The sequence below is a fragment of the Marinomonas polaris DSM 16579 genome, from assembly GCF_900129155.1.
GTDB classification, from domain to species: domain Bacteria; phylum Pseudomonadota; class Gammaproteobacteria; order Pseudomonadales; family Marinomonadaceae; genus Marinomonas; species Marinomonas polaris.
This window is the reverse complement of sequence record NZ_FQVF01000002.1, coordinates 346,030-403,700: the sequence shown is the minus strand read 5'-3', so window position 1 is coordinate 403,700 and position 57,671 is coordinate 346,030. Positions and strand designations below refer to the sequence as shown.

The 57,671-nt window shown below is 42.9% G+C and carries 44 protein-coding genes (2 of these 44 only partly in view); 18 read left to right on the top strand and 26 right to left on the bottom strand.

The annotated features are described in order from the left end of the window. From BUA59_RS01750 to BUA59_RS23780, 3 genes are all read left to right on the top strand, one after another. Positions 1-145: the end of a VanZ family protein gene (locus BUA59_RS01750; protein ID WP_072837989.1), read on the top strand. 218 nt of this gene lie to the left of the window's left edge; 145 of the gene's 363 nt are visible here — the last part of the coding sequence; the start codon falls outside the window, past its left edge; the stop codon is at positions 143-145. Between the two features lie 88 nt (positions 146-233). Further along, on the top strand, positions 234-1,535 hold the full coding sequence (gene guaD, locus BUA59_RS01745; protein ID WP_072837988.1) for a guanine deaminase: 1,302 nt from the start codon (positions 234-236) through the stop codon (positions 1,533-1,535). Between the two features lie 122 nt (positions 1,536-1,657). Further along, positions 1,658-1,825, top strand: coding sequence for a hypothetical protein (locus BUA59_RS23780; protein WP_175550734.1), 168 nt, complete (start codon positions 1,658-1,660; stop codon positions 1,823-1,825). Between the two features lie 24 nt (positions 1,826-1,849). Here BUA59_RS23780 and BUA59_RS01735 read toward each other — a convergent pair whose 3' ends face one another. The 7 genes from BUA59_RS01735 to BUA59_RS01705 form a co-directional block, all read right to left on the bottom strand. Beyond that, positions 1,850-2,353 (bottom strand): hypothetical protein, encoded by a 504-nt coding sequence (locus BUA59_RS01735; protein ID WP_072837986.1) that lies wholly within the window; start codon positions 2,351-2,353, stop codon positions 1,850-1,852. 39 nt (positions 2,354-2,392) lie between these two features. Continuing rightward, a complete protein-coding gene (locus BUA59_RS01730) occupies positions 2,393-3,205 on the bottom strand; it encodes a hypothetical protein (protein ID WP_072837985.1) in 813 nt (270 codons plus the stop codon). A gap of 45 nt (positions 3,206-3,250) precedes the next feature. Continuing rightward, on the bottom strand, positions 3,251-5,362 hold the full coding sequence (locus BUA59_RS01725) for a site-2 protease family protein (RefSeq protein WP_072837984.1): 2,112 nt from the start codon (positions 5,360-5,362) through the stop codon (positions 3,251-3,253). Beyond that, positions 5,363-6,703 carry an efflux RND transporter periplasmic adaptor subunit gene (locus tag BUA59_RS01720; protein ID WP_072837983.1) on the bottom strand — a complete coding sequence of 447 codons (1,341 nt, stop codon included), beginning with the start codon at positions 6,701-6,703 and terminating at the stop codon, positions 5,363-5,365. A 3-nt stretch (positions 6,704-6,706) separates the two neighbouring features. Further along, positions 6,707-20,380: a cadherin domain-containing protein gene (locus BUA59_RS23540; RefSeq protein ID WP_072837982.1), complete on the bottom strand. Its 13,674-nt coding sequence runs from the start codon at positions 20,378-20,380 to the stop codon at positions 6,707-6,709. A gap of 162 nt (positions 20,381-20,542) precedes the next feature. Continuing rightward, positions 20,543-21,268: an efflux RND transporter periplasmic adaptor subunit gene (locus tag BUA59_RS01710; protein WP_072837981.1), complete on the bottom strand. Its 726-nt coding sequence runs from the start codon at positions 21,266-21,268 to the stop codon at positions 20,543-20,545. Between the two features lie 6 nt (positions 21,269-21,274). Beyond that, positions 21,275-22,849 (bottom strand): TolC family protein, encoded by a 1,575-nt coding sequence (locus BUA59_RS01705; RefSeq protein ID WP_072837980.1) that lies wholly within the window; start codon positions 22,847-22,849, stop codon positions 21,275-21,277. Between the two features lie 417 nt (positions 22,850-23,266). Here BUA59_RS01705 and BUA59_RS01700 point away from each other — a divergent pair, with 417 nt between their 5' ends. Next, positions 23,267-24,511 (top strand): multidrug effflux MFS transporter, encoded by a 1,245-nt coding sequence (locus BUA59_RS01700; RefSeq protein ID WP_084122084.1) that lies wholly within the window; start codon positions 23,267-23,269, stop codon positions 24,509-24,511. Positions 24,512-24,542: 31 nt separating this feature from the next. Here BUA59_RS01700 and BUA59_RS01695 read toward each other — a convergent pair whose 3' ends face one another. From BUA59_RS01695 to BUA59_RS01685, 3 genes are all read right to left on the bottom strand, one after another. Next, the gene (locus BUA59_RS01695; protein WP_072837979.1) at positions 24,543-25,046 is read right to left on the bottom strand and encodes a type II toxin-antitoxin system YhaV family toxin; all 504 of its coding nucleotides are present in this window, start codon (positions 25,044-25,046) and stop codon (positions 24,543-24,545) included. Between the two features lie 2 nt (positions 25,047-25,048). Next, on the bottom strand, positions 25,049-25,378 hold the full coding sequence (locus BUA59_RS01690; RefSeq protein WP_072837978.1) for a type II toxin-antitoxin system PrlF family antitoxin: 330 nt from the start codon (positions 25,376-25,378) through the stop codon (positions 25,049-25,051). A gap of 204 nt (positions 25,379-25,582) precedes the next feature. Continuing rightward, complete coding sequence (locus BUA59_RS01685) at positions 25,583-26,140, bottom strand: TetR/AcrR family transcriptional regulator (protein ID WP_072837977.1); 558 nt, start codon at positions 26,138-26,140, stop codon at positions 25,583-25,585. 229 nt (positions 26,141-26,369) lie between these two features. Between BUA59_RS01685 and trpB the strand changes: the two genes are divergently transcribed. The 4 genes from trpB to map all read left to right on the top strand — a co-directional run bounded on the left by trpB (position 26,370) and on the right by map (position 29,489). Further along, positions 26,370-27,632 carry a tryptophan synthase subunit beta gene (gene trpB / locus BUA59_RS01680; protein WP_072837976.1) on the top strand — a complete coding sequence of 421 codons (1,263 nt, stop codon included), beginning with the start codon at positions 26,370-26,372 and terminating at the stop codon, positions 27,630-27,632. Beyond that, positions 27,629-28,429 carry a tryptophan synthase subunit alpha gene (gene trpA, locus BUA59_RS01675; RefSeq protein WP_072837975.1) on the top strand — a complete coding sequence of 267 codons (801 nt, stop codon included), beginning with the start codon at positions 27,629-27,631 and terminating at the stop codon, positions 28,427-28,429. Before trpB ends, trpA begins: the two co-directional genes overlap by 4 nt. Before the next feature lie 81 nt (positions 28,430-28,510). Beyond that, positions 28,511-28,717 (top strand): ParD-like family protein, encoded by a 207-nt coding sequence (locus tag BUA59_RS01670; RefSeq protein WP_072837974.1) that lies wholly within the window; start codon positions 28,511-28,513, stop codon positions 28,715-28,717. 1 nt (position 28,718) lies between these two features. Beyond that, positions 28,719-29,489 (top strand): type I methionyl aminopeptidase, encoded by a 771-nt coding sequence (map, locus tag BUA59_RS01665; RefSeq protein WP_072837973.1) that lies wholly within the window; start codon positions 28,719-28,721, stop codon positions 29,487-29,489. Positions 29,490-29,574: 85 nt separating this feature from the next. On the opposite strand, the gene BUA59_RS01660 is transcribed toward map, so the two are convergent. The 4 genes from BUA59_RS01660 to BUA59_RS01645 form a co-directional block, all read right to left on the bottom strand. Beyond that, positions 29,575-31,281: an ArnT family glycosyltransferase gene (locus tag BUA59_RS01660; protein WP_072837972.1), complete on the bottom strand. Its 1,707-nt coding sequence runs from the start codon at positions 31,279-31,281 to the stop codon at positions 29,575-29,577. Beyond that, positions 31,278-31,946: a TVP38/TMEM64 family protein gene (locus BUA59_RS01655; RefSeq protein WP_072837971.1), complete on the bottom strand. Its 669-nt coding sequence runs from the start codon at positions 31,944-31,946 to the stop codon at positions 31,278-31,280. The genes BUA59_RS01660 and BUA59_RS01655 overlap by 4 nt, the downstream gene beginning before the upstream one ends. A 3-nt stretch (positions 31,947-31,949) precedes the next feature. Then, positions 31,950-32,687 (bottom strand): glycosyltransferase family 2 protein, encoded by a 738-nt coding sequence (locus tag BUA59_RS01650; RefSeq protein WP_072837970.1) that lies wholly within the window; start codon positions 32,685-32,687, stop codon positions 31,950-31,952. Positions 32,688-32,834: 147 nt separating this feature from the next. Continuing rightward, positions 32,835-33,755 carry a LysR family transcriptional regulator gene (locus tag BUA59_RS01645; protein ID WP_072837969.1) on the bottom strand — a complete coding sequence of 307 codons (921 nt, stop codon included), beginning with the start codon at positions 33,753-33,755 and terminating at the stop codon, positions 32,835-32,837. A gap of 89 nt (positions 33,756-33,844) precedes the next feature. Between BUA59_RS01645 and BUA59_RS01640 the strand changes: the two genes are divergently transcribed. After that, a complete protein-coding gene (locus tag BUA59_RS01640; RefSeq protein ID WP_084122082.1) occupies positions 33,845-34,813 on the top strand; it encodes a DMT family transporter in 969 nt (322 codons plus the stop codon). A gap of 117 nt (positions 34,814-34,930) precedes the next feature. Here BUA59_RS01640 and BUA59_RS01635 read toward each other — a convergent pair whose 3' ends face one another. The 6 genes from BUA59_RS01635 to nagB form a co-directional block, all read right to left on the bottom strand. Beyond that, a complete protein-coding gene (locus BUA59_RS01635; protein ID WP_139248821.1) occupies positions 34,931-35,503 on the bottom strand; it encodes a fasciclin domain-containing protein in 573 nt (190 codons plus the stop codon). 105 nt (positions 35,504-35,608) lie between these two features. Continuing rightward, positions 35,609-36,097, bottom strand: coding sequence for a peptide-methionine (R)-S-oxide reductase MsrB (msrB, locus tag BUA59_RS01630; protein WP_072837968.1), 489 nt, complete (start codon positions 36,095-36,097; stop codon positions 35,609-35,611). Between the two features lie 231 nt (positions 36,098-36,328). Continuing rightward, entirely contained in the window at positions 36,329-36,538 is a 210-nt protein-coding gene (locus BUA59_RS01625; protein ID WP_012069364.1) for a cold-shock protein, read from the bottom strand. 211 nt (positions 36,539-36,749) lie between these two features. Then, positions 36,750-37,910, bottom strand: coding sequence for an N-acetylglucosamine-6-phosphate deacetylase (gene nagA, locus BUA59_RS01620; RefSeq protein ID WP_084122079.1), 1,161 nt, complete (start codon positions 37,908-37,910; stop codon positions 36,750-36,752). Further along, positions 37,907-38,788 carry a glucosamine kinase nucleotide-binding domain-containing protein gene (locus BUA59_RS01615; RefSeq protein WP_072837967.1) on the bottom strand — a complete coding sequence of 294 codons (882 nt, stop codon included), beginning with the start codon at positions 38,786-38,788 and terminating at the stop codon, positions 37,907-37,909. The genes nagA and BUA59_RS01615 overlap by 4 nt, the downstream gene beginning before the upstream one ends. Then, complete coding sequence (gene nagB, locus BUA59_RS01610) at positions 38,785-39,585, bottom strand: glucosamine-6-phosphate deaminase (protein WP_072837966.1); 801 nt, start codon at positions 39,583-39,585, stop codon at positions 38,785-38,787. Before nagB ends, BUA59_RS01615 begins: the two co-directional genes overlap by 4 nt. A gap of 279 nt (positions 39,586-39,864) precedes the next feature. Here nagB and BUA59_RS01605 point away from each other — a divergent pair, with 279 nt between their 5' ends. The 5 genes from BUA59_RS01605 (at position 39,865) to BUA59_RS01585 (ending at position 45,019) form a co-directional block, all read left to right on the top strand. Further along, positions 39,865-41,148 carry an ABC transporter substrate-binding protein gene (locus BUA59_RS01605; protein ID WP_072837965.1) on the top strand — a complete coding sequence of 428 codons (1,284 nt, stop codon included), beginning with the start codon at positions 39,865-39,867 and terminating at the stop codon, positions 41,146-41,148. Between the two features lie 85 nt (positions 41,149-41,233). After that, positions 41,234-42,169: a carbohydrate ABC transporter permease gene (locus tag BUA59_RS01600; RefSeq protein ID WP_072837964.1), complete on the top strand. Its 936-nt coding sequence runs from the start codon at positions 41,234-41,236 to the stop codon at positions 42,167-42,169. Positions 42,170-42,179: 10 nt separating this feature from the next. Beyond that, positions 42,180-43,043: a carbohydrate ABC transporter permease gene (locus BUA59_RS01595; protein WP_072837963.1), complete on the top strand. Its 864-nt coding sequence runs from the start codon at positions 42,180-42,182 to the stop codon at positions 43,041-43,043. Positions 43,044-43,077: 34 nt separating this feature from the next. Continuing rightward, positions 43,078-44,193, top strand: coding sequence for an ABC transporter ATP-binding protein (locus BUA59_RS01590; protein WP_072837962.1), 1,116 nt, complete (start codon positions 43,078-43,080; stop codon positions 44,191-44,193). 70 nt (positions 44,194-44,263) lie between these two features. Continuing rightward, entirely contained in the window at positions 44,264-45,019 is a 756-nt protein-coding gene (locus BUA59_RS01585; RefSeq protein WP_072837961.1) for a GntR family transcriptional regulator, read from the top strand. Positions 45,020-45,117: 98 nt separating this feature from the next. Here the strand turns inward: BUA59_RS01585 and BUA59_RS01580 are convergent, their stop codons facing one another. The 5 genes from BUA59_RS01580 to BUA59_RS01560 are packed head-to-tail and all read right to left on the bottom strand — an operon-like array spanning position 45,118 to position 51,872. Further along, on the bottom strand, positions 45,118-46,446 hold the full coding sequence (locus tag BUA59_RS01580) for a DUF3422 family protein (protein WP_072837960.1): 1,329 nt from the start codon (positions 46,444-46,446) through the stop codon (positions 45,118-45,120). 39 nt (positions 46,447-46,485) lie between these two features. Continuing rightward, positions 46,486-47,412, bottom strand: coding sequence for a GGDEF domain-containing response regulator (locus tag BUA59_RS01575; protein WP_072837959.1), 927 nt, complete (start codon positions 47,410-47,412; stop codon positions 46,486-46,488). A gap of 5 nt (positions 47,413-47,417) precedes the next feature. Beyond that, complete coding sequence (locus BUA59_RS01570; protein ID WP_072837958.1) at positions 47,418-49,787, bottom strand: PAS domain-containing hybrid sensor histidine kinase/response regulator; 2,370 nt, start codon at positions 49,785-49,787, stop codon at positions 47,418-47,420. 32 nt (positions 49,788-49,819) lie between these two features. Beyond that, positions 49,820-50,596 (bottom strand): avidin/streptavidin family protein, encoded by a 777-nt coding sequence (locus BUA59_RS01565; RefSeq protein ID WP_072837957.1) that lies wholly within the window; start codon positions 50,594-50,596, stop codon positions 49,820-49,822. Positions 50,597-50,651: 55 nt separating this feature from the next. Then, on the bottom strand, positions 50,652-51,872 hold the full coding sequence (locus BUA59_RS01560) for a pepsin-like aspartic protease (protein WP_072837956.1): 1,221 nt from the start codon (positions 51,870-51,872) through the stop codon (positions 50,652-50,654). A gap of 192 nt (positions 51,873-52,064) precedes the next feature. Here BUA59_RS01560 and BUA59_RS01555 point away from each other — a divergent pair, with 192 nt between their 5' ends. Then, positions 52,065-52,514, top strand: a complete 450-nt coding sequence (locus BUA59_RS01555; RefSeq protein WP_139248820.1) for a hypothetical protein — start codon at positions 52,065-52,067, stop codon at positions 52,512-52,514. A gap of 19 nt (positions 52,515-52,533) precedes the next feature. Here the strand turns inward: BUA59_RS01555 and BUA59_RS01550 are convergent, their stop codons facing one another. Further along, on the bottom strand, positions 52,534-53,082 hold the full coding sequence (locus tag BUA59_RS01550) for a lipocalin family protein (RefSeq protein WP_072837954.1): 549 nt from the start codon (positions 53,080-53,082) through the stop codon (positions 52,534-52,536). A 99-nt stretch (positions 53,083-53,181) separates the two neighbouring features. Between BUA59_RS01550 and BUA59_RS01545 the strand changes: the two genes are divergently transcribed. The 3 genes from BUA59_RS01545 to BUA59_RS01535 form a co-directional block, all read left to right on the top strand. Next, a complete protein-coding gene (locus BUA59_RS01545) occupies positions 53,182-54,648 on the top strand; it encodes a glycosyl hydrolase family 79 N-terminal domain-containing protein (protein WP_072837953.1) in 1,467 nt (488 codons plus the stop codon). A 243-nt stretch (positions 54,649-54,891) separates the two neighbouring features. After that, on the top strand, positions 54,892-56,502 hold the full coding sequence (locus BUA59_RS01540) for an ATP-binding cassette domain-containing protein (protein WP_072837952.1): 1,611 nt from the start codon (positions 54,892-54,894) through the stop codon (positions 56,500-56,502). Further along, a protein-coding gene (locus BUA59_RS01535) for an ATP-binding cassette domain-containing protein (protein WP_072837951.1) crosses the window boundary here: on the top strand, positions 56,499-57,671 show its 5' portion. It continues 429 nt past the right edge of the window; the window shows 1,173 of its 1,602 coding nt (coding positions 1-1,173); the start codon lies at positions 56,499-56,501; the stop codon falls past the right edge of the window. Before BUA59_RS01540 ends, BUA59_RS01535 begins: the two co-directional genes overlap by 4 nt.

The following is a 57,671-nucleotide window of genomic DNA, read 5'->3' as shown; positions in this document are numbered from 1 at the left end:
AGGCGGCGCAATTGAACTGATTCAGCCTTATGTAAACCGCTATGCGGAATGGTTAGATTTCTACGCTGATGCTTTCGGTGTCATTTTAGCCATCCTCGCAAGACTAATAATTGGACTATTTCTTAAATCAAAATATAAGGTTTAATGAAAGTACGAAAAAGACCTGATAAAGTATAACCATTCGGTCAAACTTTATATTTAAAATCATTTTAGAAGACACCCACGAGAAACATATGAGCCATTTGAAAGCGTGGCGCTCCGCCATTGTTCACTGCATCGCAGATCCCAAAGACGTCGGTATTGATGCTGCATATGAATACTTTGAAGATGGCTTACTAGTCATTCAAGACGATAAAATTTACGCCCTAGGTAACGCCGTAGATCTACTACCAACGCTGCCAGATAACACCTTAGTTGAACATCACCCTGATACCATTATCACACCGGGCTTTATTGATACTCACATCCATTACCCACAAACTGATATGATCGGCTCATACGGTGAACAATTGCTAACTTGGCTAAACACCTACACCTTTCCAGAAGAAGGTAAATTTAGCGATAAGGCTCACGCTCGCGATGTCGCAGATCGTTTTCTGAAAGAACTTTTACGCAATGGCACGACCACCGCTTTGGTATTCGGCACGGTTCATAAAGTATCTGTCGACGCTTTTTTTGAGGCCAGCGAAGTCCATAACTTACGCATGATTTGTGGCAAAGTAATGATGGATCGCAACGCGCCAGATTACCTCACAGATACGCCAGAAAGCAGCTATCAAGAAAGCAAAGAGCTTATCGATACTTGGCACAATAAAGGCCGCTTGCATTACGCTATCACGCCTCGTTTCGCACCGACCAGTTCAGACGAGCAGTTACAATTAGCCGGTAAGCTGCTAAGTGAATACGATGATGTTTATATGCATACTCACTTATCTGAAAACAAAGATGAGTGTGCATGGGTAAAAGACCTATTCCCTGCAAGCACCAACTACTTAGACGTATATGACCAGCACAAGCTGCTGAGCGAGCGTTCTGTATTTGCTCACGGCATCCACCTTTGTGATAGCGAATACCACCGATTACACGAAACCGGCTCAGCAATTTCTTTCTGTCCAACGTCTAACCTGTTTATCGGTAGCGGTTTATTCAAACTTAATAAGGCGGAAGAGCATAAGGTCAATGTTGGTCTTGGCACAGATGTGGGTGGCGGCACTAGCTTCTCCATGCTGCAAACCATGAACGAAGCCTACAAGGTGATTCAGCTGCAAAACGAGAACCTCAACCCAATCAAATCTCTGTATTTATCTACTTTAGGTGGTGCAAGAGCGCTTCGTTTAGAAGATAAAATTGGTAATTTAGCAGTAGGCAGCGAAGCAGACTTTATAATCCTCGACAAAAAGGGCACGCCGTTACTTGAGTCTCGCTTAGCGTTATCCAAAAACATTGAAGAAAGCCTATTCGTCTTCATGACCATTGGTGACGACCGCGCGATTCAAGCAACCTACTCCGCCGGCAAATGCGTTCACCAACGATAAAGACGAAGTTCGCCTAGCAAAAACCAAAAACGGCCACTTTACTTACCTGTAAAAGTGGCCGTTTTTTTGTATAATTATCGCAATTGTTTTTCTATTTAGCACAAATGTTGAGCACAAATATTATGCACTCTCTTGCCACTGTCGCGCTTGGCGCCTTTGCTATTATTTTTTTCTGCGCCGCATTAATTGTTGGACTCATTATCCTTAAAAAATACAAAGCAGAACAAATACGACTAAACAATCTTGCTAAAAAAAGAGCCGAAGAACAGAAGAAAAATCAAGATATCTAATAGCAGCCAAGACCAGCAATAGCTCTAGGGATAAAGTCGAACAATGCCGCTTTTCCCCTCTATATCACCGAGAATCCAAACCTTCTCGAAAGCATGAGGAACGGGTATGGTAATAAGATGCTCAAGCGCTTTAATATCGGCTTGGCTCCACGCTGGATGAGTATTTCGAATAACTAACCACACCCTTTTTGAATCGTATTGCTTACTAGACTTATTTTCTAAAATTTTATTCAAGGATCTCAGTAATCGCTCGTCAGCAGGCTCTTCTTTCAATGCCCGCAAGACATTACGCGTAATTGGGGTAAGATCTCGTCCAAGAATCTCCATCGCCTCTTCTTCTGATCCATAAAGATGAGCAATTTCTAAATCTAATCGTTCACCCTCCAACATACAGGATACATCAGGGCGAATTGGATCATTATGCCAAATGTGCCGAATATGCTTACCCGTATTACGCTCATAACAACGCATAAAAAGCTTAGCCGCCTGATGCTCAAGCTCTATTTTCTCTTTCTCACTGTTATGCATAACACGTTCTCCATACAACAAGCAAAGCCTTAATCTATCCTAAAGACCTCTTGGTAACTCTAAAAAAGCCATAACAACACGATCACGAAAAATAGAATCAAGGTGATATTGTTTTACTCGATACTCCTCACAAAAGACCAGAGGGTCTCCTTGCGTATGTATAAAACTATTGTGTTTCAACTGCGACAAGGCATTTTGCCACTTATTAACTATCGCTTCAGGGGGCGTAGAAAGATGAGACAAAATACTTTTTGCTGAAAAGAATTGGCTTTTCATCACCATAGACAACATGTCATCATTGGCCTCTCCCATCCAACTAACGCCTTTTTCATTAACATAAATAAGCGGCATAAAAGGCGCTAGTGCTGGACATATGTCATTTCTATATACTTCAACATTCCAGTAGGATCTAGCTATTTTGACGAATTGCTCGAAACTTGCAATATTGTAAAATCGTGACTCGATAAGTGGAAGAACTTCTACTCTTGGCTTATTCGGATTTACTGTATCGTTAGAAACATCAAGATACCAATCACCTAATACCATGGCATTCTGAAAATATTCATCACGAAGAGAACCCCATACTTTTTTAAGCACCGTTCCTTTAGATAACATATCACGTATTAATACAAGCCCCGGATCTGTTGATTGTGGAAGCTTCTCTTGAAGCAACATAAACACCGCATCACGGATCTCTTTACAGCGTCCTAAAGGATAGGTTTTATCACCAAAATGCGGGTAACGAGGAACTAAATCTAAGTCGGCTAACAAACGTAAATTCGCTAAACTTTTTATTACGATATCAACCTTTTCAGCTGACCATGCTGAATTAGTATCATTAAACTGCGTCATTAAACTGCCATTACTAAATACGTTAAAATAATCTCTAGGTTGCGACTAAAAGCCTGACTCTCTAATAAACACACCGTAGATACGTCGTAAACCATCTATCAGTAAACTATGGGGCTCAATAGCTAAGTTAACCTTACCAAATTGCTGCCGCATCAATGGCACTTCGCCAATCAATTTCAGCTGCACTTCATAAGTCGCCTCTTCAGGAATTAATTGATCATCTAACTTCTGGGTCGCAATTGCACCGCCATAAGTAGATCCAAGACCTGGATAATTGAGACTCTTAATGGCAGTAGGTAACACTTTGTCTATGAGAAGTTGCGCAGACAATATCTCACCATCGTTACCAATAAAATCTACCTTACTGCCTTCTTTCAATAGCGGCACGATACGCCCTTCAATATAGGCTTTGACCACTAAACTTTCATCATCATACAAGGTTGCTAAAGGAGATTGACCATTTACATAATCACCTTCTGTTAGCGGTAACCATTCGCCAATATAACCATCGTAAGGTGCTTTGATCGCTAGTTTTTCTCGACGTTCAAGTAAAGATTGAAGGCGAGACTGCTCCCGTGACAATTGCGTTTGTAAAGTAAATACTGAGTCTAATTCGACTGCCCCAGAGCTTGCCCGTTGCCAACGAGTTTGCAACGCATCGAGCTTAATCTGCGTTAATCGAATTTGCTGCTCTACATCGGGTGATTCTAATAAAATCAGTAATTGTCCTCTTTTAACCTTTTCGTTTGGAGTCACTTGCCACGAAACAACTCGACTCGATTCACTAGGATAAAAAGTCTGATGTCGCTCAAATGTAGCAACAGCAGGCGCACTTATTTGGCTTTTCCAAGGTAAAACTAATGCAGCCAAAGCCAATAAAAAAAACAATAAAGTCATTACACTAGTACGGTTTAACGACATTTTTTCTCTCAAACTCACCCAAACCTTCATTTCTTTAAAAATAGGAAGCAGTACAAACCAAATAATTTCCACCAAAAAAAGTACAATACCTAATATCTTGAACGCAAAATAATAAACTAAGGCAGCGATACCCAAAAACAAAAAGAATCGATAAATCCATGTACTCCAAGCATAAGCGACCATCAGCAGGCATTTTTTGCGATTAAGCGGTTCAGGAGGCAAAAAACCAAAACCAAATAATCGCTCACGCAAAAACCACTTACCCACTAAAAAAGATCGTGGCTGTAAATTCTCCATTCCTAAAAAATCGGATAATGCATAATAACCATCAAAGCGCATAAATGGGCTCGTGTTGATCAACAACGACGATATCCAACTGGTAGTGGCAATAAAAAACAACACACTCCTAAAGCCACCATCAGGAACGATCCCCCACAAAAAAGTAGCAACACAGGCGATATAAATTTCAACTTTCACTCCTGCCATCACAATACTCAAGCGCTGAAACCGCGACCTTAATCGCCAAGCATCCGTCGTATCTGTGTACAAAATCGGCGTCATCAATAAAAAAGCTATTCCCATTGAACTCACCCGACAGCCATAGCGCTTGGCAACGAAGGCATGGCCTAATTCGTGGGCTGTTTTAACAAAAATCAATGCCGCAATGTAATAAAAAATAGCCGACATACTAAACAGATTCTGAAAAGTGTGGGTAAAGGTGTCCCACTGCTTCAACACTACCACCAAGCCTATACAGCCCAACACAAGCGCGACTCTATCCAAACGTAGTCTGAACAACTGTTTTATAAAAGGATAAAAACGCGTCAATAGTAAATCGGGACGAATAAGAGGGATTTTGATGAACAAATAGTTATGTAAAAGCCAAAGCAAAACATGTTTTTTTTGTTTAGCTGCCTCTCCGCGAAGGCGAGTTACATCATTTTCAGATTGAGCCTCTAAAAGATGGTTACCTTCCAAGAAGCGTAAAAAATATTCTAGTTCAACTTCTTCAACATCAATTCCTCGCACCTCAATTCGAGAAAGTAATTCTACAGAGCTGCTTACATGACGCCATTCTCGAAATAAATAAAAAGCAGTACGAGACAAGTAAAAGAACTTATTACTGACTGGATCAAAAATTTGCCAGCGAGGCTCTCCATCTTCATCAGGTGGCGCCACTAATAAAGACAAGTTCTGACGTAATTTTGGCAGCTGTGCATTCAGGTCAATAGGCATCTAAATACCTAAATGTTGACGGACAAAGGTAATGGGACGACGTAATAAATAATAAGCCAAAGAGACTTTTTCACCATACAGTTTTGCCGTACCACGCAAGCCAATACGAGGAGGAAGAGCTTCATGCTGAATGTCAGCCACAATACGATAAGCAATGACTTGATCAGGTGTCAAACTCGGCTCAAAAGAAGAATAATCCAAGCTAAAGGGGATAGGGTTTAGAGGATCAGTATCTAAGTAAAACGTGACATCATTACCATTTGTTAAAGAAATAGCATCGGCAACAGGGAGCATTATTTGCAACTGCACTTTCGATGGATCCGCTATGGATAAAATACGCTCTCCCACAACAACTGGGCGGCCCTTCCATTTTTCAGGATCATCCAGTATTGCAATACCTGACTTCTTCGCAAGAATCTGAGTTTGAGATAGCTTAGTTTTCAAATAATCGCGCTCAATAGTTTTCAACTCGACTTGAGATTCCAACTCAGCCAATTCAGATTTTTTCCTGCGATCCACATAACCAGCTTGTTCAGCAGTTCTTAGTTCCGCCTGAGTTCTTTCTAACTCTCGCTGGGCTACATCAAAAGCCCCTTGAAATTCAGTCCTATCCATTTGCACGAGAGGCTGATCAATGACAACTTGATCTCCAGGCTTTACTAACACCTCACGAACCGCACCAGCAATCGCCGAGGTAACCAAAAGAGATTCTTTTGCAATGATTTCTGCAGGTGCTAAAACTGTCAACCGAACTGGAACCAATCCAAGCAAAACGATGACAATAAGGGCGCCAAGCCTCACTTTCTTAGAATTTAATCCACTTAACCATGCTCGCCAACCAGAACGTTGAGTAAACAGTTGCATTGCATGAGCGTAACTCGATGCTAGATGTTGCAAGAGCCCTATTTCTTTCTCTGTCCATGGTTCGGACTTAGCTAATAAAAGCACACCTACTCGTTGAGTAGGTTTAGCAGGTATAAGCAAAGGCAACCACAACATATAAGGCGGAGAGAACTCACTAAGATCATTGAGCAACTCAGCGGGCCAACTCTTAGTATCTATGGTATGTGCTTTATCACCTATCTTTGAAGCACTTACAAAAGCAGAAACTTGCTCAAGCCAAGCACTAAAGGGTGTAGATCGATCGACAAGAGAAAGATCACTCACCGCTTTTAATTTCAATTTTTCCAATTCATTACCAGACAAAAACATTGCTTGCTGGTAAGGCACCAAGGTTCGCGTCATATTCACCATAATAAAGCTCAGATCCGTCGAGGTTTCACAACGACGAACCTGCTGCTCTATTTGCAGTAACTGCGCAACTGATTGATCAATAGACATAAATTACGACGCTAACAACTTTATCAAATCATTTCCATATTCATCAAACTGTTCAGCCGCAATAGCTAATTGCTCATCTAATGGCACAAAGATAGCACCATTAGCTTGAGCAGCTGACTCTGTAAGTTCATTTTGAACAGGGGCTGGCAAATTCTCAAGATCAACTTCAATTTCTAAAACACGAATATTACCTTCTGCATCCGTAGCATTGATCTTAAGAGTAATCTTACCTTGCCCAGCCGGCGGAATCATAGTCACCTCGCCAGTCGATGGGTTTACTTCCACCCAACTTGGTAAACTCGAACCGTCCGACAAAGTAGCACTATAACTTGCAGCTGCTCCAGTATCAGCCAAGGAAATAGACACTCGATCAGTTTGAGTAATTAGGCTAGCAACAGTTAACCCAGTAACATTTGATGATTGGCCCGCGATTTCCGAGACTCGAACTTGACCATTAGCTCCGACATCAACAGACACTCGTGACTCAGAGACTATCGCTCCATTAGATGTATTTGCAGCATTACTATCTACAGGAACAACAGATTCAACCAACTGAGCATTATCAACACCCTCAGCTGCCTCTCCAGCAAAACCAGTAGCACCAGCTGAAGTTTCGATTATACCTGAAGGTAACACATCGACACCTTGACTAATTTCTGGTGCTGAAAACTCTGTATTATCGACTTCTTGTTGTGGTGAAGGGGGCGCGATTGCATTAGCCTCAACTGGCGGAGTTACTGGCGATGGTCTCAAAGTCAAAGTTACAGGAACCTTAACCTGAGCACCATTAGGATCAGTTGCTACGACTTGCAGCGTATTTACACCCTCAAAGCCACCTGTAGGTGTCCCTGAAATAGTATGTGTTAGCGCATTAAACACCATACCCGTTGGTAAATTTTCGACACTCCAAACCAGCTTACTCGTTTCGCCATTATCCAAATCGGTGAACAAATCAGAAGGTAAAGTCACTGGGTTAAACACTTGGCTAGACGTTCCTGTCATTGCAACCACAATACCAGACGCAATTGGAGCATCATTCGCCCCAGTGATGTTGAATACAGCACTAGTGCTCTTAGTCGCATTGCCATCCGTAACTTGAATCGTAAAACTATCAGTAACAGACTGTCCTACCACCAAAGTTTGAGTGTCACTATCGTTGTTGTTCAGGACATAACTCACCACATCAGTCGATACTGTTAATGTCGCTGTACCATAAGTGCCGATTCTTAAATAAGTAGCGCCATTATCTAAAGTAGTCCAGCCATTATTAGTTAAATACGTAGAGTCATAACTAACGCTACCAACCGTATCAACATCTCCTTTAGTGAGGGTAATAGAGGAACTATTAGTACCAGCTGCAGCATTATTCACTCCACCTGCTTCCACTAGGATAGCCGTTTCTGCCCCCGCACTCACCGTTGGCGTGTTGTCGTTCAGGTCATTGACACTCACGATCACCGCTTGCGTGGTACTCAAACTACCAGAATTGAAGTTGCCGGCACCGTTGTCGGTTGCCACAACATTAAAGCTGTAGCTGGACTTGGTTTCATAATCCGCTGAGGCTTTCAGTGTTACCACACCAGTAGTCGCATCGATGATTAACTTATCAGCATCATCTCCAGACAAACTGTAGCGCAATGTATTATTCGTCGCGGTACCATCAGCATCGGTACCTGTGGCCGTGTAAATCACGGTCGAGGTATCGGCATTTTCATCAACGCTGCCTGTCGCACCTGACGTCATCACCGGCGTATTGTCGTTCAAGTCATTGACGCTGACGGTCACCGCTTGCGTTGTACTCAGACTGCCTGAATTGAAGTTGCCGGCACCGTTGTCGGTTGCCACAACATTAAAGCTGTAGCTGGTTTTGGTTTCATAATCCGCTGAGGCTTTCAGTGTCACCTCACCAGTGGTCGCATCGATGATTAACTTATCAGCATCATCTCCAGACAAACTGTAGCGCAAGGTATTATTCGTCGCGGTGCCATCTGCATCGGTACCTGTGGCCGTGTAAATCACGGTCGAGGTATCGGCATTTTCATCCACGCTGCCTGTCGCACCTGACGTCATCACCGGTGTGTTGTCGTTCAAGTCATTGACGCTGACGGTCACCGCTTGCGTTGTACTCAGACTGCCTGAATTGAAGTTGCCGGCACCGTTGTCGGTTGCCATAACATTAAAGCTGTAGCTGGTTTGAGTTTCATAATCCGCTGAGGCTTTCAGTGTCACCTCACCAGTGGTCGCATCGATGATTAACTTATCAGCATCATCTCCAGACAAACTGTAGCGCAAGGTATTATTCGTCGCAGAGCCATCTGCATCGGTACCTGTGGCCGTGTAGATTACCGTACTGGTGTCAGCATTCTCATTGACACTGCCCGCCGCACCAGAAGTCATCACCGGCGTATTGTCGTTCAAGTCATTGACGCTGACGGTCACCGCTTGCGTTGTACTCAGACTGCCTGAATTGAAGTTGCCGGCACCGTTGTCGGTTGCCACAACATTAAAGCTGTAGCTGGTTTGAGTTTCATAATCCGCTGAGGCTTTCAGTGTCACCTCACCAGTGGTCGCATCGATGATTAACTTATCAGCATCATCTCCAGACAAACTGTAGCGCAAGGTATTATTCGTCGCAGAGCCGTCCGCATCGGTTGCTGTTGCCGTGTAGATTACCGTACTGGTGTCAGCATTCTCATTGACACTGCCCGTCGCACCGGAAGTCATCACCGGCGTATTGTCGTTCAAGTCATTGACGCTGACGATCACCGCTTGCGTGGTACTCAAACTGCCTGAATTGAAGTTGCCGGCACCGTTATCCGTTGCCACAACATTAAAGCTGTAGCTGGTTTGAGTTTCATAATCCGCTGAGGCTTTCAGTGTCACCTCACCAGACACCGCATCAATATTCAATTTATCCGAGTCAGTGCCAGTCAAGCTGTAACGCAGCGTATTATTCGCCGCTGTACCATCTCCATCAGTACCTGCTACCGTATAAATCACCGTATTGGTAGCAGCGTTTTCGTCCACATTGCCAGTCACACCAGAGGTAATCACTGGTGTGTTGTCGTTCAAGTCATTGACGCTCACGATCACAGCTTGCGTTGTACTCAGACTGCCTGAATTGAAGTTGCCGGCACCGTTGTCGGTTGCCATAACATTAAAGCTGTAGCTGGTTTGAGTTTCATAATCCGCTGAGGCTTTCAGTGTCACCACACCAGTGGTCGCATCGATGATTAACTTATCAGCATCATCTCCTGACAAACTGTAGCGCAAGGTGTTATTCGTCGCGGTGCCATCTGCATCAGTACCTGTGGCCGTGTAAATCACGGTCGAGGTATCGGCATTTTCATCCACACTGCCTGTCGCACCTGACGTAATCACTGGTGTGTTGTCGTTCAAGTCATTGACGCTCACCGTCACGGCTTGCGTGGTACTCAAACTACCAGAGTTGAAATTACCCGCACCGTTGTCTGTGGCGATCACATTAAAACTGTAGCTGGTTTGAGTTTCATAATCAGCTGAGGCTTTCAGTGTCACCTCACCAGACACCGCATCAATATTCAATTTATCCGAGTCAGTGCCTGTCAAGCTATAACGCAGCGTATTATTCGTCGCGGTACCGTCTGCATCCGAAGCCACTGAGGTGTAGATCACGGTACCAATTGCCGCATTTTCATTGACTGCGCCAGTGGCACCAGAGACAAAGCTTGGCGTGTTGTCATTCACATCGGTAATTGACAGAGTAACGTCTTGTTCAGTGCTGCGCATACCATCGGACGCAATCACGGTAAAGTTATAGGACGACTTGGTTTCGTAGTCCGCCGCTGCTTTCAGCTTCACTTCGCCAGTCGTTGAATCAATAGTGAAGGCGCTGTGATCACCCGTCGCTTTTAAGATGTAAGTCACGCTGTTATGGGCTGAAGTGCCGTCGGCATCGGTGGCATTTGCATCGTATACAACCGTTGTCGCCGCCGTATTTTCAGCCAAAGTCGCTGTTTCCGCAGAGCTAAACACAGGCGCATTGTCGTTGATATCATTAATAGAGATAGTGACTGCCGCTGCGCTAGAAGCTTGCCCTACTGCATCAGTTGCCACGATATTCAGTGTATAAGAGGTCTCAGTTTCATAATCAATCGCTGCAGCACCCACGCTGGTAAGCGTCACGACACCATTATTGTCAATCGCAAAGTAGCCATTGTCGTTACCCGATTGAATCGAGAACTGACTTACTCCGTTCGTATCTGTCGCTTTAACTTGGCCGATAACGGTATCAGCCACCATACCTTCATCAAGATTAAAAGCTTGAGAGGCCGTCACAACAGGGGCGGTATTATCAATCGTTAATGTATCGCCAGAGGTAAATCCAGCCCCGATGGCGTTACTCACTGTATCAGTAATGCCCGTACCAGAAGCGTTAAGGTCAAGACGAAGGCTACCATCACCACTGATGTTATTCACGGTGACCTGATAAGTACGACCTGAGCCTGTTATTGAAGCAACAGTACCTGTTGCACCACCAGACAAGCTAAAGTCGCTAACATCGACACCGGTTACGGCCTCGTTAAAGGTTACTGTATAGGTTGCACTGTCTGCGGTGGTTAACACAGCACCATCTCGGTTAATCGCAACAACACTTGGACCTGTATTATCTATAGTAACCTGTTGTCCAGTCACACCAGCGCTTATCGCATTGCCCGCCGTATCAGTAATCCCTGTTCCAGAATCTTTTAAATTTACTCCCAAAGTGCCATCACTACTCACACCACTTACCGTCACGGTATAAACCGAATCCGACACTTGCGTCACACTAGTGATAGAGCCATCAGCGGCGGTGCCAGTCAATACAAAATCAGCTGCATCCACTCCACTCACGGCTTCACTGAATACCGCAGTAAAGGTGGCCGCACTGCCGTTTTGATTTTCGGCGCCCGTGCGAACAATCGCCACACCCGCTGGTGCCGTGGTGTCGATGATAAAGGTTTCGCTGTCTCCCGCCGCCAAAGCATTACCAGAGGTATCGGTAATATCAGAGGTATTCAATGTAAGCACATAAATACCAGCAACGGCGGTAACACTGGATAAATCTATGGAATAAGCACTGCCACTTCCGGCGACCACTAAACCACTGATGTCAACAGCCGTGCCATCTTTCATTAAGCTAAAATCGCTAATGTCGATATTAACCACTTGCTCACTAAAATTAATCGCCACTGTGCTCGCATTAGGCTGAGTTGGTGAAGTTACATCAACAATAGCCACGGTTGGCGCGGTAGTGTCTACCGTACCCGTGGTAAAGTTATAACTTGTTGTGTCGCTTACTGCCGCCAGAGCATTATTTGAACTGTCAGTTAACACCCCCGCCGTTATTTGAATGGCATACTGATTGGTCGCCATCAGATTATTCGTTGGGTTGATGGTCAATTTATTACCCACAATCGAAAGTTGCCCATTGTGATTATTCACATCAATGGTCAAACTATTCGCACCGTTGCCTGTAATGTCATACAAGGTAATAGTGCCTGAGCTGCCTAACTGAACACCTTCATCAAATGTTACCTGAATTGAATCCGCGACCGACACCCCAGTGGCATTGTCTACAGGTACCACCTCACTAATAGTCGGTGCAATATCATCACTTACCGTAATGCTGAACGATTTCTCAAATGTAGCGTCACCATCATTCACCTGCACACGAATGTTATAAATGCCTGCTGGTACGTCAGCACGGTTGGTCGCACGTAAATCATTACCGTCGATAGTAAATTTAGCATTGTCCGTATCGCCTGAACCCGACACCAAGGCGTAAGTGAAGCTTTCACCTGTATCCGCATCAGTGGCAGAGAAGCTACCGACCACTACATTAGTGGCACCTTCAGAATGGCCGTATGTCGTATCACTCAACGCAATATCGGTTGGCGCATCGTTAATAGAGGTACTCACTACCGTAGTAGTATTATCTGTGCCGTTAGTGGTGCCATCGTTTACCGTAATAGTGAACGTGGTAGACTCGGTTAAGCCTACTGCGACACGATTTTCTGCTGGATCAAACACCAAGGCACGCAACGCCGCCTGAGCCGAGGCCAAAGTCGTCGACGTTAGGGTATAAGAACCACTACCTGCATCGGTAAAACCAGATGATGTCAACGACGCGGAAGTAAACGTACCTTTGACGGCACTATCTAAGGCCACCGTAATAGAAACGTTATCATTATCGGCATCGGTCAAGGTCACATTCGAAAAAGGTGAAAGCGTTGCAGTATCATTCACCGCTTGACTGGCCGCTGCACCAGAAACGTTAGGGGCGGAGTTAGTGACAGCAGCATCACCTTGAACGACTTCAAAAAGTAAATCATAGTCTGTTTGAATTCCACCAGAATCGCTCGCAAATAATCCACCACCTGCATAAGTATTGGTATGATAATAAAACTGAACAGGATCGGCATTACCAAATACAAAAGTGTAACGATTACCTGCCGTAATATTAACCAACTCACTTAAACTTATTGTCTCCCAGTCTGTAAAATCAGTGGCCAAATGAGATAATTCTGAAGCAGATACTGTTTGAGAATGTAAAAGTGCTCCTCCAACGCCCTCACCAGAGTAAACTGATAATGTGACATCGGATTCTGCCGCTGTATTTACAAGCAGATTAATACTAGACAAGACACCCGTTTTTGTTGCAGTAAAGGACTGTCCCCATACTCCTGTCGTACCATAAGTATTGGCTGATGAAATACCTGGGCTATTACTTATTGTTTCATCAGCCAAGACACTGGAGTAGCTCTCGCTCGATAACATGGTTGTTTCAACACTCCCAGCCGACCTTTCCAGCTCCCAATCCCCACCAAGCACCGCAGAACCAGTCAAATCATCAGAAGCCGCGATATCAGCCCCTGTTACTTGGGCAAATTGATTGATAAAAGCCATACCCGTGTCGCCTTGGGCGACGTTACAGCCGTAGAGCAAGATGTCGCCACTATCGCTTAGGGCGTTGCCCCAAGCGGCGTAAGTAGCCGAATTTTGTGTGATAGCATCCGCTGAAACCGTTTCTGCGCCGAGGTAGATTTCGCCTACACCGCCGTGAGACAGAATGTGTAACGCATCCAAATCACTGTAATTAGAAAGGATTTCGGTGATTTGCTCGGTGGCAGAACGTGAACCATCCAATAACCAAATATCCGCTTCTGGATTCGCTTGCTTGGTCACCTCGACTAAACCCGGTACACGGGAGTCAATAATAATAACTTGTTTGGCATCCGCTAACGATTGCTCAAGCAAGGTGCCTTCGCGGTTCAAGTCTACAATAGCGTCGAGCTGCGCTTGGCTTAACGCGCCTTCATTCAGCAAGGTACCCGCGATGGTATAACTGTCGCCTGAAGTAAACTGTACATTCGACGCTTGGTTTAACGCGTCGGAAGCTGAGCCAGTAAAACTCAAGCCGACTGTTTGGCCGATGGTGCCATTGACACCACTAACCGTAACTTTGAACACCTTACCATCAGCACTTGAAACATTGCTCACGCCAGTATTGGTTGCGCTGCCTGTCACACTGAAATCACTGGTTTCAATTCCAGTGACGGTTTCACTCATAACAACAGTGAAAACTACATCGGTAGCGGTATTTGCTTCAACCTGATTAACCATGCCACGACTGATAGACGTTACAGTCGGCAAGGTATTATCGATAGTATAAGATTCGTCCGTTGCCGGTTCTGTCCCAGCCAACGCATTACCAGCTATGTCTGTAATGTTTTGGCCAGAATTGAAGTTCAAGCCAAGGGCACCATCACCGACAATATTACTAACAGTGACGGTATAAGAAGAACCCGAACCCGATACGGCTGAAATAGCGCCGGTTACATCACCAGAAATTTCAAAATCATCCATGCTGACATTGGTAACGGCTTCACTAAAGGTCACATCAAAGGTCACCGAATCTGCCGTACTTAAAGCGGTATTCGTCGTGATAATCGCGGTAGCAGTCGGTGCGGTGTTTTCAATAGTGTAGGTTTCTAATAACGCACTAGGTGTCGTTGCAGTTAACGCATTACCCGCAATATCATTTACTGTCGCCGCAGACTTAAGCTGTACGCCCAAAGTGCCATCACCATCGACGCCAGAAATAGTAACCACAAAGCCATTGCCGGTACCAGTTACGCTGCTAATATTTGCACCGTTGGTCGCCGTTCCGGTTAGTTCGAAATCATCAATACCCAAACCTGTTACGGTTTCGCTAAACACCGCGATAAACTGTACGGAGTCGGCATTAGTCGTGGCACTGTCTACGCGGTTTATTGAGATTAGCGTCGGTGCTACCGTATCAACGGTGTAGGCCTCATCGTCCGCCGGTTCCGAGGTGGCTAAATTGTTACCAGCTAGGTCTTTGACTGCATGGCCAGAGGCCAGATTCAAACCAAGTGATCCCACACCAGAAACGCCCGTGACATTAACCGTAATGCTATTCGTACCCGAGCCCGAGATAAAACCAATGGCGCCAGCTACTGAGCCAGTTGTCGCCAGTACAAAGTCCGCCGCTGTGACATCCACCGCCTCATTAAACGTTAAGGTAAAACTTGTCGTCGAACCAGTAACCACCGCATCGCTGGTGCGCTGAATCGACAAGAAAGACGGAGCGGCTGAGTCCATCACACCTGTGGTGAAGTTCAACGTGGCGTTGTCACTGATCCCCGCATACGTATTCCCAGCGGTGTCGCGTACTGCATTGCCGTCCACTCGAATGGCGTATGTAGTGGCCTCCTCCAAATCGTTGGTCGGGTTTAGCGTCAAGGTATTACCGGAGTACGTCAGATTGCCTCCATTCAGAACATCAAACGTCTCAACCGTTACACCAGTGGTGACATTGACTAACGTAATCGTGTCGTAGCCTTTAGTAATATCTTCATCAAAAGTCAGGATAATGTCGCCGCTTTGTGTCACTTGTACAGCATCATCAACTGGAGATGAGCTAGACAATATCGGACCAGCGGTATCAATCGTGATTGTTAAACCAGACGAAGCCAAACTAACGTTGCCTGCAGCATCGGTCACCTTAGTGGTTAAGGTATGGGTTCCAACAGATAATGCACTGCTGGTAATTGTCCAGTTGCCAGAACCATCCGCGATGGTGGTACCCAAAGAAGTCGTGTCATCGGTATCATAGAGTGTCACCGTCGCATTGGCTTCGGCAGTACCCGTAATCGTCGGCGTATTGTCATTGGTAATATTGTCGGTACTGGATGAGCCAGTATCTGAGTCACTTGATAAATCAACCGTTGGCGCATCAGGCGCTGTAGTGTCAATCACTATGGCCTTATTGGCCGCTAATGAGCCACTAGCGCTGAGTGTTGGCAGGGTCAAAATGGCATCGTTAGTGCCATCCTTGATGGACCCATCACTCAGTACCAAAGCAGCCGTGCTGAGATAGTCCAAATCCGCACTGGTATCGCCATCTTGAACCGTGTAGTTAAAGGTGAGTGTATTGGTGCCACTACCGCTGACGTAAGTCGCTGCGCGGTCAGTAGTACCCGTTTCCAAGGTAAGTTGCGGTGTGCCGTTAGTGGTATCAACAGTCACCGCCTTGCTAAAGGTAACGGTAATTTCAATAGTATCACCGACTTTGTAGTAACCATCGTCGGTCGTTGCCGAGACGCCTGTCACACTCGCGATGGTTGGACCTGTCAGTAGGAAATCATTACCTGTGCTACCGACGTAGGACGTCGCTAAATCAACATCGTTAAATGTCTTAGCGGCACCTTCAGTGAGGCTAGAAAAATTACCAGTAATCGCATCTGAACCATCGTTGCTAAGCAATTCAAAACTCTGCGCTTCTGCAGCCGCTGGTACAACATAGTCACCAGATAACGTCAGCTGAGCATTGTTTAACTCAACGGAACCATTCACCACAATTTTATCGTAATTGCTGGCACCGCTTAATGTGGCAGACAAGGTACTGTCCTCGTCCAAAAACAGATTACCATTGATCGTTAGTGTGCCAGTATTCGCAGCAACACCTGCCGACAAAGTAGCACCAGCATTTACCGTTACCGCGCTATTGATGGTACCAGAGCCTTCAAGTGTGCCAGCGTTTACAGTGACAACACCTGCTCCCGAACCATTCATAGTACCCGTGACCGATAACGTACCGCCACTAAGGGTGGTTGCGCCAGTGTAGGTATTGTTACCTGATAAGGTCAGAGTACCACTACCTATCTTAACCAAGCTAAGCGCATCCGAACGTTCCGACATCACACCGGAAAAGGTGGTCGAGCTATTGTCTCCACCAACAGTCAAGGTGCCGCCACTGGCAACAATACTGCCCGCGCCAGCAATAGAACCCACAGTTTCAGACACTGAAGCATCTAATTCAAAAGTTGCACCCGATGAAACTGTCAACGCACTGGTGTCGGCAATCGCACTGCCACCTGATGCAACTAAAGTACCCGTCGATACAGTAGTAGCGCCAGTGTAGGTATTGGTGCCGGATAGGGTAAATATACCGCTGCCCGTTTTAGTGATGCCGCTGGTGTTTGTGGACGAGATCACTCCGGAGAAAGTGGTGTCTGTATTGTTGCCCCCCATAGTCAACCGGTATCCAAGCACAACGTTTCCAGCGCCAGCCAGTGAGCCAATAGTCTCATTTCCGCCACTCAGGGTAAGTGTGGCGGCGCTGGCCAAGGTCACCGCACTGGTATCTGCGATGTTACTGCCACCTACCAGTGTCAATCCACCAAAAGAAACCGTGGTCGAGCCAGTATAGGTATTGACGCCGCTCAATGTGAGAATGCCTGAACCGGATTTGGTCACAGTACCCGTACCGCTGATTACTTTGGAATATTCTCCCGCCGTACTTTGATTGAATTCCACCGCCGCGTTGTTAACAATGTTTCCTGTCAAGCTTGAGGTAGTGCCGGTCAAGGTACCCGCAGAAACAGTCGTTGTACCTGTGTAAGTATTCGTGCCAGATAGAGTCAATGACCCCGTATCGACCTTCTCCATAGCACCCGAGCCAGAAAGTATGCCAGACAAAATCACACTATTGGCATTACTGATTAAACCGCCGTTCAATACGAAGTCGTTTGTTATAGTGCCGGAACCTGTGAGCTGCAAGCCTTTGGTTAGCATCACTGCACCGGTACCAAGATTAGTCCCGTCGGCCACGATGACGTTGGCACCGTCGGCGCTGCCAGCAATGTAAAAGCCGCCAGAAAAGCTGTTGCTTCCGCTTAGTGTCAATACGCGGCCACCGCCCTTAGTCAAGGCACCCGAACCAGTAATATTACCACTGACAGTCGCGTCAGCAGAACCCGTCACCTGGATAGTCCCACCGCTGCTGCCAAGCGTAATATCATGGGTAATAATATCTGATGCACTCTGAAGATAGAGCGTACCGCCATTCAAAGTCAGCTCGCCTGAGCCGAGATTGGCGTCCGACGAAATAATCAGATTGCCCGCCGTGATCGTGGTGGCTAGTGAAGAACCGCTGTTGGTCCCAGCCAGCGTCAGAGATTGGCTGCCCGCTTTGGTAAGGGTGTACCCGCTGCCCGAAACCGTGTTATTGAGAGTGAGTCTGCCATCGGTCTGGATGGTCGAGTTACCAGTTAGCGTCACAGAGTTAGCTAAACTGGTAATCTCGGTCACCTTAAAAGTGGTTGCGTCAGATAAACTGATAGCACCGCTGCCGATATTCCTGACAGAACCAATAGCAAGCGTACCAGCCGACACGGTGGTGGCAAAGGAGGAACTACCGTTAGCATTTGAGGTAAGGTTTAAGGTACCGGCCCCCGATTTTATCAACATATTAGATCCAGCTAACTTGCTAGATACCGTTAATACATCGCTGGTTCCATTGGTAAATGTGACGTTTCCTCCGAGGGATAAGGTGCCGTTAGAAATGGTCAACGCACTCATAGCGTCGGTATCAAAGGTGACGCCTGACGCAACAGTCAACGTACCACCATTCATATTCACGGTTGAACCAGATGCCAGATCGAATGCCACCGTCTGGTTAGCAGAGGCGTAATGCAATGCCTCCACCAATGACAAACCACCACCATCGGCGAGGTCTTCCGTGTAGTTAGAGAAGGTTAAATTATCACCCGTATTATCACCTGTGGTCACAGTAGGTGTATTGACAACATCATAGATTGAATTATTTGTACCTGTTGGCGTGGTGGCAGTCAGAGCGTTGCCTGCGGTATCGGTGATATTTTGCCCACTCGCAAAAGACAGCGTCACAGTAGAATTTAACGCAACTAAGTCTCCACCAGAAACCGTCACATCATAAGTATTACCACCTGCACTTGACACATTGGTGACAGTGGCCGTCGTACCACTCACATTAAAGTCGGTGGTATCTATACCACTAACCGCTTCATCAAATGTTACCCGATACACCACACTATCCGCATTAGTGGTCGAACCTGAAGGAGTTTGTCGAACGATGGAGGTAACAGTGGGTGCAGTGGTATCACTAGCCGCAGTGATATTCGTTAACACAACCGAGTCAAAGTCTACTACGACACCTAATGAATCTGAAGATGTCATGGTGATATTCGAAACACCTTGAAATCCAGCACTACTTAGATCAATAGTAACCGTTTGATCAGAACTTATAGTTGATGTGGTAAAAGCTGCTCCGTCATTAGGGGTAAACGTAAAAGTAGCATCGGCATTAGCGTTATAAATTTTGATGGAGGTAAAATCGAAGACCTTACCACTTATCGTAAACTCAAGCTGACTAGTAAATTGGGAACCGGTATAAGTTGAAATTGAATTGCTACCATCCACATAAGTGGTGGTCTGTGTGCTATCCCCAAAGTTTTCTGTTGCAACTACCGTCAACGTTTCACCATCTTTGGTCTGTGTCACTGTTTTGCTCCCAACACCCGAAACACCTGACTCAAACCCAAAGGTAACGTTTGCCAACGTGCCTTGATAATTCACATCCTGTAATGCGGCCACATCAATCTGGCCTATACTTTTCTCAAGCACCCAATCCCCACCTTTACCCGCCGCGCCAGTCAAATCATCAGAAGCCGTCACATCTGCTTTCGTGGTTTGTGCAAGCGCTTCAATAAAATCTTGCCCTTCTCCGCTGGCGACTTCACAACCATAAAGCAGTAAATCACCGTCTTCATTGAGCGCTGCGCCTAATTGGGCTAAATCAGCAGAGCGAGTTTTGACGGTAATATTATCTAGACTAAATCCCCCTAAATTGACCTGCCCTTCGGCACCATGGCTAATTACATGAATGGCATCATAATCACGGTGAGTTTTTGCCCACTCTGCCATTTGCGCTAAACCATCTTGAGTGGAATCAAGCAATACCACTTCTACGCCAGCATTGACTCCGTCTATTAAGCTTTGATAATCAGCGACGTTGCTTTCAATAAACACCACTTCTTTTTTACCATTATTTAAGCTTGGGTCTACCGCCCTTACTTCAGTGGGGGCAACAACAAAAGAGGTATCTGAACCCTGATGGCTATTGTCTGTTTGCGAAGCATCATGAAGCTGCGAATCGGTCAGCACATCTATCGCGGTGGCAACCGCAGCACCATCCAACAACAAACGCGGCTCTAAAGCAGTAATTAGCGGCTTACGCGCCTGTTTTTTATTGCCTAGAGAGTAATGACCTGACGCTTTTTTGCCTGATTTGTTGGAATATTGCTTTTTCATGATCACCACCTCTATGGGTATATTTTTAGCAACTCATGTATTGTTGCTAAAATTCATTCAATCTATTGTTAAACGCTGCTTTATTGTTTTTAGCAGCATTTGTTACTGTTCTTTTAAAAATACTGCTCTTTAAAAAAGTACTAGTATTAAAATTCTATTTTTTTACTGAAACATCGCCACCACGCTCATACCAGGTAAAACCTTGACTGGTACTTTTTTAATCGTAGCTCGTATTTGAATAGTTTGGCTCGTTGGATCGACACTTGGCCCAATATGGCTAACCACCGCCTGTAATGTTTGTTGGGTTTCTTCTACTTGCAAGGTAATCGCTTTATTAATCATAAGCCACGCCATCCATTGTGCTGGAACAATTATGTCGGCTTCTAATCGATTCAATCCGACGATTTTCATCAATGCTTGTTGCTGTTGCACGACTTCAAATGTATGACTATCGAGTTGTTCAACCACACCATCAAAAGGCGCTTTAATATCACAACGCTCTACGTTTAGTTGTGCCATAGTGCGCTCTGCCTGAACCTTTTGTAGCTCAGCTTGTGCAATAGTGACTTCCAATGTTCCAATGGAATTCAGCCGATTAAGTTGCTGAGTGTTATCTAATCTTGCTTGCGCTACTTTCGTTTCGGCATCTACTTTTTCTAACTGAGCTTCAAACAACCGACAATCTAAACGAATAAGAGAATCCCCTTGCTTAAAGGATTCCCCCATTCTTTTGGGCACTGCAATCACTCTGGCTGATAACTCAGTAGACAGCGTCGCTTTATTGGTCGCGACCAATATACCTCGCGCTTTAAAGGTCTCTTGTGCGATAACTGGCATCGTGATTAAACAAGAGAGCAGACACACCACAACTTTCAGTTTTAACGTCATCAAAACTTACTTCTCAGCCACACTTTTTGCCGCTAATGCAGATTGCATTTCTTCCGCGGAAATCACTTCAATGTCACCTTGTTCCCAGCGAGCAAACATGTTGTTGAAGGCTGTCGATAATTCCTCCAAGCTCATATTGCCAAAACCTTCTGGCAATGGGTCAAGACCCATAGAAACTAACACTCTACCGAAGTTATTTTGCAGATCAGCGTAAGCCACATCACGACGTAACTCTGCCAACAAAGCATTTAGATCCTCTCGAATAACGGTTAAATCCCCAATACTTTGCGCTGTTCGGCTAGAATCTACTTGGGCTTTAATACGCTGTGCCACATCATAATATTGTGTAGCCAGTGCATAAGTATCATTCGATTCTTTGAATTGAATATCAGCAATGTGAACCTGAGAGATAACCGCCATAGAGGTTGCTAGAGATCGCTGTTTGCCCGCGGCAATTTTCAAGTCATTCAACCTATCTAACTTGCCATATCGAAACACGTTCATAAGGTTCCAATTCAAACCCACACCAGCGGACGTCCAGTCGTTATAACGAAGGTAATCAGAATCGTTGTAATTCAGGCCTGCACTAAGGCTTAAGCTTGGAAAAAGAGACAAAAAGGCAGAATGCACTTCTTCTTGAGTAATACGCTCTTGGTATTGCGCTTCTCGTAGTTCTGGTCGAAGCACTAACGCAGTGCGCTCCATAGAGCTCATGTCGACATTAAGAACAGGGATATCGCTATTAGGATTATTAACATCAGCCAATTCAAAATTAACAGCAGGATTTAGGCCCATTAAAATTGCCAACTCAGTTTTGGCCGGCATCAAATCCTTACGAATGTCTTGAAGGGTACGCAAGGTTTCCAATAGAGACCGCTGATAGGTTAATGCTTCCATTGGGGACTGAGCACGAAGCTTTTCTATCTTAGCTGAGTCAACTAATGCAGCACGAGCCTTAACGATTAAAGGGTTGATTTTAGATAACAAACGTTCCGCAGAAACCGCCCGATAATAAGCATTACGAGACTGCTCCATAATAGAATGAACCACTTTACGTTCGCGCTCTTTGGAAATCAGAAAACGATCTGCTTGCTGTTTTGCACGATAGTACGATAAGCCAAAATCGAGAATATCCCAAGTCGCGCCAATACTCGCATTTACCGTACTTTTATCAGATGAAACCGAGTAACTCGGATTGCTACCTAAGCTCGATGGCTCATCACCAGAAAAAGTAACCGATGCAGAAGCCGCGTAATTGTTACGATGATTGTAGCCCGCCTTGGCAGCTAATTCTGGCAACATATCAAACTTATCGACTGCCAATTGCCCCTGCGAAACTACAGCTTCAAAGGCTTTTAAACGCGAGTCGCGGTTGTACTTAATAGTACGAGCAAAAGCTTCGTTTAAATCGATTGGACCAGTAATAGGGGCAACATCTTTATTTATCTCATCAGCATTTTCAGCCGCCTGAGACAAGATTTCTTGATTAGTAAATTGTTTAGGGGTAACCGAACAACCAGCAACCGACAAAGACACAAAAACAGCCAAAGCAGTTCGACCAAATAGTAGGCGAGAAGTCATAAAACCCCCTTATAAATAATAAAAAAAGAAATCATCGATAGACAAATGGAATAGAAATGAAAATTAGACCAGTCAAATACATAACAGGCAGAAAGAGGGGGTATTCAAAACGATTTATAACACCACATTCCATGCAAGCTCACTTTACTGTATCCGTATCAAAGAATTTGATTGCGATTGCCATCAAATATATAGGCATCGTATAAAAATCACAAAAAAAGTGCAATGAAAATGCAAGAAATTACTAACCAAGCCAAACAATTTACAATCACACAGCTCAAATATAAATTATCCAATTCCTTATTTTATGCACACATCCGTAAGCTGCGTTTTATAAAGCCTGAGTATAATACTCAGCTATTATTAGGACTCGATTTTTGCTTCCTTTCGAAACATCATATTTTCTCTGGATGACATATGGAAAATGCTCACAACAACGCTTCTTCTTCCGGTATGGGATCGAAGGAGTTCACGCTTTTAGTTGCTCTGTTAATGTCGATAACAGCAATATCTATTGACGCTTTGCTACCAGCACTTGGGATTATCGGTAACGAACTTGGCGCAGTAACAGCAAACCAACCACAATTGCTCATTAGTATGTTGTTTTTAGGTTTGGCAATGGGGCAATTAATTTGTGGACCACTGTCGGATGCACTAGGTCGTCGCCCTATTCTATTTGGTGGCTTCGCTCTTTATTTGGTTGGCACTGTGGTCTGCTACCAAGCAGACAGTTTAGAAATGCTGATGTTGGGTCGTTTTATTCAAGGCTTAGGCGTTGCTGGCCCTTATATTTCCGCCATTTCCCTGGTTCGTGATTTGTACCATGGCGCGCAAATGGCTCGTATCATGTCTTTGGTGATGATGATTTTCGTCTTGGTTCCAGCCATCGCCCCAACACTTGGTCAAGCGATTATGTTTGTCGATGACTGGCGCGGTATTTTTGAGATGTATCTTGTTTATGCTGTGTTATTGATTGTTTGGATTGGCTTTCGTTTAAAAGAAACGCTACCAAAATCCAACCGTATTCCTTTTTCGAAAAAAGGCTTTTACGAAGGTTTTAAAGAAGTAGTAACAAATAGAATCACGGCGAGCTACACCATATGCATGGGGTTATTCTTCGGTAGCTTTATTGGCTATTTGAATTCTTCACAACAAATATTTCAGGTGCAATTCAAAACTGGTAACTTGTTCGCACTTTACTTCGGTTTATTGGCCTTAGTATTGGGTTTTTCTTCTTTGATTAACTCTCGTATCGTTGAAAAACATGGCGCAAAATACATCGCCTTCCGAGCTATTTGCGTTGTCGTTATCGCATCCATTGCATTTTTTGCTTTGCACGCTTTTGTGGCGATCAGTTTATGGATGTTTTTAGTCTATGCTGCCGTTTTGTTCTTCTGCTTTGGTTTGTTGTTCGGTAACGTCAACTCCCTAGCAATGGAACCAATGGGGCATGTCGCGGGCATTGCATCTGCTGTTATTGGTTCAGTGTCGTCTATTATGTCGATGAGCATTGGTACTGTGATAGGCCAAATGTACAACAATACCTTGATGCCAATTTCGGGTGGCTTCGTGATTATGGGCTCACTAGCAGTATGCATCATGTATTGGGCTGAGAAAGGACGCGTAGAAGAAGTGGTTGAAGAACAAAGCGCAGCGGTTTAACCGCTGCTTAAAACCTTATTTAATGGCTATTTTATGATGGGAGTTCATCGTCGTTTGAAAGAAAATGGCGTGTCGAAGCCTTTAAAAGGTCGTCCCAATCATCCGGTGGCTGTCCTGACATTAGCATTTTAGAGAAGACCCTGTAAGCGTCATTTTTGCTGCCATAAGCTCTTTTATTTTTTTCATCATTCACCCAAGCATAAACAATAATCTTTGATTCGACGTGGTATCTGAAAAACAAACGATACCGCTGAAAAAACTTGGCGCGAAACCAGTGTTTATGATTATCGCCTAACGTCTTGCCTTGACGATAATCTGAACTGGTTGGATCTTGAGGAATTATTTCAAATGCCAGCTTGTGAATGGCGGCCAATCGCTTAGTCGCATTTTTCTTTACATAACCTGTAGGATCTTGCTGCTTTAATTCCTCCACTTTGTCCTTGAGAATAAGATATTGCTCAGCGAACAAAGGGTGTGCATAGAGTGTCCAGCCATTAACGATGGTAGGATGATGATTGCTCGAATATAAAGACAAATTTATTCATCCTCATCAGACAACGGCGCATCCAAATCTAGCTCAACATTTTCAATTAGGCTTTGAACAGTATTGCGCATACTTGTTGTCAATTGCTGCAGATTTTCTGGATGCTGTTGCATGTCATTAGCCAAAAAAGACAAAAACTTATTCATCACAGGATCGTCTTCTGTTTTTTCAACTTTTGTCATTAAAACATTGCCATCTGCTTGAATCACATATCGGATTTTATCTTTTTTACCCAAATGCAAAGCTCGACGAACAGAACTAGGCACCGTTGTTTGAAAACGCTCGGTAAGTGTTGACTCGGTTTCCAAAGCGATATTAGCCATTATTGACAACCTCTATCTTGTTGCAGAATGTATTACAAAAATTGTAGTACCAAAACTCAGACAATGCAAACGCATTACTTCAATCAAATCATTACCAAGCTCGCTAGTATTTTCGCGCTACCACACAACAAAGCCGCGCCCGCGTGACCCGCGTGAACAGTAGGCATAATACAGTAGGCATAATAATGTCGGCATCAAGTTCAGCTATTTCATCAAACCATCAAGCTGACTTTCTAGCTCAGTCTTAACCATCATTGCCTGATTCATTAATGCAGGCGTTAAAAGCGCTTCTCTACTAACCGCCTTTAACGCAAAGAAATTCATCGGCGATACGGCAAACTCAGCAATCCAAGCTAATAAAGTCGACTCTAAAACAGCCTCAAACTCAGTAAATAAGGAAAAGGTAGACGGCAACATTTTATGCTGCTCGCCCAATAAAATACGGTACACCGCAAGGCGATCGGCTTTATTAACCCAAGCCTCCCAAAGCAATATCCAGCCTGAAATAAGCGTGAGATTTTTCTTCGCTTGTAGACGCACCAAGACCTTTTGCATCTCATCTTGTGCTTGCTCAGTTAACGAGGCTAACGCCGTTTCCCATAACACTAACTTAGTAGGAAAATTGCTGTATACCGTAGGCTTAGAAACGCCAGCTGTCACGACCACTTGATCAATACTGGTACTCTGATAACCCTGTTGAGTAAACAAACCACACGCCGCCTCAACTATGTGGGCTTTTTTACTGGGTCTTCCTCTTGCCATAATGTCCTCGATCTAACTATTCGCTATAAATTATATAGTAACCTATTGATGTTCATCTGCTTTCGTTTTCTAACAACGCAATTTGGCTTTGCGTCTGTCTGAAGACTCAATCTCTATCCTCTAAAACTTAATTTCCCATCAACAATTCAAAACACTTGACGAACGTTTATCATCGCATTAAATTAACTAAACGGTATAGTTAAATAAATAGCAATTTTAGGAGCAAGTCATGCAAAGCGAGAACGGTTTCTACGGGCAATACGGCGGTAGCTATATTCCTGAAATCCTTTATTCGAGCCAACAGCAAATTTTACATGCGTTCGAAGAAGCCAAAAACGACCCAGAGTTTCTCGCTGAACTGAATAAACAATGGCAGCAGTTTTCTGGCCGCCCAACGCCGCTGACTTTTTGTGCGAACTTAACCGAATACTTTGGCGGCGCACAGATTTACCTTAAGCGTGAAGATTTAAACCACAGTGGCGCACACAAGATGAACAACGTTATTGGCCAAGGGTTATTGGTCAAACGCATGGGTAAAAAACGTGTGATTGCGGAAACAGGCGCTGGACAACACGGCATTGCAACGGCTCTTGTTGCGGCGCGTTTAGGCCTAGAATGTACTATTTACATGGGTGCAAAAGACATTGAACGTCAGTACCCAAATGTTTTCTGGATGAAACAACTTGGTGCCACTGTTGTACCTGTTACCACTGGCGCACAAACGCTACGAGATGCATTAGACGAAGCGCTACGTGACTGGTCTTCTAGCCATGAAGAAAGCCATTACCTAATTGGCACCTCTTGTGGTTGCGCGCCCTTCCCTGAAATGGTGGCGTATTTTCAATCTGTAATTGGCAACGAAGTACGCGAGCAAAGTGTCGCGCAATTCGGTCAATTTCCAGACCGTTTGTATGCTTGCGTTGGCGGTGGTTCGAATGCTTGTGGTTTGTTCCTACCTTTCCTCGATGACAAAGAAGTGGAAATGGTCGGCGTCGAAGCAGGCGGTAAAGGTTTGGAGCTTGGCGAGCATTCCATTCGCTTATCTCACAATCTTGGACAGCCTGGTATCGCACAAGGCTTTGCAACTATGTTCTTGCAGGATAGCGCGGGACAATTACAAGAAACACACTCTATCGCAGCTGGTTTAGACTATGTTGGCGTATCCCCTATCATCGCCCATTTGGCGGAAATTGGTCGCATCAAAATGACTTACGCCATGGACGATGAAGTAATTGCCGCTTGTACTTTGTTACTGAAAAAAGAAGGTATCATTCCAGCACTTGAATCTTCTCATGCACTAGCGGGCGCTTTTAAAGATGCACCGAACTTACCTAAAGACTCGAAGATCGTTATCAATCTTTCTGGTCGAGGCGACAAAGACATCTTTAACGTGGCAAAAGCGGTGCAAGACGAAACCTTCCCGCAGTTTTTAACCGATTACCTTGCTTCTTATCCAACTAACCACGCTGACCACAAGGAGCAAAACGCATGAGCCAATTAGCGACCTTTATTGAAGAAAAGCGCCAACAAAAACCTATTTTGTCGATGACGCATGTGGTTTACGGCTACCCAAGTGTTGAGGAAAGTTTGAGTTGGATGGAAAGATTAATGCAGGAAGGCGTCGATTTTATCGAAGTCCAATTTCCTTTTTCCGATCCTGTCGCCGACGGCCCAAGTATAGTTGCTGCTTGTCATAAAGCATTAGAGCAAAAGCTGGACGTGGAAACCTGTTTATCTCAGTTAGGCAAAATAGCTAAAAATTTTCCTGACAGCCGCATTGTGTTGATGAGCTACTTAAATCCAATGTATCGCTTTGGTTTAGACAAGCTCGCTAAACGTGCAGCAGAAGAAAATATTCTAGGTTTAATTCTTCCAGATCTGCCGATTGAACAAGCAGCGACCTATCAAGCAGCTTGTAAGGCTAATAACATCGATCCAGTTTGGTTGGTGACTCCAGTGACGCCACCAGATCGTTTAGCGATGCTAGCAGGCCAAGCAAGCGGTTTCTTATATTGCGTCGCTCGTTCTGGTGTTACAGGTCATTCTGTCCATGAAAACAAAAGCCATGAAGGCAAAGCCAAGCAAACATCACTTGATGATTATTTAGCGCAAATTAAACAGCATGCTAGCGCACCAATGGGCGTCGGTTTTGGTTTACGCGAACGCGCTCAAATAGAGCAACTGATCGGCAAAGCTGACATCGCAATCCTTGGTTCAGCATTATTGGATGCATATAACAAAGGTGGTCAAGAAGCAGGCATTAAGTTGATAAAAGACTTGTTCCACTAACAGCTAATCAATAAATAGCACTTGAAAAGCCACACCCCTGAATATATGATCCATATACACTTTATATATGGATCATATCTCATGGGTATTATTAAAATCTCCGACGAACTTCACGACGACATCCGCAAAAGCAGCCATGTCATGTCTCGCTCTATCAATGCGCAAGCAGAATTCTGGATAAAAATGGGACGCTTAGCCGAGCTTAATCCCAGCCTCACTTTTTCTGAATTGATCGCCAATGAACTGGCTAATGCAAATACAGAAACGCCATTGAAAGCCGTCAAGTAACATGCAAGTACACATCAAAACCCCAGCTGAAATCAAATTCATGCGCGAGTCTGGAAAGTTATTAGCCCGCGTATTTCATATGCTTGATGATTTTGTAAAAGAAGGCGTTTCGACCTTAGAGATTAACAACAAAGTTGAAGACTTCATTCGTCATGAACTCAATGCCAGACCTGCGAGTCTAGGTCAATATGGCTATGAATTTGTCCTCAACTCCTCTATCAACGAGGTGGTTTGCCATGGCGTTCCAAGCGACAACCAAAAACTCAAAGCAAAAGACATCATCAATCTAGACATCACCCTAGAAAAGAACGGCTTTATCGCCGATTCCAGCAAAATGTATGTCATGAGCGAGGCGAACCCTATTGCCAAACGATTAGTCAAAACCACCTATGAAGCGATGTGGGCTGGGGTCAAAAAAGTAAAACCTGGCGCAACTTTAGGCGATATAGGAGCCGCGATTCAAACCTTAGCAGAAAACAAAGGCTATTCGGTGGTAAAAGAATATTGTGGTCACGGCATTGGCCGCGAAATGCACGAAGAACCGCAAGTACTACATTACGGTAAAGCAGGAACAGGGATGACATTGGAGGAAGGGATGACCTTCACTATTGAGCCAATGATCAACCAAGGCAAGGCCAAAACCAAGACTAAAAAAGACGGCTGGACCGTAGTAACCACTGATAAAAAACTGTCCGCTCAATGGGAACACACCATCCTAGTGACTTCGACAGGTTATGAAGTACTAACCATAAGAAATGAAGAACTAACCTGACAAAAAAGGCCCAGTCAAATAAATAAACTGAGCCTTTCTTTCAGATTACAACATTCAAAACATCATTTAATTGACCATAAGAAAACTACTCGTACAGAGCCTTCAATGGTAAGGAATAACGTTTAACTGTCTTTGGCTTTTCACACGTGGGCGTCATGGCACTTTCATCAAGCAAAATCCATTCTTTGCTATGAGCTCGATCTAGCTCTTTAGCTTTGCTTAAATCAAAGCATTCAATTGAATTATCTTTAGCTGTCATCACATAACGATTAGGCTTCTCACTCATCCACAACCAAGCATTTCTATCTTGTTCTTGAGTACTACTCAGATAACTAAAATGGATTAAAGGAACTGGAGAAAAAAGCAAAAACTGCTCTTTAAAACGAGTCACACCAAGCTCGCCATCAGGGCCAATATCTCGCGCTGCTTCAGCCATTATTCCCTTTGCTGGGGTTCTTTCGGGGTTAAACAACATATAGCCAGCCGTACTATATAACACCCAAGTGATCGCAAAAGCGGCCCAATAGATGTTTAGATCGACCTTATTACGCTTCCATAACAAGATAGCAAACCAACCCAAAGACATGACCAAAAACAAAATACCAAATGGTAAAGTATGCTCACCAATTTCTTTGGTAATTGCATGTGATTTAGTAAAGCAAAGTACTGCAGCAGTAAAAAACAGCATACCAAAAGCAACAAAGCCCACCTGCAATACGCGCCTAAACCAAACCGTCAAGCCGATATTAGTAAAATGAGCCCCCATAATTAGAGCCAGCATAGGCAAAGCCGGTAAGATATATAGGCCTCGTTTTCCAGGACTAATGCTAAAAAATAACACCAGCAGTGCAACCCAAACCAAGACACTAAACATCACCGGAGAGACTTTAACATCGCGCCAAAAGGCTTTCGTAAACAAAAAACTATAAAGAGGAAACCACAAAGCAGGAATCACGCTGACCAAAAAATAATACCAAGGGTTAATATGCCCCCAAGAATCCGCGTAGCGCTCACCCGTTTGCTTAAATAAGATATTGTCACGATAAGCCATAAAGTCAGGATTATTACTGTGCTCAGCAATATACAACATAGGTAGTAACCAAGCAGCAAGGACCAATAACATGGCCAACGGCCCTAACCACAAAGTCCAGTTTACTTGCATTTTTTCGAATCGATACTTGCTACTAAAATGCAAAAACAGCACAGGCAACAAGAACAGCAGTGGTAGAAAACCAACCCCTTTCGTAATAATACCCAATCCCATAAAAGCCCAGCTGGCGACATACCATTTAAAGCTGGCTTGGTAGAAAAAATGACGTAACAGCCCATACATGGCAATCGTGATCCAACAGGCGACTGTGGCATCTATCTGAGCAGATTTTGATTGAATAATAAATTGCGGTGCAATAAGCAACATTAAGCAGGCATTACGTGCTGTTTTGACATTCCAAAGTTTTGCAGCAATATCAAATGTACAAAACAAAGCAACCAAACTCGCCACAGCATTAGGAATTAAAAAAGTCGCTTTCAAACTTCCTGTCAGCCAATATAAAGACGCCAGCAACCACATAAAAACAGGTGGCTTATCTGGGTATAATTCACCGCCACGCATAGGGAAAAACCAGTTTCCAGAATTCACCATTTCTCTGGCCACCTCAACGAAACGAGGCTCATCGGCAGGCCAAGGATCACGAAGTCCAATACCCGCTAAAATAACTACAGCAGCCACTAAAAAAATCAGCCAGAAGGTACGCTTATAATCCATACTATCTATCGGTGTTGTAGACATCATGCGTTATTTTCCAAATTAAGTTTTGAGAGTTTATGCTTCAAATGATCTCGATAAATGAGAGCAGTCAAAACAAAGCTTAAAAGAGACAATCCAATACTAAGGTAAATCATCGCGTGATTAGCAGAGCCAATACCACCACCAATCAAAGCAAACACAAGCGTTTGTGGAAAATACCCCAACACACTAGCGCACAAAAATGCAGGCAAAGGCACACCAACACTGCCAGATAACAAGTTGGTCACTAAATTACTGCCAACAGGTAGCAGCCTTAGAGTAAGAATTTTCATGAAAGGAGCACGGCTGGCAAACTGATTAAACTTATGCATACGAACTGGAAAATGATGTGCAAGAGTATGAGCAAATACCATTCTAGCGGCCATATAATTTGCCAACGCGGCTAATGAACAAATAGCAATCGCCACGGCAACGCCTACAACAGCGCCATACAAATAACCAAATATAAAAGATATCGCTTGGCGTGGACCACCAATGCCAACAAAAATCAGTGCCGCTAAAGCAATGGAAAAATGCCCTATCCAGCCATATTGTAACAAATAGCCAGTCAACCAATTTTTATCCGATAGATGGGCTAAAACAGGGTTAAGCACGCCCGAAATAAGTAACACAACGAATATAACAAGCAGCAGCCATTTAACCCATTTCATGAATTAATCCTGACTCGAATAGATCTTAGCAATAACAGGATACTTCGCGCGTTTGTTCAACCAGATCACCCCAACAATATCGATAATCCCAACCCAGGCACGGTTCCAAGCATTATAGTTAGAAACACCTGCGTTTCGATCTCTGTGGTTTACTTGGCAAACTACAATTTCGCCATCGATACGTTTAATTAAAGCTGGTAAGAAACGATGCATATGATCAAAATACGGAAGAGCTAAAAAAGTATTTTTCGGAAATAATTTCAAACCACAACCAGAATCAGGCACGCCATCATTGAGTAATTTTTGACGAATATTATTAGCAACTCGGGATTGAAAACGCACCCAAGCAGTATCAAGACGTTTTTTACGATAACCTGCTACGCAAAAATGCTCTCTGCTTAATAAAGATGCTTGTTGAATTAATTTAGCATAGTCATTCGGGTCATTCTGACCATCAGCGTCTGAGGTGATAATCCACTCGCCTTTAGCATGGCGAACAGCGGATAAGACAGCTGTACTTTGACCACAACTGTTAGCGTGATAAATCACTTGTAGATTGCAACCAATTTCTTTGGCGGTATCAATCGCGACCTGAGCAGTACCGTCATCACTTCCATCATCAGTAAGTACCACTTCAAATGCGTACTCAGGAGAAAGGCTTTTATGTATTTCTTTAATTAATAACCCTATATTCCCCTGCTCATTTTTTGCAGGTAATACAACGGATAAAAAAGGTACCATACCAACCCCAAGTTTTATGTAAAAAATAGAAAGATAAGCACACAATTTTATTCATAAAAACGTATAAAAAAGGTGAAAAAAAACAATCCCATTCCTTAGGAATTCACGATCTAAGTATTTACCTTACTTGTTACACTTTTGTTATAACTAGGTCTTATTTGCTACAAAATGCTCCACCATAAAATCGATAAACACGCGCATTTTATTGGGCATAAAGCGCATAGCAGGAAACTGCATATGAATACCGCCTTGAAAATCACTGTTTAATTGCCAGTCTCCCAATACCTGTACCACCTCCCCTTTATCGAGAGATTCTCGAACAACAAAATCAGGAAATTTGCCAATACCAAAACCTTGCTTAACGCCTTTCAAACGCATCTCAGAATGGTTATTGATGTAACGCCCATCAACTTTAATATCTAGCTTTTGCTCACCTTGGCTAAATGACCAAAGGTTATCACCATCAAAAAAGCCCAGCGGCAAACAATCATGCTCTAATAAATCATCAGGTAATATCGGCAAGCCACGTTCTGCCAAATAAGCTGGACTGGCACAAAGAATAGAGCGAACACTTCCTATGGTTTTACACACCAAATGCTCATACGGCTGATCCGCCACATGGAATACTAAATCCACATTTTGATAAGCAGGATCTATACGCAAATCAGTTACTTGAACTTGCAACGAAATCCCTGGATACAAAGCCATAAACTCTAACAAATACGGCTCCAGCACCTGCTTAGCAAAGGCTTTAGGAGCGGCTATTCGTAAACGTCCTGTTGCTTCTGTGGCGTTATTTTCAGATGCGATGACGGCTTCTTTTGCGCTGTCTAACATTTGTCGACATTGCTCATAAACCGCCATACCAACCAAGGTTGTGGTTTGGCGTCGAGTAGTACGTTCTATCAATACCGCCGATAAAGCCGTTTCCATACGTAATACTTGCCGACTAACACCTGAAGGCGTCACGCCAAGCTTCAGCGCTGCCTTGGTAAAACTACCAGTTTCAACCACCGCAACAAACGCAGCCATGTCAGGTAACAATGCAATGAGCTTATTTATGTCCATGAGTCACAAGTCTTTTGATTAATCTGCCAATTATTATTTATCTAAACACAAGTTAACATGCTTTTCTTTATAAAGGTCACGAGATCATCATGCTAATGTCTAACATCCAATTCCCATTTCGAAGAATTCAACTACCTCTCCCAGAAATAGCATTACTGCTAACTGCTTTTTTCTGGGGAACCAGCTATGGCATTACTAAAGAAGCGCTACTGTATACGGGCGTACTTGCCTTTATCGTGATCCGCTTTGGCTTAACATCTATTTTGCTCGCCCCTATTTTTATCAAAGAGCAGCGCATGGGATTAGCAAAAGACTGGAAATTTGCCGTTCCAACAGGGGGCATTTTACTGTGTATTTTCCTTGCAGAAATCTATGGCATATTCCATACCACAGCATCTAAAGCCGCTTTTTTAATCAGTTTATGTGTGCTGATCACCCCATTTGTAGAAGCCATTACAGACCGTAAATTGCCTAGTAAACAAATTATTTTATTTGCTTTACTGTCGTTATTCGGTGTTTTTCTACTGACAACACAAAGCAGCGGCCAGCAAACATTTGATATGATTTCTTTAAACGAATTGTCTTTTGAATTTTTGTCTTTAGACCTTCTATCTTTAGACATGAATAAAGGAGACTACTCAATCTTGTTAGCCGCTTTTCTGCGAGCCTGCATGATAGTGACAACAAAAAGCTTACTGAAAGGAAAAACGTTATCGGCGCTTAGCACCACAAGCATTCAAGCCAATGTGGTTACCCTTGGCGCATTATTCATTTTTATTGCAAGCGATAATCCAATTGAGCAATTATTCCCAACAGATCTTTCTTTTTGGATATCGGCTTTTTACCTCGCTATTTTCTGCACAATTTTCGCCTTATTTGCACAGAACTTCGGCGTTAAACACACTACACCATCACGGGTTTCCTTGCTCACTGGCTCAGAACCTGCCTTCGGGGCGATGTTTGCTTACTACTGGTTGGGAGAATCCCTGAATACCATACAAATGATAGGCGGCGCCTGTATTTTACTAGCAACCATAATGGCGACTTTAAGAAAATAAAGATCTCTGTTTTGAAATGAAAAGGGTGAAACAAAAAAAGGCTTAGGCTCTATATTAACAATAGAAGCTAAGCCTTTTTTAAACTAATGCAACACGCAGTCACACTAGAATGTTGGATTATTGCTTAGGCAAAAGCACGGTATCAACAACATGAATCACGCCATTTGATTGCTTAACGTCAGCAATAGTCACGTGAGAAACACGGCCATTTTCGTCTTCAAGCATAATTTTATCGCCCATGTATGTGGCCATTAAAGTACATCCGCCAACAGTAGGAACTGGGTGTTTACCCATATCATTGTCGATCATAGTTTTGATCGCACCAGACAATGCATCGGCTTTTACAACGTGACAAGCTAAGACTTTAGTTAAAGCGGCTTTGTTTTCAGGTTTTAAAAGATCTGCTACTGCACCTTCAGGTAATTTATCAAACGCAGCATTTGTTGGAGCAAACACAGTAAAAGGGCCTGGGCCTTGAAGGGTATCAACCAAGCCTGCGGCCTTAACAGCTGCGACTAAAGTGGTATGATCTTTTGAGTTAACGGCATTTTCAATGATGTTTTTGCTCGCATACATCGAAGCGCCACCCACCATTGGATTAGCGGATTCATCAGTTGATTTCATACCACCAGAAGAACAGCCGGCAAGAGTCACAATTGTTGCAGCAGAAACAAGACTTAATAATTTCATTGTTATTCTCCAGTTTGTTTATCCATAACAATTCGCCATGGTTATAAAGAGATACGGAGCGAATTAAAAATGGTTTCAAGTTTTTCAAAATAACGTTAAAGATATCTAAGCTGGCTGAAACACCAAAGAAATACCATTTAAACAATGACGCAAGCCTGTTGGTTGCGGGCCATCATCAAATATATGACCTAAATGACTCCCACATCGACGACAATGAACTTCTGTTCGCTTCATAAAAAAGCCATTATCCTCTTTCGTTCCAACAGCATCTGGTAAACTTTGATAAAAACTTGGCCACCCCGTGCCACTTTCATATTTAGTATTACTAGGATAAAGAGGAAGATCGCAGCCCTTGCAAAGATACGTACCCTCTCGCTTTTCACCCAGTAAAGGACTGCTACCAGCACGCTCCGTTTTCTCTTCTCTCATTACTTGGTATTCAAAATCGCTTAGCTTTGCGTGCCACTGCTTCTTGCTGAGTACCACCTCAAAATCTTCATCAGAGGTTGAACTGGCAGCCATAACAGGCGCACTAAAGGAATTAGCACCACCAATCACACAAGCGGTTGTTACGAGAAAGTTTCGACGATTCATAGCATCTTTCCTTATTAGTCTTAGGTTGTTGCAATATGGCTACAACGCAACAGATATTAATAAGTACGTAAAAAACTAAAGAATAGTTTCAATATTATAGGCACATGGCTCAATTAGAAGTACAAAGGGAAGGTTAGAATTCTCCAACGAAAAAGGAATATATTTTTTAAACGCAAAAAAAAGGGTAAGTTCCGAAGAACTTACCCTTTCTTAAATATTCTTAGTAGCTAATTAAAGTACTGTAATATTTTCTGCTTGAGGACCTTTTTGGCCAGCAGTAACAACGAATTCTACTTGTTGGCCTTCAGCCAAAGTTTTGAATCCTGAGCTAGCAATAGCGCTGAAATGTGCGAACACATCAGGGCCAGACTCTTGCTCAATAAAACCAAAACCTTTAATTTCGTTGAACCACTTAACGGTTCCTTTAACTGTATTAGACATAAATAATCACCTGAGTTTGAATGGCCTTTTTGGGGCCGGTTTTGCAAAAAAATAGACTTGTACTTAGAAACTTTCAGACGAGGATTTTATGAATAAAACAACGTATTGCAGAGTTAATAATTTAGACTTCTTTCTAGCTTGTGCCGCCATAGTATAGAGATACGCTTTGGATAGATAGCTTTATTCCAACTTATTTAAAATAAGTTGTTACCTACCCCCACACTTTCCGCCCATCGATCCATGTTGATTGCACAAAAAAATCTTCACTTAATGCTACAAGGCTAGCTCGGTATCCCGCTTTAATACGACCAAAATGATGCTCTATTCCTAAAAACTCAGCAGGCCTTAAAGACGCCATTTGCAAGGCTTCTGCAGGTGTTCGGCCAATTAAAGAAATAGTATTACGTACGGCGGTTGCCATATCTAAATCGGAGCCAGCTAACGTGCCATCTTCGGTGGTGACTTTACCTTCGCTGCGCAGTACTTTTTTACCTAAAAATGGCATTTCTTTTTCATCTGACCCCACACTCTGAATAGCATCGGTTACTAAAAGCATATGCTCACAGCCTTTTGCGGCAATAGCGACTCGCATACTGGCAGGATGAACATGATAGCCATCGGCAATTAAACCGCACCAAGTTGGTTTGTCGGTTTGTAATGCCGCCCCAACCACACCCGGTTCACGACTTACCAAGGGTGTCATGGCATTAAACAAATGCGTAAAACCGCGAGCACCACTCATCACAGCTTGCCTTGCTTGATCATAACTCGCCGCAGAATGACCAATACAAACAATAGCCCCTTCGGAAACTAACCATTCGATAAAGCCTTCTGGCACTTGCTCTGGTGCTAATGTCAGCATAAGTTTTCCGCTGCGGCTCACTTCTAGCAATGTCGCTAATTTGCCTTCTGTGGGTTTACGCAGCTTAGATTCATTATGAACGCCTCTACGAATGGGATTGAGATAAGGACCTTCATAATGCATTCCTAAGATCCCTGCCATGTTCTGCTTGAGTGCTTGGCAAACCGTTTGATGAGCTTGCGACATGATCTCGTAATCATCCGATATCAATGTCGGCATCATCGCAACCGTACCGAATTGAGCATGCACAGCAACCATACGCTCCAATGCTTCGATAGTCGGTGTATGGTTAAACAATGCACCACCACCGCCATTAACATGAACATCAATAAACCCAGGCGCCAGAAAATCAACAACTTCCATGTGGCCTGCTTGTGCATCCGAAATACCTTCTATAGACACAACGGACTCAATAATTTGGCCTTTTAAGGTCACTTTTTGATTCGTTAACCAGTTTTCGCCATCGAACAGACGTTTAGCAAATATAGTTTTCATCATATGTTCCTTCATATTGCCTTCCTTCCTATCTGAGCTTTGGCCATCAAAATCGCGCCCGCCATGGCATCGCCTTCTGGCTGGCAAAAGTATGTCGAAAATCGCTCCGGCAAATACGCTAAAATGGCTTCGGACACGCCACCAACTAAAACTATCTTCTGCGCGCCTTTGGTGATCAAAGCGTCTAAATATAGACTTACCCATTCTACTTGCTGCTGGATGATTTTTAACGCGATAGGATCTTTTTGCTGAGCAAACTGAAACACTTGAACAGCAAAAGCCCCGTATTCTTTCGGAAGTGGCACACGATTTTGATACAATACATATTCTTCCGCAGAGAGAGAAAACTCAGCATTAATACTGTCAGTAAAAGGTGTCGATGGTGAAATACCATCTAACGCAGCTAACGAATACTCAAGTGCAGATAGGCCAATACGTGCCCCACTACCTTGATCAGATAACGGAAAACCCCAACCCCCAACAATGCTAAACCTTTCATTTTTATAAACCACACCACAGCTGCCAGTGCCCAATATCAATAACGCGCCATCTTCACCGTTAAACGCCCCCAAACAAGCCGCATGCGCATCGGTTAATAAGTAGCGTTGCCCAAAAGGGGATTTTTGAGAAATCACCTGTTCTTGTTCTAACGGCTGATTGGCACCCGCCAAGCCTAAACCTAACGTGATTTTTGAATAGGCTTCGGGAAGAATATTGCCTTGATAGCATGCTTCAAGACAGGCATTAATAATATTCTGCCATGCCGCTTCTATCCCTATTCTTGGATTACCCGAGCCACCTACGGCCTCACCCAATACATTACCATCACTATCAACCAAGCGGGCTCGACAGAAGGTTCCTCCTCCGTCCACTCCTATATATAAGCCGCTCATGATACATTCCCCTCATGTAATTGTTGTCGTTTTTGTTCACACCATTGGTAGTACTCTTTTAGAGCTAATAAGCTAGCCGCCTCTTCATCCAATACTATGGTTGCAGTTTCATGTAGCTGCAGTGCCGACGCTGGACACATAGCAGAAAGCGGTCCTTCTATCATGGCTTTTACCGCCTCTGCTTTCGCTTTTCCGGTTGCCATTAATAACACTGCTCGACTATCCAAAATAGTACCAATTCCCATGGTGAGCGCTAAATGGGGCTGAAACTCTCCGTCTTTGAAAAAACGTTTATTCGCTACAACAGTGGATTCAGACAAGGTTTTTATACGAGTTCGTGAGGCAAAGCTGGAGGTGGGTTCATTAAAGCCAATATGACCATTTAAACCAATACCCAAAATCTGCAAATCAATACCACCAGCTTGCTGAATACTTGCTTCATAATCCTGTGCGCTTTTCTTTAAGGTGCCTGCATCTTGGCTTTCGGCCAATGGAACATGCGTGTTCGTAGCAATGATATCAATAGCATCAAACAGATGCCGATTCATAAAAGTGCGATAGCTCTGCTCATGAGAGTCGGCAATACCAATATATTCGTCCAAGTTAAAACTGGTCGTGTGACGAAACGATACTTGCTTAGATTGATAACGCCCCACCAGCTCTTTGTACAAAGCGATGGGCGTCGAGCCAGTCGCCAACCCTAAAACGGGATTCGTTCTGGCATCAATCACATCTACAACACAATCAGCCGCATACAAGGCCACGTCACGTGCAGATGGGAGAATGATAACTTGCATAAGAACCCTCTTTACTAACCAGAATTAATATAGAACCAATATAGAACCAATTAAAGCGTAAGATCAATTTATTTTCCACAATTCTGTCATATTTATTTGCTTGAACGAATAATTGGTGCTAATTTTTAAAACTTAGCAATACCTAAAAAATACCAATATAGTTTTAACGGAAATTATTTTACGGTGTTACGAAAGCTGTAGCAGTACAAAAGGTCTACGAAAAAACCTAATAAAAAAAGCAATCACATCACAATTGGAAAACACAATCGGAGAGTACTCATGTTCAATGTTCGTTCCGCTTCACCTGAAACAAAAATGGCAACAAAACTTACTTGCCTAGCCGCCATCCTGCTTAGCAGCACTGGCATAGCGCAAGCTGCGAACGGTTTGTCGATAGAAAGTTGGCGCAGTGATGATGCTAATATCTGGTCTGATGTCATCATTCCAGCTTTCAACAAAAGCCATCCAGATACAAAAGTAAACTTTGCCCCAACCCCTCCAACGGAATACAACTCAGCCTTACAAGCAAAATTAAAAGCAGGTTCTGCTGGCGATTTAATCACTTGTCGTCCATTCGATACGGCATTAGATCTTTATAAAGACGGTTATCTTGCCAACTTAAATGATCTAAACGGTCTAAAGCAATTCTCTGACGTGGCGAAAAGCGCATGGGTCACGGACGATGGTAAAGACCAATTCTGTATGCCTGTTGCTTCGGTTATTCATGGCTTTGTTTACAACAAAGAAATTTTTAAAGAACTGAATTTATCCGTGCCTAAAACTCGCGATGAGTTCTTCAAAACCCTTGATACCATCAAATCAGAAAGTCGCTATATACCGTTAGCAATGGGAACCGCTGATCAATGGGAAGCCGCAACAATGGGATTCCAAAATATTGGACCGAACTATTGGGAAGGTGAAAAAGGCCGTAAAGCACTACTAAGCGGTAAAGAAAAATTAACCGACAAAGCTTACGTAGATACTTGGAAAGAACTTGCCCAGTGGAAACCGTATCTAGGTCGAGGATTTGAAGCGCAGAAATATTCTGACTCACAGAATCTTTTCACATTAGGTCGTGCTGCCATCTACCCAGCGGGCTCTTGGGATATTCAGACGTTCAACAATCAAGCGGATTTTGAATTTGGTGCGTTTCCACCTCCAGTGGCAAAATCAGAAGACACTTGTTACATCAGTGATCATACCGATATGGGTATTGGCATCAATGCAAGTTCGACTAATAAAGAAGCCGCTAAAATCTTCTTAAATTGGATGGCAAGTAAAGAGTTCGCCACACTTTATGCGAATGCGGTACCGGGCTTCTTCCCATTGTCTGATCATCAAATTGACATCAAAGATCCTGTGGCGCAAGAGTTTATGAGCTGGCGTCAGCAATGCGAATCGACCATTCGTAACTCTTATCAAATCCTGTCTCGTGGAACACCAAACCTAGAGAACCAACTTTGGAACGTGAGCGCTCAGGTAATCAATGGCACCATGACACCAGAAGCCGCCGCCAAAGAAACACAGGAAGGCTTGGAGCAATGGTACAAACCTCAGCAATAAACTAAACCATTAAAAGGTCGTCGATTAGGGCGACCTTTTAACTAAATGAAATTTATCTAGATAGCACGTTACATTGAGATAAACTATGACTCCATCCAACCAACATGACGAAAAGAAACCGTTCCCATGGCACTTGGTATTTTTCCTCGGGCCGGGATTGCTTATTTACGTTGTTTTCAGTGTTTACCCCTTGCTCGATACACTTGTCTTAAGTTTATTCAACGAGCAACAAGGGCAAAGTAGCTTTGTCGGTCTGCAGAATTTTATCACCTTGGTAACAGACGAAACTTGGTCACAGGCTTTTTGGAACGCACTGGGCAATAACTTCAAATTTTTCGCGATTCATATGCTTGTACAAAACCCGATTGGTTTGCTTCTCGCGGTTTTATTGAGCTCGCCAAAGCTACGTTTATCCGGTACTTACCGAACACTTATCTTTATGCCTACCATGCTTTCTGTAGTAATTATTGGTTTCGTTTGGCAGCTGCTGTTAAGTCCTATTTGGGGCATTTCTGAAAACTTTCTTTACAGTATTGGTCTTGGTCAATACTTCGATGCTTGGCTTGGTAAGGAAAGTAGCGCACTAATCACTTTAGCTTTTATATCAGTCTGGCAGTTTGTCGGTATTCCGATGATGTTGATTTACGCCACCTTGCTAAATATTCCTGATGACATTGTCGATGCCAGTGTGGTTGATGGCGCGAATTCATTTCAAACCTTTTGGCACATTAAATTACCGTTAATTTTGCCAACTATCGCCATGGTATCAATTTTAACCTTTGTGGCGAATTTCAATGCATTTGAACTGATATATGCGGTAAAAGGCGCCCTTGCCGGCCCAGATTTTTCGACCGATTTAATGGGAACTTTCTTCTACCGAACATTTTTTGGCTTCCAGCTACAACAAGGTAGCGCATCCATGGGTGCTGCGGTGGCAACACTGATGTTTTTGATCATTTTGGTGGGCGTCATGCTGTTCTTATTCTTTATTCAACGCCGCATTCAGCGATTCCAATTTTAAGGAGGCCATGATGAAACTATTAAACCGCTTTATTCCCTCCTCTGGAATGAGACAGGTGCCCAAAAGTGTCACGGTACACGCTGTGTTATTGGCCTATACCGTGATTGCTCTGTTCCCAATTATTGTCGTTGTGATCAATGCCTTTAAAGAACGTCGTGCAATTTTCCGCGATCCACTCGACTTACCAGACAGTGATTCCTTTACCTTGGTAGGATTCCAGCAAGTGTTATTGAGATCAGACTTCGGTTTGTATTCTTGGAACAGTTTGGTCGTCACTATCTTGGCAGTAGGTTTGGTGCTTTTACTTGGCGCGATGGCCGCTTGGGCTCTGACGGAATACAAATTTAAGGGCAACTTGCTGATTACCTTTTTGTTTGCCATGGGCATCATGATTCCAATACGTCTTGGCACGGTAAGTATTTTGAGTCTGATGGTCAATCTGGATCTTGTGAATACGCTTACTGCGCTAGTTTTGGTGTACATAGCCCAAGGATTACCTCTTGCAGTATACATATTATCGGAGTTTGTACGCACCATTCCAAAGGAACTCACCGAAGCTGCTCGTTGCGATTCGGTTAGTGAATACAAGATTTTCTTTTGTGTCATCTTGCCACTACTGAAACCTGCGATGGCGACCGTTGCCGTATTCACCATGATTCCGATTTGGAATGATTTATGGTTCCCACTGATACTCGCGCCGGGTGAAGAGACTCGCACTATAACACTTGGCGTACAGCAGTTTGTTGGTCAATACGTCACTGACTGGAACTCGGTTTTGTCAGCGCTAACCTTGGCGATCGTTCCTGTACTGATCCTATACACCATTTTCTCAAGACAATTGATCCGCGGCTTAACCAGCGGAGCGGTCAAATAATATTTTATATCTTTGACCGTTGGAGGTTTATTTCATGGCTAGTGTAAAACTTAACAATATTAAAAAGCGCTTTGGCGATGTGGACGTACTGCATGGCATCGACCTTGATATCAAAGACGGCGAGTTTGTCGTGTTGATCGGCGAATCTGGTTGCGGTAAATCAACCTTATTACGTTTGCTATCTGGATTAGAAGACATCACCGAAGGCGATTTGTATATCGATGACGAGCGCGTCAATGGACGCTCTCCCGCCAAGCGCGGCATCGCTATGGTGTTTCAATCTTATGCTTTGTACCCTCATATGAACGTGTTTAAAAACATGGCATTTGGCTTAAAAATCTCAGGAAAAGACAAAGCGTTTGTGAACAACAAGGTTATGGAAGCGGCGAAGAAGCTGAAGATTGATCACTTATTGGAGCGATTACCGAGAGAATTGTCTGGTGGTCAACGCCAGCGCGTTGCTATAGGTCGTGCCATTGTACGCGATCCAAAAGTCTTCTTATTTGATGAGCCTTTATCTAACTTAGACGCCTCACTACGAGTTCAAACACGAGTCGAACTTGGTAAGCTTCATCAGGAACTAAAAGCCACGGTGGTTTATGTTACTCACGATCAAGTAGAAGCCATGACATTGGGCGATAAAATCGTCGTGATGAACAAAGGCCGTGTCGAACAAGTTGGCGCACCGTTGGATTTGTATCACCATCCAAAAACACAATTTGTCGCTGGCTTTATTGGTTCACCTAAAATGAATTTTTTGAAAGCGAAGATCAGTCAATCCGGCGCTGAAAACACGCAACTTGTGCTAGAATCTGGCCGCGTTATTGAAGCCTCGGTCGATACTTCGTCTTTAAATCAGGGCGATATAGTACAACTAGGCATGCGACCAGAACACATGGCGCTAAACTGCGAAAGCAACATCGTAGAAGGCAAAGTCACTCTCATTGAACACCTTGGTGAACTATCTTATTTATATGTCGATATCGGTCAGGAAGGTGAAATGGTGCTTAAGGTGGATGGTGACAACCAACACCAAGCAGGTGATAAAATTACCTTTGGTATTCAACCTAATCGCTTGTATTTATTTGATCACCAAGGCAAGGCTTTAACGAGAGTAAACGCGCATACGTCAGCGGCTATTCTCCTTTAGAACTGACATACTTAGCTCTTCGAAAAAACGAGTACGAATACGGGAACCCCTTCCCGTTCAGGACACTGATATGAACCAAAATCGGGTTAATGAGTTATTTGGCGCGGCCCAAGCATTGAGAGAAAAAGGCATTCCTCTTTATATGCAGGTAAAAAAAGCCATTTTAGCGTCTATTTCTGCAGGTCGAGTACTTGGTGGAGACACGCTTCCACCAGAGCGTGATCTGGCCAAGTATCTTGATGTTTCACGCGTCACCGTGCGCCGAGCCATCGACGAGTTGGTAAAAGAAGACGTATTGACGCAACGTCAAGGCGCAGGAACTTTTGTGAGTGAAAGGGTTGAACAACCGCTGAACCACTTGCGTAGCTTTACCGAAGTCATGGAAGCACGTGGCAAAACCATTACGTCCAAATGGCTAGATCGCTCTTTGGGTATGCCTCATGAGGATGAATGCAAAGCACTTAAACTGTCAGCAGAGCAAGAAGTGGTACGCTTTTATCGTTTGCGTTATGCCGATGGCAAGCCAATGGCGCTTGAGCTGGCGACAATTCCAAGCCGTTACATTCTCAACCCTTTTGCGATGGAAGGATCATTGTACGATTTGCTGGAACAACAAGGCTGCCGCCCTGTTCGTGCGTTTCAGCGTCTTCGCGCCATTAGCATTGATGAACAAAGAGCTCATCTACTCGACATCCCAGCACTTAGCGCTGTACTTTACATTGAACGTACCGCTGTAACACAAGATGGTACGCCCATTGAGTTTACGCGCTCATGGTTCCCTGGGGATTCTTACGACTTCGTTGCAGAGATTCATAATACAGTTTGATAAAGACCCTAATAAAACAAACCTCTAATCACAAAAAAGGCTTTCTACGGTAACAATAGAAAGCCTTTTTTATGTGTGTTTGAAAAACAAAACAACGACTACTTTTCTTCTTTGGCCTTAGCCAGCAACAAAAAGCGTTTATGTATTTTTCGCGTCGCTAACCATACACTGCCAACAACAATAGGCACGGACAAGCCAATCACTAGGCTTTTATCAAAATGGACACCTTTGTCGTAAACCGCCTCAATCAAGAACTTCAATAAACCCACGCTATAGTAACTGATCGCAGCAACAGACAAGCCTTCGACCGTATGCTGCATGGCAAGTTGAATTTTTGAACGACGATCCATGGAAGTGAGCAATTGTTGATTCTGAGATTGAATCGACATCTCTACTTGAGTACGCATCATATCCGACACTCTGTCGATACGAGTCGAAAGGCTTTCTAAATGGTTGCCAGCTGTATTACAGGTCCTCACTGCAGGTGTTAAACGACGAGTCATGAATTCGGTAATGGTTAAATGACCGGATACTTCGTCTTCTTTTAGCTCATTTAAACGTTTTAAAACTAATTCGTGATAAGCCCTTGTGGCACTGAATCGAAATGAGGTTTTTGATCGTGTGGCTTCAACCCAAGCGGCCATGTCTATTAGTTCGCTCAACAAGGCCTGCTCATCAAGTGGTTCTGTCGCATCAGACAAGCTGGCGGTGGTTTGAGCTAACTCTTCGTCCATGGCAACAAGTTCTGCGTTGTATTTACGTGCCATGGGTAACGCTAATAACGCCATCAAACGGTAGGTTTCTATCTCGACTACGCGCTGAACCATACGGCCCAGTTGGCTATCACTCATGCGTTTGTTGTAAATGAGAAAACGACCACAGCCATCACTGTGCAACTGAAAAGTGGTCCAAACCTGAGCATCGCCATTTTGAGGACGACTACCGACTAAACGCATGCCCTCAAAATGGCTTTTTACTAGAGCGAGATCTGGTTCAGGAATGGTTCGAGCATCTTCAACGGCCACATGAAACGCCGCAATAACAATACCAGGAATTTTAGATAACCAATCAATTGGCAAACAAACCAAAGCATTTTGATCGAAAAAACCTAGGTTAGGATCAATCTGCGAATGAGTAATCATGTAAGAAGTAAATTCAAGATGCTTATCACGACGTATTTTAAAGTCGCCAAAATCTACTTCAAAGCACACGCCATCATCTTGTGGTGGCACACCATTAAAATGATTATAAAGTGAACAAAAATGTTCAAACTCTGCTTGCTTCTGATCTGAACCGACAATAACCGCGAGATAACTGATTCGGGCTGGACTGGGCAGCACCTGAAAAGGGCGTGAATGTAGCTCTGCATACAGTGCATCTCGTAATGGATGCATCTCTAACCCGTATGAGTTATTAACCTTGTTCATTACAAACCTTATAATAAGAGTGACTTAAAAAAACAAACATCACTCAGCTATTGTGTGCGGATTACTCGGTAATTTCCATAATATTTTATTTTTACCGCTTTTTTTCGCGAGCCCCAGCATCTCATCTGCTGTATTAAAAAGGTCATCGCTGCTGCAGCTTAGATTAGGTAATTTTGTGGTCCCCCCCACACTGACAGTTACCTTACCGCTAAAATCTTCATGACTGTAAGCTAAATTTAGGGCCTCAACTCCTTGCATACAAAGACGAGCAACCTCAGCAGCATCTTCTTGAGTATGGTCAGGTAGCAAAATAACAAACTCTTCACCACCATATCTTGCAACGAGTCCTTTATCTAAAGCTTGCTTAGCTAATACCATTGCGACTTGTTGAAGCACTTTGTCACCAGTAGCATGTCCGTAACAATCGTTATATTGCTTGAAATTATCTATATCAATGACGAGCAAAGAAAGACATCCTTGATGAGTAATGGCTCTTTGCCATTCTTGCTCAATAACATCTTGATACTTACGACGATTGGCAAGTGATGTTAAAGGGTCAATATTGGCTAGTTTTTCTAACATTTGACGCTGTTTTACAAGCTGCAAATGAAGGCGAACGCGAGCCTGTACTATATTGGTATGTAGTGGTTTTTGAATATAGTCGCTGGCACCCATTAATAAAGCTTTTTCTTCATGACTCGAGTCATTTAAAGCAGTAATAAAAATAACGGGGATGGCACTTGTACGCACATCATGACGAAGGCGAGCCATGGTTTCAAAACCATCCATTTCTGGCATTACAACATCTAATAAAATCAAATCTGGCTTATATTCTATAGCCTTTCTAATACCCTGCTCACCGCTTTTTGCTAGCATAATGCTAACCTCATCACTGAGTATATCGCTGATTATTTTCAGGTTGATTTTTTCGTCATCAATGACTAAAACACTTTGCACTTCTGTCATCGTCTCTAATCACCTTGGAGCTCTAAAACAAGCTGAGACGCTTTAACAGCAGCCGTCTCAAACTCAATATTTTTAACATCATAAATTAAATTTTCGATATCCAGAACGTACTTGCTACCGCGAACCATTTTGCGCAGTAAACTGAAATGATTTTCTACAAAAAAATCTGACTTTTTTAATAGAGGTACTATTTTTTTCAATTTATTCACTAAATCACTTTCGCTAAACCCTTCTATATCTTCACTTGATTTAATTAAAGAAAAATAGGGCATTAAAATACATTTCAATTTATCAACTAACACCTTAACCATTCCCACAAGATGGATAATTAGCTCAGAACAAAAAGCCCCATTTTTAATATTGCCTTCTAATTCAGTACAAAACACTGATATATTTAACGCCCCTATGTAAGCAGCATTAGATTTTAATGAGTGAATAACCCCATCTAAATCAATACCAATACATTCAGCCAAAGAAAAATCTTTGTATCTATTATAAAAAGACGATATTAAATCAAGATATAAGTCTTTTTTTCCACTAAGATTTTTTATCGCTTTATCTATATCCAATGTATCTATTGAGTACAAATTAGACAACACCTCAGAATGCAGTGCGTCTTGTTCATGCATCACAAACCCCTTCATTTGCAAGGAGTTATGATGCTTATTTGTAGCTAGGTGTTTTTGTAAAATTTTGTATAAATCAAACTTTTTAATTGGCTTATCTAAATGCGCATTCATACCAGCGTGTGCTGACTGCTTTTTTGCTTCATCAGAGACATGAGCTGTCATTGCAATTATAGGAATATTACCATAAAGAGAGGATTGTCTAATTTTTTTAGAAGCGGTTAACCCATCCATAATCGGCATTTGAATATCCATCAAAACCAAATCGTATTTCTTGTTTTCTAATTTATTAATAGCCTCTTCACCATTACCAACAACATCCACCTTTATCAAGGTATCATCTAAATACCCCAAAATAACCTTTTGATTAATAAGATTATCTTCTGCCAGAAGAATGTTATATTGAGAAAAATTCGGGATGCTTTTATTTTCTCTACATTCTTCTTTTAACACTTTTTCATTTAAGGTACTTTCATTTAAAAGCAATAAATCAGGGGCGATATTAAGAGGGAGAACAAAACTAAAAGTAGAACCTTGCCCTAATTCACTGTGTACCCAAATATCACCGTTCATCAACGAGCAGAGTTGGCGAGAGATAGTTAAGCCTAAACCGGTTCCACCAAACTTGCGAGTAACACTATCGTCAGCCTGATGAAATGATTGAAATAGTTGATCCAAATACACTTTCGATATCCCAATACCTGTGTCAATTACATCGCACCTTATTAGAACACCTTTATCATTATTTTCATCAGCATACATGCGTACACAAACACCACCACGTTCGGTGAACTTAACAGCATTGGTAACTAGATTGACCAACACTTGCTGTATACGTAATGGGTCACCTAATAGCATGGGCGGCAACGATGGAGAAATATCGACCGTCACTGCCAATTTTTTTTCTTCAGCTTTGATAGCATTCATATTGATCGCATGCTGGACAATCAATTTAGGGGAAAAAGGCACTTTTTCTATCCCCATTTCCCCCGCCTCAATCTTCGAAAAATCCAATACATCATTAACGAGACTAAGTAGGTTTTCACCGGACGATAAAATGGTGTTGATATAGTCTTTTTGCTCATGATTTAAAGACGTTTTTAAAGTCAGGTGGCTTAATCCAATCACAGCATTAATTGGGGTGCGTATTTCATGGCTCATTCTGGCAACAAAGGAAGACTTTGCCTCCAATGACTCTTCTACTATGCGTTTCGCATTTTCTAATTCTTTGGTTCGCTCTTGTACCTTACGATCCAATTCTTGGTTGATCGTTTCCAGTGCGGTGCTGTATTCCAGAAGTTTTTCATTAGCTTTTAATGCAACGGTTTCGGCCTCTTTTATTTTCGTAATATCACGACTTACGCCACATACAAAAATCGGCTTACCTAATGAATCAAAAATAGGGACAAACAAGGTATCAAAATAAATCTGACTACCGTCACCTCGCATACCAGCTTGTTCGATAGAAACAGGTTTTCCACCCTGCAATACTTGACGATAGGTAGCATAGACTTGCTCTGCCATTTCGTCACCAAACTGCACTCGTAAGTTAAGGCGATGTATCTCTGCTCCCTTTTCAAGACCCATTACTGCCTTAGACGCTGGGTTATTGTCGTATAAAGAAAACTCATCACCATCTTCTACTGCCATGATGAACATTAAATCGGCAGAATAACGCCACATTTGTAGAAAACAATCGATTATAGTTTGATCATGCTCTTCTTTATTGAATGCATTACCTAAGCTCATTTGTTTTCCCTCACAATTTGATCATGACTCAACTATGATTTTTTCGTTAATTCCCAGTTTTCAGAGTTTGCCTGAAAGTAGGCTGACTCAGCCTTTGTGGAGTTAGCCAACCAACGAGAAAGAATCAAAGTATTAGCGTCTTGGCTTATACGACCGATAAGTGATATCGGTTGATATGTATTTAGCATATATCCACTTAAGCTAACACTCTGTAATATATTGTTATTATCTAAGGTATCTGTGAAACCAAGCATGCTTATTAGTTCACCTTCATATGCTAACCAGCCGTTAACAACCCCATATTCTTTATCCTGCAAAAATACCGTTAGCTGAATACTTTTTTCTTGGTTTACCCACACGCCATTAATAGAATTAGCAAATTTTGCTTTTTTCTGAGCCATAGGCTCAATGTTTTTTGTCTTGATTTCATTAGAGCTAGAATATTTCGTGAAGATCAACTTGTCGATGTAATCTCCTGGAACAAAAGCTTGATATTTAGTTGTCGTTACCAATGAGTTCATTACCGTAATTTGGCCATCACTATCAAGCTGGCCACAGTAGGTAGAAACCCAGTGAGAGCCATCGTCAGGTTCTTCACCACCAATTGAACGCCAATAAATAGACAGAACTAATGGTTGCCCAGCATCATTAGTAGGGTAACTTGGCCGACAATATCCAATCACAAGATAAGTACCAGTAGAGCCAGTATGAGATCCGTACTCTCCAAAAATAAAACCATCTTCATCGACTTCTAACGTCATCGTTGAGCCATAGCTATTTTCCCATGAGCCATTCAACATCAAAGACATGCATTACTCCTTTATGGTTTAAACATTTTTATCTGTTCACTAAAATTGGTAGACATTAATTGAAAATACGTGCTGGCTTATTTTGAGTTGTCGTAATCACTTTGGGCCCCTCTTCTTTATTGAATATCCACATGCCAACAGGAATAACGCAATTCTCGCCTTCACGTTGAACTACTCTAAATTCATACACCGTATACAAATAATCCATCAATACAGAACCTACCAACGCGATATAATCAGCATTTTCCATTGGTTGAAATTGCGTAATAACTTCTCCTTTATTCTCACCAGCCTCAATCAATACATCGTACATGCTAGAGGTAACCACCAACTTTCCAATATTTCCAGAATCCGTTTCTCCGATCTCAATCACCAGATTTTCTTTTGTTTTAGATGCTATGTTGTAAAGCGTAGCCATTACATCCAAGTCGCCTTTGAACTGAGATGAGCCAGAATCCAAAGCAAGAAAGTATGGCGTGCTAGTAATTGATTCAGGTGAAATAAGCTGAGTATCACCAATAGATAAAGATGTGATCTTGCTGGTCCATAAATAAGGTGCACTGTATTTATCCCAAGGCAAAAATAGATACTCCCTGTTCTCTCGGTAATCTTTATTCAGCTGACCAAATTCCACTTGACCGCTCTTGTTATCGATATCTGTTAGAAATGTTACATAAGGACGTTTCGAACTAACCACTCCTTGATCAAGCAAACTCTGAAAGAAATGAAATGATGCCGGTTCAGTTTTATTACTCGGTGTTATGCCTCGAAAAGACCGATAAACAAAAAGAGAATCTGACAATTCCGTTGTACTAGGAATACCGATGCCGCCATCCCAATCAAGCTCTCGAAACTGAATACCTTGATAAGACTGCGCTAAATACACATCTGACAGCAAAGACACAGAACCACTTGTTGATTGTCCCAAGGCTTCAGGTGTTAAGGTAAAAACATCCTTGCCCGTTTTTACCTTCATATTTCCCCATGACCCAAAATTAACCTCAGTTGTCTGCTGGTTAACCCAAGAAAAACTGGATGATATTTGATAAGCAAACTCTTGATCACCATAATGATGACAAGTATCTGCTTTGCATAAACTAGATGTCACCCAGATAAAGTCACTGCCGGTATCAAAAGAAAACTTCAATGTTTGCTCTGGCGTGCCAACTCCAACATAAGCATACCAAGGTGACGCACCATTATTCTGAAAAGGCCCTCGATCAAGAGAGATAGAAACCCCCTTCCCCTCACCTATTACTGATAACAATTTTTCCATACTTCCTCCAGAAAAACACAGTGTATAATTAAGCGTAATTACGATGAACGTACACAAAATGTGTAACGAAAAACAAACAGGATCTACAACCTAATGCACATTTCGACCATTAAATACGGAGTTCTTTTACTAGGATGCTCTTTTGTAAGTCTAGTACATAGCAGTGATTTAATAGCCTTCGGAAAAGAGTGCTTGGCAAAAGAAGAGCGCTTGAATAAAGCAAAAAATAGATTAGAAGTGCTATCGCTACAGTCTGAAAGAACACAAAGGAAAAATAGCCAATCGATAAATTACTTAGATCGCTATCAAACCGAGAAAGCCCAGCTCGAAACATCAATGATAGAATGTGCTGAAACCACACCGAATAGCGCATACTGCCATCAAATTCGACACAAATATAATGAATTAACGTATCTGATTCAGCGAGTAAAAGCAGAAGCCATGGATAATAATTTTGGCGATAATGACGCAACAATCAATTATGAGATAACAAGAAACAATTTCAATCAACGCTATGACGACTTTCTCGCCTTATGTCGAGACTCCAATGTGCACTATGCTCTTATTCAAAGCCCCACAGCTTACACTGAAGTTTGCTCAACTCCTGAAGCAAAAGAGTCGATTACTTGCTCTCTTTTCTAAAATTGTAACGCAGGAAAAGCTAACTGGCTGGCACATTGCTACTTTGAACTACGTTAACCAATTTATCCATAGGGAAGCCTAATGCTTCCGCTTTGGCTAATAATCGACGTTTAACGTCTTCAGGCATAGTTGGAGTGCGAGACAATAACCAGAAATAGTCTCGGCTAGGCCCAGATATCATGGCGTATTGATAGTTTTTTTGATCCAGCTCAAAAATCACATAGGCACCATAAAACGGCCCAAAAAACGACACTTTTAGATGCCCAATATCCGACGAATTGACAAAATAAGCGCGGCCTTCAGCTTCTCGCCACTTTTTATCTTCCGCAGAATAACCACGGTTCAACACTGCGACGCCTCCATCATCACGCATAGAATAAGTCGCTGTGACATTAGACAAACCTTCTTCAAAAGCATGATCTTGACGCACAATTTCATACCAAGTGCCTAAATAACGCTCTACTTGAAATTGTGTTACGGGATCAATATTTTTTGGAGCACTAGTACAACCAGTTAATAAAGTGCAGCCTGCCAACAAAATCGTCATTATCCAAACCGGTACTTTCATCTTAGTGTCCTTTATAAAAAATCGGGGCATTTAGAGCATCATACAAATGTCACACTTTTATTGCAGTCTAGCAAAACCTTTTGTGAGAGAAGAAACCTCTTGTTTTATTCTAGATTGCAAAGACAACACAACATTCGCCAAAATAAATTGCTTGTCGTTAATCTTAACAGCACGACACCTGTTACAACCATAGACCCAAGATACTTATCTTTCTCGATTGATATATCCGTATTGGCTGGCGGTTTCTGGTGGGAAGGAAGTAAAGGCACGCAACGAGGACTTGGTACTCAACGGGTTGATCCTCTCAACTTACAACAGGAAAAACTCGATTTATTAGTTCAAGCACTCGGCCCCGCCTATATTCGAGTAGGCGGCTCTGAAGCGGATAAAGTACATTACTTTACGAGCGCTAACGTCCCAACTAATAGCAATTCAGACGCACTTACTGTCACCAAAGACATGTGGCACCAGCTTCATGACTTTTGCCAACGCAATGGTTTAGCCCTTATGTTTACCATGAAATATGGTCTGTTTGAACGACGTCAACAAGGCACATGGCAATCAACCGAAGTTAAAGAATTATTGGAATACAGCCACGTTCATGGGCAAAGTATCCATATTTGCGAACTGGGTAATGAGCTCAACGCCTATTGGGCATTTCATGGATTAACCTCACAACCTAGCGCGAAAAATCTCGCAAAAGACTATGACTCTTTTATTCGCTGCGTTCGACTGTACAGTCCCAATAGCAAAATCGCCGGCCCTGGCAGTGCATTCTGGCCGAGAATCGGCGAAGCCATCAAACCCCTTAGCAATATTTCCGCTCCATTTTTAGATAATCTAGAAGAACCTCTCGATATTGTTGATTGGCATTATTATCCATTTCAAAGCAGTCGTTCTCCGATCAAAACTCGCGCAGCAACAATCAAAAACATTCTATCGCCAAGCTCACTCATGGATTATGAGAGATATTCGAGACAACTGGAAAAGCTCCGTGATCAATATCAACCTAATGCTCAACTTTGGACCGGAGAAACTGGATCGGCTCAGTGCGGTGGGCAGGCCAAACTATCAGATCGTTTTATATCCTGTTTTTGGTGGGCTGATCAACTCGGCAGAGGCGCAAAAATAGGCCAAAAGGTCATGATACGACAAAGTCTAATCGGAGGTGACTACGCCCTTATTAATCGACAAACGTTAAAACCAAATCCAGATTATTGGGTCAGCTGGTTATGGGGGAAGCTCATAGGAGAACACGTTTTTGACGTGCAAAGTAACGACCCATTTGTGCAGATTTACTGCCATAGCGCAAAAAAAGAAGGCAAATGCACCCTACTCATTATCAATATGTCAGCCAATCCAAAAATTCTTCACTGCAATGGCTTTGGCTCAAAAAAGAAGCGCTTTGAAATTACCGCAGACTCCCTCACATCAAAAAAGATCCGCATCAACGGAGTCAAACCCAAATTTAAAAATGGAAAAATCAAACTTAGTGATTTCCCCAAGCTTTCTAAACTTAATCTAGTCAGCCCCTACAGCATTAATTTTTGGTGTTTTAGTGTGTAGTTTTTATCAACACACAAAACAAACACAATATTGATAACCATTATCAATAACACTATTATTAGTCATTATATAACCGATCTACTAATCAACAATCTCATAACAAAGAAAAAAAACATCTTCTTAGAATGCTGCTTAATCTTAATAATTTGGCACCAACATCAGCCAAACCTAAGATAACAGAGTTAATAAAGATAAGGTTGTAAACCTTATGAAACAACTAAATTATGGACAATTGAGGCTAACATGAGCAAACCAAACTTACGCTGTCTTATTACTAACCCATTGATAGGATTAACATTACAACCAGCATTGCCTAAGCTTCTTGCTGGGACGCTTTTATCATCCTTATCTGGCTTAGCCACGCTCGCAGCCTTTTGGTGCATGGTTCAATTGATTAGCGATATATCTGCTTATTGGGTTATTACTGCGATAATATTGTGGCTTTTAAGTGCTGCATTTTCAGCCTCAGCTTCATGGCTTGCACACGATGCCGAGGCCGCATTTTCAGGAAAGTTACGTCGTCAAGTTGCCAATCACCTTACTCGCTTACCTGCATCAACACTGTCTGGACAAGGTGACCAGAGCTTAAGAAGCCTTGTTTCAGATGATATTGCAAAATTACATCATATGGTGGCTCATTTACCTTCAGAAATTGCTAACTTAGCAGTCTTACCGCTAGCCTCTATTACTTTATTAATTAGCATGGTTGGTCCTGAAACACTCTGGGTGTTATTACCAGGCCTTATTGCCTCATTATATTATCTCGTAGTAGTACCACGCATTACTGCTCGCGATGGAGCTGCACGCATGAAGGTTATGGCTGAGGTGATATCTGCAGTTGACGATTACGCGCGCGGCATTAGAGTAAATAGAATATATGGGCGTCAATCTGGAGCTTTAGCCACTTATCATGATTCAGCGGAACGTTTTACTAACAGCATGGTTATGTGGGTAAGTAAAGTCGCAACATTTGCAGGGATTGCCGTAGCATTGCTACAAGCTGTCGCGACGTTTGCTATTGCCTATTTAGTGTCTTATGACCAAAACACTATAATATTAGCCGCAACATTATTTTTCAGCTTAGCAATTGTGACACCCGCTTTGCGTCTCGGACATGGACTTGATTATGTAAGTACGGGGAAATCAGCAATGGGGAGAATAATAAAGCTGCTGCAGACGCCTACATTACCAACAGGTCAATTAACACAGTTAGGTACTCCACCTATACTTACAATTAAAGATGCTGAATACTCTATAGGCAAAGTCAAGACTCTTGATAAACTAAACTATATTTTTGAACCCAGCACTATGACTGCAATCACTGGTCCAAGTGGTGCAGGAAAAACAACCCTCTTGCGCATTTTAGCAGGGCTTGAACCTCTGCAAAAAGGGCATATCCAGCTGGCCCAAACAGACATTTCTCAACTAGATGAACAAGTTCGACACGAAACCTTCCTACTCATACCGCAAGGTGCTGATGTACTACCCGCAACCGTAAAAGAAAATTTAAGATTATCAGCCCCAAATGCTACCGATGAACAACTAAAATCAGCCCTTATAACAGCACAGTTGGACATCGATTTAAATACAGTTGCTCAATTACTATCAGGTGGTGAGCGACAGAGAATAGGTATTGCAAGAGTATTTCTATCTCCAGCACCTGTGATATTACTTGATGAACCAACCAGCGCTTTAGATCAAATAAAGGCAACTAAATTAATTGAATCTCTAGAACACTTAGCTCGAAATCAAGACAAAACTATTATTATTGTTACGCACGATAAAGCCTTAGCAACCAAAGCAAGTGCTCACCTTGAATTGAAGCGTAAAACTACATCAGGAGAGTTATTATGAGCATTGCAGTAAACACACCAGACAAAAAAACAATCGCTATATTGCCACCCATCGCACGTAGGCGATTAATTACTGTTAGTATTGGCTGGATATTAGTAGCCGCATTAGAAGCAATTGCTTACACTATTTTGGCTCTTGGGATTATCAACTATTGGCCACCTAAATGGATTTTAATCAGCGCTGGCGCTGCTGTTTTCGCAACAGTTTTAGTGAACCGTTTAGGCTATTTAACAGGGGTTAGACTCGCTGGCGATTTATATGCAGCATTAGGGCAATCTCTTGCTCGTACTAAATTATCTTGGTTTACCAATGATCATCGAGCACAAATAGCCCACATTGCTGGGCAAGGTATTCCTGGATTTATGAGCATCCCAGCTCACCAACTCCAAAATTTTCTTCATGCACCATGCATTCCTCTATTTCTAATATTCGGTATATATGTTCTTGTGAGTCTAGATGTAGCCCTAGTTGCCGCCGCATTACTTACATTATCATTGATCACACAATTCTTATCTCAGAAAGCACTTGGACATGCAGATGCAAGGCGACATGATACAGAAGCAAAAACATCAGAAGCAACTATTGAATTAGTTGATCATATTGAGCTATTACGAACAGCAGCAGGACCCGTACGAACAATAGAACGAATTGAGCATCGCTGGAAAAATCAGGAAAAGGCGTTAATCAAAACTAATAAAGCGGCTGCTTTCGCCGTATTTATTTCTTCGTTAGCAAGCATAATGCCTATAGCAGGAATGGCTGCATATTTGATATTTACTGGATTTAATAGCCCTACAGCCATATTAGCACTCCTAATCATGATTAGCCGTGCCGCAGCCCCTCTTGGCGACTTGGCAACAGCAGGATTAAACATTAATGACCTACGAGCTTCATTAAATAATTATAAGGCCGCTACAAACACACCAATATTGCCCGAGCCTACTACTGCACAGGCAAACGTACAGCATGCATCAGATAACCACCATATTTCAGTTCAAGGTGTAAGCTATGCTCCTATGCTAAACAATATCAATATAAACATTTCGATTGGCAGCAGAGTATTAGTGACAGGTCCTAGTGGTAGCGGCAAGAGCACCCTACTTGAACTTCTAATGAGGTTTGATGATCCCACACAAGGTCATATTACAATTAATGGAATTAAACTAAAT

What these genes read in the sequence shown, in the direction of transcription:
- trpB (WP_072837976.1), top strand. Translation starts at nt 26,370, where the DNA reads ATGCAAAGCGAGAACGGTTTCTACGGGCAATACGGCGGTAGCTATATT.
- BUA59_RS01710 (WP_072837981.1), bottom strand. Translation starts at nt 21,268, where the DNA reads ATGACGTTAAAACTGAAAGTTGTGGTGTGTCTGCTCTCTTGTTTAATC.
- BUA59_RS01590 (WP_072837962.1), top strand. Translation starts at nt 43,078, where the DNA reads ATGGCTAGTGTAAAACTTAACAATATTAAAAAGCGCTTTGGCGATGTG.
- BUA59_RS01670 (WP_072837974.1), top strand. Translation starts at nt 28,511, where the DNA reads ATGGGTATTATTAAAATCTCCGACGAACTTCACGACGACATCCGCAAA.
- BUA59_RS01560 (WP_072837956.1), bottom strand. Translation starts at nt 51,872, where the DNA reads ATGGAAAAATTGTTATCAGTAATAGGTGAGGGGAAGGGGGTTTCTATC.
- BUA59_RS01645 (WP_072837969.1), bottom strand. Translation starts at nt 33,755, where the DNA reads ATGGACATAAATAAGCTCATTGCATTGTTACCTGACATGGCTGCGTTT.
- nagB (WP_072837966.1), bottom strand. Translation starts at nt 39,585, where the DNA reads ATGCAAGTTATCATTCTCCCATCTGCACGTGACGTGGCCTTGTATGCG.
- BUA59_RS23540 (WP_072837982.1), bottom strand. Translation starts at nt 20,380, where the DNA reads ATGAAAAAGCAATATTCCAACAAATCAGGCAAAAAAGCGTCAGGTCAT.
- map (WP_072837973.1), top strand. Translation starts at nt 28,719, where the DNA reads ATGCAAGTACACATCAAAACCCCAGCTGAAATCAAATTCATGCGCGAG.
- BUA59_RS01690 (WP_072837978.1), bottom strand. Translation starts at nt 25,378, where the DNA reads ATGGCTAATATCGCTTTGGAAACCGAGTCAACACTTACCGAGCGTTTT.
- BUA59_RS01570 (WP_072837958.1), bottom strand. Translation starts at nt 49,787, where the DNA reads ATGAGCTTAGGTAATGCATTCAATAAAGAAGAGCATGATCAAACTATA.
- BUA59_RS23780 (WP_175550734.1), top strand. Translation starts at nt 1,658, where the DNA reads ATGCACTCTCTTGCCACTGTCGCGCTTGGCGCCTTTGCTATTATTTTT.
- msrB (WP_072837968.1), bottom strand. Translation starts at nt 36,097, where the DNA reads ATGAATCGTCGAAACTTTCTCGTAACAACCGCTTGTGTGATTGGTGGT.
- BUA59_RS01625 (WP_012069364.1), bottom strand. Translation starts at nt 36,538, where the DNA reads ATGTCTAATACAGTTAAAGGAACCGTTAAGTGGTTCAACGAAATTAAA.
- BUA59_RS01585 (WP_072837961.1), top strand. Translation starts at nt 44,264, where the DNA reads ATGAACCAAAATCGGGTTAATGAGTTATTTGGCGCGGCCCAAGCATTG.
- BUA59_RS01605 (WP_072837965.1), top strand. Translation starts at nt 39,865, where the DNA reads ATGTTCAATGTTCGTTCCGCTTCACCTGAAACAAAAATGGCAACAAAA.
- BUA59_RS01575 (WP_072837959.1), bottom strand. Translation starts at nt 47,412, where the DNA reads ATGACAGAAGTGCAAAGTGTTTTAGTCATTGATGACGAAAAAATCAAC.
- BUA59_RS01660 (WP_072837972.1), bottom strand. Translation starts at nt 31,281, where the DNA reads ATGATGTCTACAACACCGATAGATAGTATGGATTATAAGCGTACCTTC.
- BUA59_RS01640 (WP_084122082.1), top strand. Translation starts at nt 33,845, where the DNA reads ATGCTAATGTCTAACATCCAATTCCCATTTCGAAGAATTCAACTACCT.
- BUA59_RS01595 (WP_072837963.1), top strand. Translation starts at nt 42,180, where the DNA reads ATGAAACTATTAAACCGCTTTATTCCCTCCTCTGGAATGAGACAGGTG.
- BUA59_RS01705 (WP_072837980.1), bottom strand. Translation starts at nt 22,849, where the DNA reads ATGACTTCTCGCCTACTATTTGGTCGAACTGCTTTGGCTGTTTTTGTG.
- BUA59_RS01655 (WP_072837971.1), bottom strand. Translation starts at nt 31,946, where the DNA reads ATGAAATGGGTTAAATGGCTGCTGCTTGTTATATTCGTTGTGTTACTT.
- BUA59_RS01615 (WP_072837967.1), bottom strand. Translation starts at nt 38,788, where the DNA reads ATGAGCGGCTTATATATAGGAGTGGACGGAGGAGGAACCTTCTGTCGA.
- BUA59_RS01540 (WP_072837952.1), top strand. Translation starts at nt 54,892, where the DNA reads ATGAGCAAACCAAACTTACGCTGTCTTATTACTAACCCATTGATAGGA.
- BUA59_RS01635 (WP_139248821.1), bottom strand. Translation starts at nt 35,503, where the DNA reads ATGAAATTATTAAGTCTTGTTTCTGCTGCAACAATTGTGACTCTTGCC.
- BUA59_RS01685 (WP_072837977.1), bottom strand. Translation starts at nt 26,140, where the DNA reads ATGGCAAGAGGAAGACCCAGTAAAAAAGCCCACATAGTTGAGGCGGCG.
- BUA59_RS01730 (WP_072837985.1), bottom strand. Translation starts at nt 3,205, where the DNA reads ATGACGCAGTTTAATGATACTAATTCAGCATGGTCAGCTGAAAAGGTT.
- nagA (WP_084122079.1), bottom strand. Translation starts at nt 37,910, where the DNA reads ATGAAGGAACATATGATGAAAACTATATTTGCTAAACGTCTGTTCGAT.
- BUA59_RS01580 (WP_072837960.1), bottom strand. Translation starts at nt 46,446, where the DNA reads ATGAACAAGGTTAATAACTCATACGGGTTAGAGATGCATCCATTACGA.
- BUA59_RS01565 (WP_072837957.1), bottom strand. Translation starts at nt 50,596, where the DNA reads ATGTCTTTGATGTTGAATGGCTCATGGGAAAATAGCTATGGCTCAACG.
- BUA59_RS01700 (WP_084122084.1), top strand. Translation starts at nt 23,267, where the DNA reads ATGGAAAATGCTCACAACAACGCTTCTTCTTCCGGTATGGGATCGAAG.
- trpA (WP_072837975.1), top strand. Translation starts at nt 27,629, where the DNA reads ATGAGCCAATTAGCGACCTTTATTGAAGAAAAGCGCCAACAAAAACCT.
- BUA59_RS01720 (WP_072837983.1), bottom strand. Translation starts at nt 6,703, where the DNA reads ATGTCTATTGATCAATCAGTTGCGCAGTTACTGCAAATAGAGCAGCAG.
- BUA59_RS01735 (WP_072837986.1), bottom strand. Translation starts at nt 2,353, where the DNA reads ATGCATAACAGTGAGAAAGAGAAAATAGAGCTTGAGCATCAGGCGGCT.
- BUA59_RS01600 (WP_072837964.1), top strand. Translation starts at nt 41,234, where the DNA reads ATGACTCCATCCAACCAACATGACGAAAAGAAACCGTTCCCATGGCAC.
- BUA59_RS01550 (WP_072837954.1), bottom strand. Translation starts at nt 53,082, where the DNA reads ATGAAAGTACCGGTTTGGATAATGACGATTTTGTTGGCAGGCTGCACT.
- BUA59_RS01725 (WP_072837984.1), bottom strand. Translation starts at nt 5,362, where the DNA reads ATGCCTATTGACCTGAATGCACAGCTGCCAAAATTACGTCAGAACTTG.
- guaD (WP_072837988.1), top strand. Translation starts at nt 234, where the DNA reads ATGAGCCATTTGAAAGCGTGGCGCTCCGCCATTGTTCACTGCATCGCA.
- BUA59_RS01650 (WP_072837970.1), bottom strand. Translation starts at nt 32,687, where the DNA reads ATGGTACCTTTTTTATCCGTTGTATTACCTGCAAAAAATGAGCAGGGG.